This is a genomic window from Rhodococcoides sp. S146-33, from assembly GCF_059489205.1.
Genome location: NZ_JCAJWY010000008.1, coordinates 113,343 through 159,918, shown reverse-complemented (window position 1 = coordinate 159,918; position 46,576 = coordinate 113,343). Strand labels below are relative to the sequence as shown.

Genomic DNA, 46,576 nt, shown 5'->3' with positions numbered 1-46,576 from the left:
CGTTCCGCGGGCTCCACTCCTGCATCACCGGTCGTTCCGCGGGCTCCACTCCTGCCGCGCGGCTTCTCTCGCCGTTCGACACCAGTCTTCCCACGAACCCGCAGAGCGTGCCGGACTGCAGTAGCCGCTGCTGGTACGCACGATACGAACCCCATCGGTGCGGAGCCAGGACGCGATGAGACCGACCTCTTCCGGCGGCGCACCTCGGAGCGGCGTCGGATCGGGAATCACCGTTTCGGCGGACGCGGTGATGGCATCTACGACGGGCATCGGGTGCACTCCGCGGGGAGCGACCGCAGCACCGGCCAGCCGGCCGAATCGCACGACGATCAACTCCCATCCTCCGTCGGTGGTTCGCCGTGCGGCCACGAGTTCGGCGATGGCGGCCACAGCCGCCGACCGATGCATTCTGCGTATCGCGTCCACGGTGATCGCGATCCGGTCTCGCAAGCGTGCGGCCGTCTCGTATAGCTCCCTGTCCGCGAGTTCGGCGACGCGTCGGCGCATCGAATAGAGGATAGCGTCGTCCTGGCCGCACACGAGCGCCAGAAACTGCGCTGGTGCTCCGGAGTACTCCTCGGCTGTCAACGGCCCGGACAGTGCCGCTGGGCAGCCGCCGACGTCCGTTGCCGGGCAGTCGTCACCGTGCCGAACCGAACGGGCCAGTCGGCGAGTGCACGTGCGGAGACGACAGAACTCCGCCACGAGCGCCGAAGCCTCTGCGGCGTCGCCGCGAACCGAGAACGGACCGAGACTGTTGGGGGCCGGCGTCCGGACTATCGACAGACGTGGGAACGCCTCGTCGGTGAGAGTGATCCACCAGCCCTTCTTCGGAAACTTCGAGCGTCGGTTGTACGGCGGGATGTGCGCGGAGAGCAGGCGCAGTTCTCGGACACCGGCTTCGAGTGCATGCGCGCACTCGACGTGATCGACACGCGTGGCGAGGGAGACCATCTCCTTCATCCGACCCCTGGTCTCCGACCCGGTGAAGTAGTTGCGTACACGGCGCTTGAGGTTGTTGGAGGTGCCGACGTACAAGACCTCGTCGGACGGGCCGCGAAAAAGATAAACGCCGGGCGTGCCCGGCAGGTGAGCAGCAAGTCCGCGTTTGGCGCGCTGGCCGGCCGACACCGCCGGAAGGTAGTCGACCAACTCGGCGTAACTGTGGACGCCCTGATTGCCCACTCGCTCGATGAGGCCGTGCAACACGTCGACCGTTGCCCGGGCGTCGTCCAGGGCACGGTGCGTAGGCCGGGTGCCGGACCTGAACAGCGTGGACAGTGCGGAGAGCTTGACCGAGGGTGCTTCGTCCCGTGTGAGAACCCGTCGCGCCAGCTTGACGGTGCACAACACCTGAAACCGGGGCCACGCTATGTCGAGACGGCTGGCGGCGGCCTTGAGGAACCCGGTGTCGAAGCCCGCGTTGTGGGCCACCAACACAGAGCCGCGAGCAAACTCGAGGAAGCCGGGTAGCACTCGTTCTATCCGTGGCGCGCCGATCAGCATCGCAGACGTGATTCCGGTGAGTTCCACGATGTACGGCGGAATGGACCTGCCCGGATCGACGAGGGTGGCGAACTCGCCGAGAATCTCGCCTCCTCGAACCTTGACCGCTCCGATTTCGGTGATGGCCTCGGTGTCCGAGCTGCCGCCCGTGGTTTCCAGGTCGACGACGACGAACGTCGTGTCGTGCAGTGGGGTGTCCAGTTCGTCGAACGACAGCTGGATGGGCAGGCTCACTCGGAAGACGGTAGGTCCGACCTCCGACACAAACACTCACCGCGGTGATGAGTTCGGGCCGTGTCGTCGCCCCGCACCGTGATGTGTCACGAAACCTGTCGGTGGTGCGCGCTACCTTTCGCTCGATCGGCCGATTCGGCCGCCGGAAACAACAAAGAGACGAGGATCACAATGATCATCGACTGCAGTGACTGCCTGGTCCGTGACATCGCCTGCGCGGACTGCGTCGTGACCGTCCTTCTGGGGCCGCCGGGAATGCCGACGAGATCGGACGGTCGATGGGTCGGTCCACCCTCGCCGATCACGCTCGAGCAGGAAGAACTCGGTGCAATGGGGGTGCTTGCGGAGGTAGGTCTGGTGCCTACTCTCAAGCTCGTGACCGACGTCGACGAGACGGCCGAAGTGTCGTCGTTACCGACTCGTGACACTCCGGAGGATCAGCGGGCCGTCTAGCGAATTTCGGGCCTGATCCGGTCGTGTCGGCGCGTTGGGGTCGACACGGGGGTATGCCATTTCGTAACCTTCCTGAGACCTTGCGGAGTCTCGCCAATCCAAACCGGAGTGGCGTCGCAAGTCACCGCCTAATCGTTCACTCGCGAGAGTGTTCGTACCGGGAACCCGATATCTACTGGGGTGAATCCCGCTGAGCCACCTCGAGTGGCCGGTGGGTAGGGCTGCTCTTCCCAGCCCGAACCCGTCAGCTAACTCGGTCGGCGGACGATAGGAAGAAACGGAGCACCATCTTTCGTGGCGTCACAACTTTCCAACCGATCATTGCGTCGAGTTCTCGTAGCCGGAGCGCTCACGGCAGGCGTGGTCATTCTTCCCGCTGCACCCGCGATGGCGGCCCCCCTCACCATTCCCGGCGTCGGAACCTTCGAGATTCCCGACATCCCGGGCCTCCCTCCACTCAACCTTCCGGGTATGCCTGCACCGGGTGCGCCGCTGGTGCCCCAGGTCACCCCCGCAGCGAAGGCCGTTCAGGCCGCTGAGTCCAAGATCGGCGCTCCGTACGTGTACGGCGCTTCGGGTCCGGATTCTTTCGACTGCTCGGGACTGATCCAGTGGGCGTACAAGCAGGCCGGCGTCAGCCTGCCGCGCACGAGCTACGACCAGGCAGCCGCAGGCACCCCGGTGTCGCGTAACAGCCTGATGCCCGGCGACGTCGTCTCGTTCTACGGTGGCTCGCATTCGGGCATGTACATCGGCGACGGCAACGTCGTGCACGCATCCACGTCCGGCGTGCCGGTCAAGGTCGCTCCGGTCGACTCGATGCCGTTCGATGGTGCTCGCCGTTACTGATATCGACAGTCGACGTTCAGCGTGACAGACCGACAGGGTCGAGCCGTATTCCGGCTCGACCCTGTCGTCGTCTCCGGGCACGGTGACACGCCGCCCCGGTGGACAGCAGAGCGTCGAGTTCGTAATCTGATCGAGACCTGGTCGACGTTTATTTTGTGATCGGTCACCTGGAAACCCCGTCGATTTCGGACTGTGTTCACGTCCATCCCCGTAATCGCGTGGGTAGGGTTTGTTTCGGTTTACTTTTCCAACCGTTGCCTCGTTCGAGGTGGCATGTGCGAGGACGGAGAGTCGCTTTCCGTGGCGATATCGAGATCTACCCGAGTGTGGCGTCTGACCGGTAACTCGGTGGTGGCTGCCACGTTGGCGGCATGCATCGCCTTTGCGCCGACCACGCCCGCGGTTGCGCAACCGGGCTTCGATTCCGCGTCCGACGCTCAGGCCGAGCTCGCCGAGCTCTCGCGCCAGTCCGAGCAGACCAACGAATCTCTGAACAACGCTCAGATCGATCTGGACGCCAAGATGCAGCAGCAGCTCGACGCGCAGGCCGTTGTCGACCAGAGCCGGGCCGCGCTGGACGCAGCACAGACGCAGCTGGCGGCGCTGAAGCCGGCCATGGACAAGGTTGCCAACGTCAACTACCAGGGCGCTCGGACCAATCGGTTGTTTGCCGTGATGGTGAGTGATTCACCGCAGCAGTTGCTCGACCAGATGTCGGCACTCGACGTGATTTCGGCCGATACGGCCGACCAGGTCGCCCGGTTCAAGCAGGCGAGCGCGGACGCCGTCAGTGCCGAGCAGGCCGCAGCGACGGCCGCCGACCAAGCCCGAATGGCAGCAGAGCAAGCCAAGGCAGTCAGCGACGATCTACAGGCCAAGCAGAGTGAACTTCAGGGTCAGATCGCCGAGGTGATGGCCGCCTACAGTGCGCTGTCGTCCTCGGAGCAGCTCGCTCTCGCCGGATCGTCCATGCCCGAGGGTTTCGATCCGACTGTTCTCCTGCAGAATCTGACGCCCGGATCGGGAGCCAGCGCGTTGCAGGCCGGTCTGACACAGATCGGTAAGCCGTACGTTTGGGGCGCGACCGGACCGGATGGCTTCGACTGCTCGGGGTTGGTCATGTGGGCGTACAAGCAGGTGGGCAAGACCGTGCCGCGGACGAGTCAGGCCCAGGCCGAGGGCGGAACTCCGGTGGACCAGAAGGACCTACAGCCCGGTGATGTGGTGTTGTTCTATCCGGACGCGTCGCACGTCGGCATCTACGCCGGCGGCGGCAACGTCCTTCATGCCTCCACCTACGGAGTGCCCGTCAAGGTGCAGTCGATGGCATCGTTCCCGTACTACGGGGCGCGTCGATACTGAGGTGTGTCGCGACGATCCACGTATGCGCGTATGAGCGAGCCTGATCGGCCCGCAGGGATCCGCCTCCTGGTCCGATCGGCGCGGTTGCGGTGGCTTGCACTTGCTCTCGTCGCCGCGGTGACCCTCTCGGTGGTCGTCGTGCACAACGTTCACCGCACCGACACCGAATCCCGAGCACCGTCGACCGACGCCACCGTCGGTCAGGCCCCGCAGACGTACGACCAGCAGCGTCGAGCCGACGTGACAGTCCTTCTCGACCAGTGGGCCGACGCTGTTCGCGCCGGAGATGTCGACAGTCTGCGGGCACTGATGGATCCGCGGGCAGATCCGAATTTCGTCGAGGCGCAAGTGCGGCGGGCGGCGTCCGTTCCGGGCGTACCGTTCTCCGAATTCGGCTACGTCCTGGGCGACGAGCCGGAAACGCCGGTTCCGCCTTCGATCGCAGAGCCGTTGGACGCTACCGACATCTGGGCACCTTCGGTGTATCTGCGGTACGCCGTGGCGGGGCCGGACGCGTCGCCGACTAGTCGACCGGTCTCGCTCGTCGTTGCCGAGCGGGACGGTCGATGGCGGCTCGTCGACGATGCGGATCTGCCCGAGTATCGACGCCACACCTGGCGTGGGCCGTGGGACTTCGGATCGTTGACGATTCGTTCGGTTCCGACGTCATCGGGGACATCGGTGGTGATGGGGCATCCGGATCGAGAGCAGTTCGTCGGGGCCCTGGCTGCCGAGCTCCCGTCGGCAATCGATGCGGTCACCGACTTCTGGGGAGACGACTGGGCTCGAGACGGTCTGGTGTTCGTTGCTTCGTCCGCGGAGGAGTTCGGCGAGCTGACCGAATCGGATCCGTCGACCGACGTCGCTGCGGTGACGGTGTCCGACGCGGTGGCTGCGGACGGCTCGCGTCCGACCGGCCAGCGGGTGGTGTTCGGTCCCGAAGCCGCGGCGCGATTGACGCCGTTCACCGTTCGATCGGTTCTGCGGCACGAGTTGACCCATGTGGCAGCCAGGGCGCGGACGGCGGACGGTACGGCGTTGTGGGTGGCGGAGGGGTTCGCCGACTACTCCGGGTATCGCCATTCCGGTGCCGATTTCGTGCAGCTCGCTCCCACTCTTGCCTCGATCGTGGCGTCCGGTGGGCCGCCGACGGTGCTGCCGAAGGACGAGGATTTCGGTGCCGGAGGGGCACGTTCGAGTGTTGCCTACGAGTCGGCGTGGTCGGTGTTCGCCTTCGTGGCCGATCGGTTCGGAGAGTCGACCCTGCGCAGGCTGTACGAGGCATTGGCGTCTGAACCGGACTCGGACGGCTCCATCGATGCCGCCTTCGGGTCGGTACTGAGATCGGACCGCGCCCAGTTCGTCGCCTCGTGGGGCAACTGGGTGGCTGATCGGGCCCGCTGACGTCGAGCGCTACGGTTGTCGCCATGCGTCGTACTCTTCTCGTGACGAACGACTTTCCGCCTCGCCCGGGTGGAATCCAGTCCTACCTGCACAGCTTCGCCTCGCAACTACCCGCTGACGAACTCGTGGTCTACGCTCCGCGGTGGCGCGGTGACTCGCACGAGAAATTCGATGCCGAGCAGCCGTTCGAGGTGATCCGGCATCCGACGACACTGATGCTGCCGACCCCGCTCGTGGCGCGTCGGGCAGCCCGAATCCTGAAGTCGCGTCGGTGCGATTCGGTGTGGTTCGGCGCATCGGCACCGCTGGCCGTGATGTCGTCGCACCTGCGTAAAGCTGGAGCCGAGCGCATCGTGGCCAGTACCCACGGTCACGAGGTCGGCTGGTCGATGGTGCCGGGCGGGCGGGCGACCCTCCGCACGATCGGCGAGAACACCGACGTGGTCACCTACGTCAGCAAATACACCCGGGGTCGATTCAGCTCGGCGTTCGGTCGCACCGCAGCCCTCGAGCACCTGCCGCCCGGAGTCGATACGGATCGCTTCGTACCCGACGACGCCGCACGAGCGGAACTGCGCGCGCGCTACGGACTCGGTGATCGACCCACCGTTTTGTGTCTCTCGCGGCTCGTACCCCGTAAGGGACAGGACTTCCTGATCCGAGCGCTGCCGGGAATCAAGCGTGCCGTCGATGGTGCCGTTCTGGTGATCGTCGGAGGAGGACCATACGAGAAGACTCTGCGCGAGCTCGTCCGATCCACCGGCATGGAGCAGCACGTCGTGTTCACCGGCACGGTGCCGTCGGTGGAACTTGCCGCCCACCACACCATCGCCGACGTGTTCGCGATGCCGAGCCGCACTCGTGGCGCGGGTCTCGACGTGGAGGGCCTCGGAATCGTCTACCTCGAAGCGTCTTCCTGCGGTGTGCCCGTCGTAGCCGGAACATCCGGGGGTGCGCCGGAAGCTGTGCAGCACAACAAGACCGGGCTCGTTGTCGACGGAACTTCGGTCTCGGAGATAACCGATGCGATCGTGCGCATCCTGTCCGATCGCACGCTCGCCGCCCAAATGGGTAACGCCGGCCGCGCGTGGGTCGACGCCGAGTGGCGCTGGGACGTACTGACGGAAAAGCTGCGGTCGTTGATCTAGCGCCCGACCTTTCGGAGACCGGACGCCTCAGCGGGCGTAGATGGATTCGATGTCGTCGGCGTACGCCTTGGTGATGACGTTGCGCTTGAGCTTCATCGTCGGGGTCAGCTCGCCGCTCTCCTCCGAGAAGTCATGGGGGAGCAGTCGATATTTCTTGATGGACTCCGCATGCGAGACGGACTTGTTCGCATCGGCGACGGCTGCATCGATCTCGGAGACGAGATCGGGGTCCTTCTGCAGATCCGCCGCGGTGGCGTCGGAGGCCTTGCCGTGCGCGGACTTCCACCGATCGAACGCCTCCGGGTCGAGAGTGATGAGCGCTCCGATGAAGGGCTTCTGATCGCCCACGACAACAGCCTGGCTTATCAGAGCGCCCGCACGAAGTCGGTCCTCCAAACCGGCCGGCGAGACGTTCTTGCCGCCCGCCGTGACGATCAATTCCTTCTTCCGACCGGAAATCGTGATGTAACCGTCGTCGTCGACGCTGCCCAGATCTCCGGTGCGGAACCAACCGTCGTCCAGTGACTCTGCCGTGGCTTCCTCGTTGCGCCAGTAGCCGTCGAACACCACCGGCCCGCGCAGCTGAATTTCCCCGTCCTCGGCGATGCGAACGGTGTTGCCGGGCAACGGCCGTCCGACGCTACCCACGCGCTGGAATCCGATGGTGTTGACGGCGAAGGCGGCGGTGGTTTCGGTCAGGCCGTAACCCTCGTAGATCGTCACGCCGATGCCCCGGTAGAAGTGGCCGAGCCGACTACCGAGGGGAGCGCCACCGGAGATGGCCAGTTCGCATTTGCCTCCGAGGGCGGCCCGCAGCTTGCCGTACACCAGTTTGTCGAACACGGTGTGCTTGGCGCGCAACACGATTCCTGGGCCGCCCGTGTCCTGCGCCTCGCTCCACGCCACCGCGCATTCGGTGGCAAGGTCGAAAATCTTGCCCTTGCCGTCGGAGTGCGCCTTCTGCTTCGCGGTGTTGAAAACCTTCTCGAACACTCGTGGAACCGAGAGGATGAAGTCCGGTTGGAACGTTCCGAACGTCGCGACGAGGTTGGGAATGTCGTTGGTGTGACCGAGCGTGACCCCGGCGTCGAACGACGCGATACTCACTGCCCGTGCGAGGACATGGGCCAGGGGTAGGAACATCAGGGTGCTTCGGCCCTGCGTCATCAGTGTCTTCAGGGACGTCTCGCGAATACCGAGGGACTCCGCCAGCAGATTGGCGTGGGTCAGCTGGACGCCCTTGGGGCGCCCGGTGGTGCCCGAGGTGTAGATCAATGTTGCGGGGTCGGACGCGCTCAGTGCCGCCACTCGTCGGTGCACGGAATCCTCGGTGACATCTGCGCCCCCGTCGATCAGTGCCTGCACGGCGTCGGTGTCGGTGTCGGCCGACTCGATCACGAACGTTCGACGCACTGACTGTGCAGCCGCCACAACATCTTTCGTCTCCTGCACGTGTGCATCGTTCTCGAGAACGAGCAGGACCGGCTCGGCGTCTTCGAGAATCCACTCGACCTGCCCGGCGGACGACGTCTCGTAGATCGGCACGGTCACGCCGCCCGCGGCCCAGATCGCATAGTCGACGACAGACCACTCGAACCGCGTCGACGACATCAGCGCAACTCGATCACCCTGTTCTATGCCTGCTGCGATCAGACCTCGCGCCACGCCCACGACCGATCTCTCGAACTCGGCCGCGGTGACGTCGGTCCAGGTGCCGTCCACGAGCCGGCGGAACACGACGGCATCGGGCGTGTTGCGAGCACGGAGGAAGACGGTGTCGACAGCCGAGTCGCTGTCTTCGATGGTGTACTTTGCGGCGGCGGTGAACTCGCGCACGGATTACCTCCGGATAGAACTGGGAGAACGAAAGTCGATAGCTCGGCTTCCCGGATACTGTAGACCCGGCAACAGGGCGCCCGAATGTGCCTCTCGTGCGCAGCCAGCGACCCCATGTGTGAAGCTCTGACGATGAGCGGTATTCAAGTTGCGGACCAGACATTCGTGGCCGCCCCCGGTGAACGGGTGGCGCAGGCTTTCGCCTCACCCGAGCGGTGGCGTCGCTGGTGGCCGGATCTGAACCTGACCATCACGGAGGACCGCGGGGAGAAGGGGATCCGCTGGGCCGTGCGCGGCGGTGTGGTCGGAACCATGGAGCTGTGGCTCGAACCCGCGCTCGACGGAGTAGTCGTGCACTACTTCCTGCATGCGGAGCCTTCGGGTTCCGGCGAGATCACCTCGCAACAACACTCTCGTCGGGTGGCGGGCCGCGCCATGACCTTCGAGCTCAAACGCGAGCTGGAGGCCGGTCGGTCTGCGGGTGAGGCACCGAGCCACGTAGCGTCGAGTTCAGCTCGCGATTGAACCGCGCGGTACGGTCGGCCGGTTCGCGATTGTGCGTCCGCGGATCGATCGTGTGAGATAGATCCGCCGCCTGTTCCACGGCACAACACCGAACGAATCGATCGAAGTACTCGAGAGGAAGCGGACGAGAAGTCATGGCGGAGAAAACCCAGAGATCGATCGTCGTCGAAGCCCCGCCCAGCCAGGTCATGGACGTCATCGCCGATTTCGACTCGTACCCCTCGTGGGTGTCGGCCGCGAAGTCCGTCGAGGTCCTCGACGTCGGTCCGGACGGACGCGGTAAGCGAGTGAAGTTCGTGTTGGACGCCGGGATGGTGAAGGACACCTACGAACTCGAGTACGACTGGGCCGCCGACGGCAGCTCCGTGTCGTGGAACCTCGTGTCGGGTGAGATGCAGAAATCCCAGAAGGGCTCGTACACGCTTCGCGAAACCGGGAGCGGCACCGACGTGACGTACGAGCTCACCGTGGACCTGAACATTCCGATGATCGGCCTGTTCAAGCGCAAGGCAGAGAAGGTCATCACCGACACTGCACTCAAGGAATTGAAGAAGCGGGTCGAAGGCTGAGCGAAGCTCGCACCGAACCCCGCACCACGGTGATGCTGTTCCTCGGCAAAGGTGGTGCGGGGAAAACCACGCTGGCGGCGGCGTCGGGCCTGCGGCTTGCCGAAGCCGGCGAGCGGGTCTTGATTGCCTCCGTGGATCAGGCTTCGTCGCTCGTCGACGCATTTTCGGGCACGCTCGACGGCGCTGTCGATGACGAATCCTCGGAGCCGTCCCGAGTCGTGCCCGTCACAGCGGGCCTGGACATCGTCGAGATCGACACGCTGAGTCTCCTCGAGGCACGGTATCGAGGACTCGGTTCCGTGGTGGCCATGGCGTCGGCGGGCCACGAGCACGGGGTGAGCTTCGGGGCTGTAGAGCCGGAGGAGCTGGTCGGCTTCCCTGGAATCGAAGAATTGTTGGGCATGCACGAGATCTGTCGTCTTGTCGACGAAGGTCGCTGGGACACAGTGATAGTGGATATGCCTGCATCGGCCGATGCGTTGAGAACGCTGCAGTTGCCAGACACCGTGGCCGCGTACGTGGAACGGATCTGGCCGCACCACGATCGGATGGTGGCAGGCACCGGATCCGACGTGCGTCTCACGCTCGTAGTGGCGATGATCGAGCGAGTGCTCGCCCAGGTCGACTCGGTTCGATCGCTGATCACCGACTCTGCGCGCACCGGCGCGACCGTGGTCGTCACTGCCGAACAGCTCTCGGTAGTCGATGCCGAACGAACTCTGTCGGCCGCGGCACTGCTCGGAATCAGAATCGATCGGGTTCTCGTCAACAAGATTCTGCCGCGGCTCAACTCGTCGTCGATCCGTATGGTCGGTGCCCATCCGGCTGTGTTCTGGTTCGAGAGCTGGCGGTCCGCGCAGCTCGACGCGGTCGCCGAGCTGCGTCGACGGATCGGCACCGTCCCCGTGGTCGAGGTGGAGCGAGCCCCTGGTGAACCGGTAGGGTTGGGGCCCTTGCAGGACGTGGCAGATCGCCTGGAACCGAGCTTGCTCGAACGGCGCGCGCCGGAGCGGAGTGAGCAGCCCTCCGTGGTACTCGAGTCCGGGCGCGGACTCGAATCCGTATATGCGATGAGAATGCTGCTGCCGGTAGTGGATTCGACGACCTTGGGTGTGGGGCGAGTGGAGGACGACTTGATAGTCAGTGCCGACGGAAGGCGACGGCGCATCAGGTTGGCGTCGGTGCTTCGTCGGTGCATCGCAGACTCCGCCGAGCTCGACGGGCCCTGCCTGGTGGTGCGTTTCCGCCCGAATCCCGACGTGTGGCCACTGTGACGAGAAGTGTGGCCAAGGTGACGAGTCCGCGCAGCATGTTCGGGGGGCAGCGATGACCTCCGGGCATTCCGAATTGGGGGCCGATCTACTGGCCTTGGCCGACACCGTGCTGACTCGACTCGACCCCATCCTGCGCCGAGTTGCGGAGACGCAGCAGGAACGTGATCAGCAGGGCTGCAGTTGGTGTCCGGTGTGTGCACTTGCTGCATTGGTGCGCGGCGAGCGGCACGATCTGGTCGAACTCGTGGCTTCGGAAGGGACGGTGATCATCGCGCTGCTGCGCCAGCTGCTTGCCGACCACACGAACGCCGACCGCACGAAGCCAGACCACACGAACCCCGCAACCGGTCACACCGCCGCGGCTCCGGCGGAACCCCCGCCATCAGGTCCCGAGCCGGACCCGACGGTGCCCGAGCCGGTAGACCTCTCGAACGTGTCGGTCGACACGAATATGCCGGGCGAACGTCGCCCGGCGTTCGTTCCGATTACCGTTCGAGTGAAGAATTCACGATCGGATACGCAGGATCGTCCGTGACGGATGAGCGTGAGGATCGATCGGTGACAGCCGTGTGGGGGACGGCGGAGAAAGGCAACAAGCAATGAAGCGACACCAGCAGCGACTGACGGTCGGCATCGACGTGGGCGGGACAAGCCTGCGGGCCTCGGTCGTCGACGCCGACGGGCAAGTGCTGGATTCGACGGCTGCTCCCACTCCGCACACCGCACGAGCACTCGAGCGAGGGCTGGACCGCGCAGTGCAGGAGTTGGCCGGGCGACACGACATCGCCGCCGTCGGGCTCGCGGTTGCAGGATTCATCGATTCCGAGCGCACGACAGTTCGGTTCGCTCCGCATCTGCCGTGGGTGGACACCCCCGTCGCGACCGAGATGAGCAAGCGCATCGGACTGCCGGTATTGCTCGAACACGACGCCAACTCGGCAGCGTGGGCCGAATATCGATTCGGGGCCGCGTCCGGTGGCCGCAACGTGGTGATGGTGGCCATAGGTACCGGAATCGGCGCGGCGCTGCTGATCGACGGCAGGATCTATCGCGGCAGCCACGGCGTGGCACCGGAGCTCGGCCACATTCAGGTAGTACCCGACGGCCGGGCCTGCCCCTGCGGCAAGCGTGGCTGCTGGGAGAGGTATTGCAGCGGCACTGCGCTGGTGGACACCGCGGTCGAGTTCCTCGCTGCGGACCCGTCGTCGTCGACGACCCTGGCCCGGGAGGTGTTCCTCGATCCCGGCTCGTTGACCGGTCGTCGGATTGCCACCGCCGCGCAGGACGGTGATTCGATCGCGCGACGGACGATGGAGGATTTCGCGCAGTGGCTCGGGGTGGGATTGTCGATGGTCAGTGACGTGTACGACCCCGATCTGATCGTGTTGGCCGGGGGCGTGGCCACGTCGTCGAGTCAGTTTCTCGCGCGCGCAACCGACAAGTACGCGGAGCTGGTGACCGGCGCGGGCCACCGCCCGTTGGCTCGTATCCGCAGTACGCAACTGGGCGAGGCGGCGGGCATGATCGGGGCTGCGGAGCTGGCCCGGGCCCAGTTCCTCACCGGCGTGCGCTGACCGCGTCCGCCCGGATCGTGTGAGCTCGGTCCCGGAGTCGAGGATGATGTGGCTGGTGTCATAAACCGTGGGTACAGTTCACTACGCGGCACGGTTCGAGGATGCACGGCCGCAGTCGATTCTCGTTTTCGGGAGCCGGCATCGAATGATTTCCGGACCATCATCAGGGAGCAAGTCAATGTGGTACTGGCTGGTCAAGTACGTTTTCATCGGGCCCCTGCTCATCGCCCTCGGGCGACCGACGATCGAGGGTGCCGAGAACATTCCGGCGCATGGTCCGGTCATCCTGGCGAGTAACCACAAAGCTGTTCTCGACTCCTTCTACCTCCCGCTCAAGACGCCTCGCCGCATCACCTTCCTTGCCAAGAGCGAATACTTCACCGGTCCCGGACTCAAGGGTGCGTTCCAGAAGTGGTTTTTCACTGCAGTGGGGCAGGTCCCGATCGATCGCACCGGAGCCGACGCGGCGCAGGACGCCCTCGACGCGGGCGTGCGGGTGATCGAAGCGGGGAAGGTTCTCGGCATCTATCCCGAGGGCACCCGGTCGCCCGACGCTCGGCTGTACAAGGGCAAGACCGGTATGGCACGGCTGGCGCTGCAAACCGGAGTTCAGGTGATTCCCGTCGCGATGATCGGCACCGAGAAGATGAACCCGATCGGTTCGCGTGTCTGGCGTCCGGCGAAGGTCACCATCCGCATCGGCAAGCCCATCGATTTTTCGCGTTTCGAGGGCATGGCAGGCAATCGGTTCGTCGAGCGCGCCGTCACCGACGAAGTGATGTACGACTTGATGCTGCTGTCCGGTCAGGAATACGTGGACGTGTACGCCGCTTCGATGAAAAAGGCTGCACCGGTAGAAGATTCGGCTCCCGCGGCTCGGCGTATCCCCGACTCCAAGGCCAGCTGAACCTGCACGGAAACACGCGCGATCACCTAGATCGCGGCGGCCTCGTCAGCTGTCTTCGAGTGGTTGGAGAGGCCGATCGCCGCGAGGGCGACGATCGAGGCCAGAGCCCACCACACGTAGGCGGATGCCGCGAACTGATCGAGCAACGGCCAGCCGAGTCCGCTCCATCGTCCTTCGCCGAGTTTCCAATGCGGTGGGTACACCATCACAGCGAGTCCGACGGCCACCAGAGTCAGCAGCAGCGCACTGCGGCGGCGATAGCCCAGAACGGCGAGCACGATGGTGAACGGAACCGCCCACACCCAGTGATGTGACCAGGACACCGGTGAGACCAGCAGGCCGAACATGGCGTTGATCGTCAGAGCCAAGGCAATCCGGCCGGCCGCGAACGCTTTTCGCATCGCCACAGCCGCTATGCCGAGTACCACCACCGACAACGCGATCCACAGGATCGACCGGGGCAACTCGTCCAATCCGAGGCGTGCAAGCACACCGGTGATCGACTGGTTGGGCGGGTAGGCCGGGCCACCGATCCGATCGGAATCGACGATGGTCTCGGTCCAGTACTTCACCGAGTCCGACCACGTCAGCGCGAAGCCGATTCCGGTGAACAGCGCGAAACTCAGAACCGAGACCACCGCAGCGCGAAAGTCCTTGCGCAACAGAAAGAACAACACGAACACCGCAGGCGTGAGCTTGACGGCAGCCACGAGGCCGATCAGGACCCCTCGCGGCCAGGGAGTCTTCTTCGGGAGGCAGTCGAGAGCCACGAACGCCATCAGCACGATGTTGATCTGTCCATAGTTCAACGTCGAGGTGACCGGCTCCAGTACGAGCACCGACAACGCGAACACTGCTCCGGCAGACCACCACAAGAGTGTGCGGGGACGCAATCCGAGCGAGGTGAGTGTCGCCACGACCGTCACCAGCAACAGGATCATCGACAGAGCCGTCACGGTGATCGATGCGGCGTACAGCGATACCGACGACAGCGGGCTGAAGATCGCCGCGGCGATCGGGGGATAGGTGAACGGCAGCGTTGTGCCGGTGGCGATCGGCGGCAGCTGCCCGTAGAGGTCCCCGCCTTCCGCGAACACCTGACCGCCGAGTCGATAGACGTCCAGATCCAGTCGGTAGTGCTCGCCGAGAGCCCGCAGACCCGGAAAGCCGTTGAGGTGGAACAAGACGCCGACTGCGGCGGCGACCAGGACGACGATCCTGCTCGACACGACGGCCCATCGAGGCCACCGAGGTGGCGTCGTCCCGGCCGGCTCCGATGCCTCGGCTATCGGACGGTTGGTGTCGGGCGATGTCACAACGTGGGCCTTTCGGGGCTGTTCGGATTCGGACTACCGGTAGGCCGGGACGTGTCGGGGCACGCGCTAAGGTGAGCCGCGTGCGCTACTTCTACGACACAGAGTTCATCGAGGATGGTCGCACAATCGAGTTGGTCTCGATCGGTGTGGTTTCGGAGGACGGTCGCGAATTCTATGCGGTGTCCTCCGAGTTCGATCCCGAGCGCGCAGGCCGCTGGGTTCGGCGCAACGTGCTGCCCAAGTTGCCACCGTACTCGTCGCCGCTGTGGATGAGTCGGTCTCGGATCCGGGAGGAACTACTCGAGTTCCTGGTCCCGCACTACGGTGCCGAGGTCGAATTGTGGGCGTGGGTGGCTGCGTACGACCACGTGGCGCTGTGTCAGCTGTGGGGTTCGATGACCGAGTTGCCCCGTTCTCTGCCGCGGTTCACCCGGGAATTACGCCAGCACTGGGAGGATCGCGGCAGCCCCGAGCTGCCGTCGGTTCCCGACGATGCGCATGATGCACTGGCCGATGCGCGGCACAATCTGGCCAAGTTCCAGGCGATCGAGGAGTACTCGCACCGCGGGTGAACACCCGTTGTCCTGCGATGACAGTGGTGCGAATATCCTGTACTCGTGAACTGGACTGTCGACGTACCCATCGATCGCTTGCCCGACCTGCCGCCGTTGTCGCCGACGATGCGTACTCGATTGGACGATGCGTTGGCCAAGCCGGCCGCGCAGCAGCCGCAGTGGGACCCCGAGCACGCTGCGGACATGCGCAAGGTGCTCGAGAGCGTTCCGCCCATCACCGTCGCCGGTGAAGTGGAGGCGTTGTCGGACAAGCTGGCCGCCGTTGCGCGCGGTGAGGCCTTCCTGCTGCAGGGCGGCGACTGCGCCGAGACGTTCGTGGACAACACCGAACCGCACATCAAGGGCAACATCCGCACGCTGCTGCAGATGGCAGTGGTGCTCACGTACGGCGCGAGCATGCCGGTGGTCAAGGTCGCTCGCATCGCCGGCCAGTACGCCAAGCCACGGTCCTCGAACATCGACGCGCTCGGTCTTCAGTCCTACCGCGGCGACATGATCAACTCGCTCGTGGCCGACGAGAGCGTTCGCGGCCACGATCCGTCGCGACTGGTGCGCGCATACGCCAATGCCAGCGCAGCGATGAACCTGGTCCGCGCGCTCACCGGCGCGGGCATGGCGGATCTGCACAAGGTTCACGACTGGAATCGTGAGTTCGTGGCCAATTCACCCGCAGGTGCACGATACGAAGCACTCGCGGGAGAGATCGATCGCGGCCTGCGCTTCATGGATGCCTGCGGCGTGAACGACCCCAATCTGCATACCGCACAGATCTACGCGAGCCACGAAGCCCTTGTCCTGGACTACGAGCGTGCGATGCTGCGCCTGGACAACACCGACGATCACCCCAAGCTGTACGACCTGTCGGCGCACTTCCTGTGGATCGGCGACCGTACCCGTCAGCTCGACGGGGCACACATTGCGTTGGCCGAGTTGATCTCCAACCCGATCGGTCTCAAGATCGGACCCACGACCACACCCGAGATGGCCGTCGAGTACGTCGAGCGCCTCGACCCGACCAACAAGCCGGGCCGTCTGACGCTGATCTCACGCATGGGCAACGGAAAGGTGCGCGACATCCTGCCGGCCATCATCGAAAAGGTGCAGGCCACCGGACACCAGGTCATCTGGCAGTGCGATCCCATGCACGGCAATACCCACGAGGCGTCGACCGGCTACAAGACGCGTCACTTCGACCGCATCGTCGACGAGGTGCAGGGATTCTTCGAGGTGCACAACGGCCTCGGAACGCACCCGGGCGGAATCCATGTCGAGCTGACCGGCGACGACGTCACCGAGTGCCTCGGCGGTGCCCAGGACATCTCCGATCTGGACCTCGCCGGACGCTACGAAACGGCCTGTGATCCGCGGCTCAACACCCAGCAAAGCATCGAGCTGGCCTTCCTCGTCGCCGAGATGCTCCGCGACTGACTCGGTCGCTACATCCGGCTCAGGGCAGTGAGACGACCCTCACCTCGGAGCCCGGTTCCACGCGGGAGCCGGCTCCGGGGCTCTGGGTGATCACCAATGAGCCGTCCGTGTCGACCACCTGACGCACGTCGATGGTCAGTCCCAGGGCTGTGAGCGTCGTGCGCGCCGAACCGACCGAACGCCCGAGCAGCGACGGCACGGTGACGGCGTTGGACACGTCGAGCACGGCGGTGGTCCCCGATCTGACCGTCTGCCCGGCTTCGGGCGTCGTTCCGATTGCTTTGCCGCCGTCGGTCTCGTCGTCGAACGTCTCCCGAACCTCGCCGACGGTGATTCCCACCGATTCGAGCGTCGTGCGGGCCTGGTCGACGCTCTGACCGCGCACGTCGGGCACCTCGACCGGCGGTGCGCCTTTGCTGCGCAGCACCGTCACCGAGCTTCCGGTGGTCAACACGGTGCCAGGCGGTGGGTCCAGGGCTGCGACTCCGCCGACGGGAGCGGTGGTGCTGAAGGCCTCGCCGCCGTCGACGGGAGTGAACGTACGGTCTCGCAGTTGCTGTTCCACATCGGCGACGGATGCGGTCGCGTCGATCGAGGGGACGCTGGGGCTACCCAGTGACACCAGCAGGAACACCGTGTCGCCCTTGGCGATTCGTGATCCGCCAGTGGGGTCGGTGCCGATGAGAAGGTCGGTGTCCACCGAGTCCGAGTACGTTCCACGCACCGAGGCCTCGAGACCGGCCGCCTCCACGGCGCTGGTGGCACCGGTGGTGTCGAGGCCGTCGACCATCGGGACGGCGGTGTAACGGCCCGACCCCATCCACCAACCGCCGAAGCCGACGAGCACCGCGAGCAGGGCAACGACGAGCAGCCAAATCACGATAGCTCGACGCGAGCGCTGTCGGTCCGCCTCGAAGTCCGGGAAACGATACTGCCCTCGGCCCGTCGCAGGGGGCTCGGCGGGCGGCGCATCGTCGTGTTCCGGGCCGTACTCGACGCCTCTGGAAGTCGGTGACGTCACCACTCGCGTGTGCTGTACCCCGTGTTGCGGCGGCGGGGGCGGCGAATCCTGGACCACTTGGGTGCGAGCGGACGGCGCACGATCGCCGGCCACCGTCGTCGGTGCACCTGCGGCCGCGGAGCTCAGGTGCTCGGCCGACCGTTGGGGCGCGGGCACACGGTAGTCGGGCAACGCGAGCGCGGTTGCGGCCCCGCGCAGCGCGCGCGCCATGTCGTCGGCGTTGCGGTACCGGTGCTCCGGGGCGCGGACGGTCGCGTGCTGCACCACGTCGTCGAATTGGGGCGGAACGCCGGCAATGAAGGTGGAGGGAAGCGGCACGTCGTTGTCGATGCGCTGGTAGGCGATGGACAGCGAGGTGTCGCCGGTGAACGGGGTGCGTCCGGTCAACAGCTCGAAGAGTACGATTCCGACGCCGTAGACGTCGCTGCTCGCGGACGCCGAGCCGGTGGTGACCTGCTCGGGAGATAGGTACGCGGCCGTGCCCAGAATCACACTGCTGGACGTGACGGTGGAGGCTGCGACCGCGCGCACGAGTCCGAAATCGGCGATCTTCACGTCGCCGTCGTCGCTGATCAGAATGTTCTCGGGTTTGATGTCGCGGTGCACCAACCCTGCTCGATGGGCGACCGCGAGCGCCTCGAGAACGGGCCGCACGACGGCGACCGCAGCGTGCGGTGGCATCGGGCCACGCTCACGCAGGAGCTCACGCAGAGTTCCACCCTCGACGAGTTCCATGACCAGGAAGGCATGCTCGCCGTCCCGTCCGTGGTCGTAGACGGCGACGAGACCCGGATGGCTGAGCCTGGCCACGGCCCGTGCCTCGAACTCGAATCGCTGGACGAACTGCGGATCCTCGGCGAACTTCGGATCCATGATCTTCACCGCGACCGGGCGATCGAGCCTGGTATCGAGGCCGCGATAGACCGTCGACATACCGCCCCGTGCGATCGGTCCGTCGATACGGTATCGACGATCGAGCATCGAACCCGGTATCACCGAACCTCCTCTCGTCGTCCACTGTCTGACTGCTGTGTTGTCCGCTTCGGTCCCGGACCGCTTCTGTGCGGAACCACGACGCCGATCGTATCGGGGCGTCGACCGGCCATCGGCGAACGTGTTGCTCTCCCGCCGCGTCTGCCGTTTTTGAAGTCTGGACGCCGGACCCGTTAACGTTACCTGCGTGAGTGCCATTCCCTATGCCGACGACGTGCTCGATCCGTCGGTGTCTCTGCTGCAGTTCGCCGACGTCGCGAAGATCCTCGACGTTCCCAAGACCCGCGTCGAACAGCTCGTTCGAGATCGTCAACTGTTGGCTCTGAAGCGTTCTCGCGTGCCCGGTGTTCCCGAGCAGTTCCTCGACGCGAGCAAGGGCACCATCGTCAAGGGTCTGCCCGGCTTGTTGGCCGTGCTGCACGACGGTGGCTACGAGGACGAAGAAATCCTGCGGTGGCTGTTCACCGAGGACGAGAGCTTGCCCGGCGCGCCTGTGGCCGCACTGCACGGCGATCTGATGCGCGAAGTGATCAGACGCGCACAGGCCATGGCCTTCTAGCGAACGGTCGCACGCTTGAAGCCGGTGACGGCGAACTGCGGAAGCGCGATGCGGGCGCGTGTCCACTGCGGCACCGTCGCCCGCTGGGAGAGTACGCGGTAGCCCTGCGACTCGACCTCGTCCAGAATGCGGCCGTAGAGGACGGACGCCGTACGCATCGACGGACGCACGCGCGGATCGAGCATGTCGATACCGGCATCGGACGTGCGATAGATCGAGCGGGTGACGGCGATCAGGTGGGCGAGAGCGCGAGTGACCCGGACATCGACTCTGCCGGTCGTCCGACACCACCGGAGCAACTCTTCGTCTACTCCGAAGGCAGCCAGCTCGTCGGTGGGGAGATAGATTCGGTCGCGATCGAGGTCCTCGCCCATGTCTCGGATGAAGTTCGTCAGCTGGAACGCCTCGCCCAGTGCCGCGGCCGGAGGCTCGGCCTCGGATCGTTCGACCACGGTTCCCAGGATGGGCAGCATCTGCAGTCCGATGACGGCAGCGGAGCCGTACATGTACTCGCGCAGTTGCTCCATCGTTCGGTAGCGCGAGACGAACACGTCGCTGCCCGGAATGTCCATGCGCATCGAGTGCATGAACGCGAAGAAGTAGTCGTGCGGAATGTCGTACCGCAGCACGGTGTCGCACAGTGCGCTCAATACCTGGTCGGTCACGCTGTGCGGCAACGGCTTTCCGGCCAGGGCGTCGCGCACTCGGGATTCGATCACATCGAGTTCGACGATGCGGCGAGCGTTGAGCTCGTCCGATCCGACGGCGATGTCGGTGCCCTCGAGGTCCACGATGTCGTCGACCATGCGGGCGAATCCGTACAGCGCGTGCACGCCTGCGCGCTTGTCGGTCGGCAGCAGGCGGGTGGCGAGGAAGTACGTCTTACCGTGCTCGGCGTTGAGCTCACGGCAGATTCGGTATGCCTCGTGCAGTGACGGGTCGATACCGTCCAACTCTTTCATCGCGGGAACCTCATGACGTGGACTCGTCTCCGGACGGTTCGGATGCAGCGTTCTTGGGAGCATTCGGCACGGCACGGTGTTCCCTGGATCGGTCCGACCGTAAACGCAGTGGGTCGACGCGTGTCAACGCGAGGGCGGCCACCACGGCCGCGACGACAGCCAGTGCCACATGCACGACGTTGTACAGGCCGATGGCACCGTCGGGTTGGAAGACGAGCATGAGCCACGTCGACAGACCGGTCAGGACCATCAGAGTCGTTCGAGACAGTGCGAATCCGGCAGCGATCGCCAGCGGCCACGAGTAGTACCAGGGCAGAGCAGCGGGGGAGAGAACGACCGTGGCGACGAGGGCGATCAGGATGCCCTTGACAGCGTTTCGCTCGGACTTGCGGCCCCACCACCAGGCTGCAGCGAGGATGACCACCAGGACGACCGAGCACAGCAGCCGCGTGACGTAGAGAACCGGGTCCAGTCGAAGATCGAGGAACCAGGAGGTGCTGACAGTCACCAGGTGCGCGAGAATCGTGGGCAGGGAGAGCCAATTGATGATCTTTGCCGACCCCGACAGCGCGGTCAGCCACCCGATTCCCACTCCGGCGACCAGCGACGAGACCGCGAACACCGCAACGAAGACCGAGGCTCCGATCCCGGCGGTCTTCGTGAACACCAGCACCGGCGAGGGTGGCGTTCGGTCTTCGGCGCGGGCCTTGTCCCGTACGTGCAACATCCAGATCCAGACCAGGAAGGGCAGCGCCAGACCTGCGGTTGCCTTGATCGCCACCGCGATCGCCACCAGCGCGATGCCGGCCACGTGGCGATGTTCGAGAGCCAACACGATGCCGGCCGTCATCAGGCCCACCATGAGCAACTCGTTGTGTACCCCGCCGATCAGATGGATCAGGACCAAGGGGTTGAGCACCGCGAGCCACACAGCAGTGGTCGCTCGGCCGCCGAGGTGCTTGGCCAGCCGCGGAACCGCCCACATCATCAGCGCCAGACCGGGCAGCATGGTCAGGCGCAGGAGCATGGTCCCCGCGATGACGTTGTCGCCCGTCAACGTGGTGATACCGCGACCGAGAAGGAGGAACAGTGGGCCGTAGGGGGCCGTCGTGGTGGTCCAGACGTTGCTGACGTTGTCGAGCAGCACACCTGGATTGGCAACGGGACCAACGCCGTACGGATCGAAACCGTCACGGAGCAGGGCCCCCTGAGCCAGGTAGGAGTATGCGTCTCGGCTGAACATGGGGACCGACAGCAAGAGCGGCGCCGTCCATGCAGGAACGATCCATCTCAGTTCGCCGACCGTGGTGCGTCCGTGCAGGGTTGCGCGCCCGAGCCGGACCCAGGCGGTGATCATCAGCAGTACGCCGACCCAGACGATGATGGTCGACAGGACGAATCCGTGGCCGAATCGGAGCCACGACAGGTGCATCTCCTCGAGCAGCGGATCGCGCCGCCGCACGCTGCCTGCGCCGAACCCGCCGAACGTGATGCAGACGGCCCCGACGACACCGAGGATTGCCGCTTTGCCCTCCGGGCTGCGGAGAAAGTTTCCCGTTGCAGTCGTTCTCGACGGTCGTGGTGTGGTCGCCGACGCGGGGACGTCGTCCGACGATCGATCCTCGGAGGTGGAGTGCGACGAAATCGAAGACATTGCCGCCTACTCCTCCTCTGCAACGAAAGTATTGTTCGCGAACTTCATCCGAAGTCGATGCATTGTGCAGTTCGTCGAACGATCATGGTCGCAGCAATGCGCGCGACCGGCAAACGATCGCGTTCAGCTTAGTTGGTCGTTGCAGTGAACCGAACGAAGCTACCGCCCCGAGCGTCCTGTCACCCGCTCGGCGGCGAGCTTTCCCGACACCAGAACCGTCGGAACGCCCACGCCCGGCGTCGTGCCGGAGCCGGCGAGAACCACGTTGTCGAGCCCGGCGACCATGTTCTTTCGCCGGAACGGCCCGGTCTGCCGGAACACGTGAGCGGACGAGAACGGCGATCCTTCGATCATGCCCTTCTGCGCCCAGGTCTCGGGTGTGTCGATGTGGTCGAGAACGAATGCGTCCAGGAGTCCCGTGTATCCGCGACTCTCCATCGTCGTCAGTATCTCGCGGAGGTAGGGGTGCGCCAGTTCTGCCCACGCCAGCGGAGCGCTGTCCAGATTGGGACACGGTGCCAATATCGACACCGGCTCACTGCGTACGCCGCCGCGCACCACTTCGAGGTTCGGATCGCTCACCGAAGGTCTGGTGATGAGCAACGAGGGATCGGCCATCAACGATCCCTTGCCCGCCTTGGCGGTGATCCTTCGGAACGTCTCGGCCCATTCGTCGCCGAAATCGATGGTGTGATGGGCACGAGCGGGCCACTTCGCGGTCTGCTCGACGGGAACTGTTCCGTGCGCGACGACCGCCGACGGTGAGACGACGCCGTAGCCGTTGCGTCTGCCCTTCTTCGACACCGACGCCCGGTCGAGGAGTCGATCGACCACGGGTAGGTCGGCGGTGAGAACGAGTGCGTCGCACGCGATTCGACGGCCGGTCGCGGTCAGCACGGAGTCGGCACGGCCGCGGTCGACGGTGACATCGACGATGTCGGTGCCGAGGTCCAGTGTTCCGCCCGCTGTGACGAACGCGTCGGCCATGGCCCGAGCGATGGCCGCCATGCCGCCCTCGGGGAAGAAGACGCCGAGGGACGTGTCCATGTGCGCGATTGCCCCGTACACCGCAAGCGCTTTCTGCGGTGCCATCCCTGCGTAGAGCGCTTGAAACGTGAAGACACGCCGCAGTCGGGTGTCTTTCAGAAAGCGGTCGACACGCGGTCCGAGTTTGCCGAAGCCGCCCAGTTTGATCAGCGTGGCGGTGTCGCGAACGGCGGCCTTCGAGCCCACGAGATCGAGCGGGGAATCGAAGTTCGAATCGATGTACCGGTCGAATTCGGCATCGAAGATGTCGGCCAGCCACCGACGCAGGTCGCGATATCCCTGCGCCTCGGCGGGCCCACAGGTGCGTTCCACCTCGGCCGCCATCGCCTCCGGGTCAGAGTAGACATCGATCGACGTACCGTCGGCGTACCGCGTGTGATACGACGGCGACAGGGCCGTGAGACGGATCTGGGGTGTCGTCGACTCGAAATCGGCACCCACCGCGGCCAAGGCCTCGAGCACCAGGTTCGGCATGGTCAACACGCTTGCGCCGTTGTCGATGTCGTACAGGTGCGAGCCGTCGGAGTCGGACACCGGGTACACCCCGACACGGCCGCCCACGGTCTCGTCTCGTTCGACGATGGTGACCTTCTTGCCTGCCCCCAGCAGGTGCAGACCGGCAGCCAATCCAGCCAATCCGGCTCCCACCACCACGACCCGGTCGGTGGGTCCGGTGACCGTACGAATCGAAGACATGTCGCTCACTTTCAGTACTGCCGCTTGATTGCGGCGGTTGCCATGGCGCGCAGATGCGCGGCCGCGACCGGCTCGATCGAACTGTTGTCCAGGGCCGAGACTGCCCGCGCGCCGAGCTCGTCGATCTGCCGTTCGACCGCGTCGACCGCGCCCAGTTCGACCAGAATCGAACGGATATCGGCCACTGCGACGGCGTCGAGTTCGGTTCCCAGGCTGGCCCGGATCGTGGCTGCAAGATCCGGGCGGCTCTCGTCGGCCTGCTTCAGCGCCGACGCGATCAGCACGGTGCGCTTGCCCTCGGTGATGTCGTCGCCCGACGGTTTGCCGGTCACCTCGGGATCGCCGAACACTCCGAGCAGGTCGTCGCGCAATTGGAACGCGATCCCGATGTCGGCCCCGAAGCTGCGATACGCGGCGATCAGATCCTCGTCTGCATCGGCCAGAACTGCGCCGAGGTGCAGCGGTCGTTCCACCGTGTAGGCGGCGGTCTTGTAGCGATTGACCCGCATTGCAGCCGCCACCCCTTCGTCGGTGCCTGCTTCGGCCTCGATGTCGAGCAGTTGACCACCCAGGACCTCTGTGCGCATGGCCGACCACACCGGCTGGACCCGGCGTGCTGCGTCGTCGTCGATGCCCGACTCGCGGAGTAGGTCGTCGGCCCAGCACAGGGCGAGATCTCCGACGAGAATGGCGGCCGATTCGCCGAAGTGCTCCGACGATCCGGACCAGCCCGCGTCCCGGTGCCGTCGCGCGAAGTCGACGTGCACGGTCGGAAAGCCGCGCCGTGTGCTGGACGAATCGATGATGTCGTCGTGAATCAACGCGCAGGCCTGAATCAGCTCGAGCGCCGAACAGGCGCGCAGCACTGCATCGGAGCGCGTACCGGTGGATTCGCCACCCGCACCGAGCCATGCCGTCCAGGCGAACGCGGGACGCATGCGCTTGCCGCCGCGCAGCACGAACGCTTCGAGATCTGCCACGGCTGCGGGATAGCCGCCGCCGACGGTGTCGACGACCTCGCGGCGCGTCGCGAAGAACTCGGCGAGCTTCGCGTCCACGGCAGCGCGGAGCGCCTCCGGTCCGAGTGCGGCAGTGGGGGTGTCGACGACGGGCGAGGACAAGTCTCCGGACAGGACGATCCTCCAAGGTGTGTGGTGGGTGCGTCGGAATGTGGTTCCCAGACTAGTAGCCGTCCACACCCACGTGCCGACGTGCAGCGAACACCGACCCCGGGAGGCCCGACGGCCTGTTCCGACGCGCAACCTATGATCTTCGGGTGAGCGAAGAATCCGTCCGGGGGCGGACGAGCCGAGGGAACGCGTCGACGACGCCGTCCATCGTCGACCGACTACGCAGTGAACCGGACGCCAGAATCCCGTTCTCTGTCGAGTTCTCGCCTCCACGTGATGCTGCGGCGGAGGCCCGGTTGTGGCGTGCAGTTCGTGAGTTCGAGCAGCTTGCGCCTGCCTTCGTGTCGATGACATACGGTGCAGGAGGCTCGACCCGAGATCGAACGGTGCGCGTCACCGGGCAGATAGCAGAAGAGACCACGCTGCTTCCTGTGGCGCATCTCACTGCCGTTTCGCACAGTGTCGACGAGTTGCGGTCGATGGTCGGGTCCTACGCCGACCGCGGCATCACGAACATCTTGGTGCTACGCGGAGATCCGCCGGGAGATCCGCTCGGTGACTGGGAGAAGCATCCGGACGGGGTCGAGTACGCGGAGGAACTGGTTCGGTTGGTGCGCGATCTCGGCGACTTCCACGTCGGAGTGGCGTCGTTCCCCGAAGGACACCACCGCGCCGACGACCTCGAGCAGGACACCAGGTGCCTGGTGGGCAAGCTTCGTGCTGGGGCCGAGTACTCGATCACCCAAATGTTCTTCGAGGTGGACGACTATCTGCGTCTGCGCGATCGTGTGTCCGCGTACGACGCCGAGCAGGGTGCCAAGCCGATCATCCCCGAGATCATGCCCATCACCTCGCTCCGGTCGGTTCGCCGGATGCTCGAGCTGTCGGGTACCACACTGCCGTCTTCCCTGGACGAGAAGTTCACCCGCGCAGCGGGATCCGGTCCCGAAGAGGACCGCGCGGCCGTCCGAGAGGTGGGTATCGAACTCGCCACGAACATCGGCGAGCGGCTGATTTCCGAGGGTGCACCCGGATTGCACTTCATCACGTTGAACTTTGCCCGGGCCACCCGTGAGGTGTTGTGCAACCTGGGACTCGCGCCCGCGCGGGTCTAGCGGCGTCAGCGGCGCGGAGAGGGACGCGACTTCCACGTCAGTGATCCGCGTCGCCTGCGAACGTGGGATTCCGCGACGAGTCCGGTGAAAGCGAGGATCGACACCGGATGCAGCGCGGCGTCGACCGCATCGTCGACGCCGAATCGCGGTCCCGATTCGCGTCGACGCGCGGCCAATCGGGACACCGTGCCCGCGAGGTATCCGGCCAAGCCGAGGCGTCGCACAGATCCCGAGGCCGTGAGCGCCGCTATCGGCGGCACCAGGTAGATCATTGCCGACGCCAGTGTTGCGGTGATCGAACCGACCGGGCCGCCGAACTCGTTCCACAGCCACCGGCTGTACCCGGATCGTAGGTCGGCAGCCGACCGATACATCCGGCAACTGACGAAACCCGCTCCCGACACCACCGCCGTCGACATGCCTCGTCGGCGCAGCGTGCGTGCCAGATCCAGATCCTCGGTTGCGCTGGCTGCGACACAGCCGTGGCCCCCGATGGCGCGATACGCGGCGGCGTCGAACGCCATGAACTGCCCACAGGCGACCGCCATCGAGGGCAGCAGCGTCGAGTTGGCCACCGGCACGGGAAGAGTGGACATCCAGGACCATGCGAGCAGAGGTTGAACGAGTCGCTCGGCGATGCTGCCGACCAGCTGCTCGGGCCAGGGGCACAGCAGCGCCACATCGTACTGCCGCAGCGTCCTTGCAGCGGCTGCCACTGCATCGGGCGCGAGTCGCACGTCGGCGTCGACGAACATGATCAGCGACGTCTGTGCGTCGCCTTCGTCGGCCAGTCTCGCCAGCTCGGCGCACGCGGCGGCCTTGCCGGTCCATCCGGCCGGGGGAGTGGCACGAGAGGTCACGATGCGAATCCTCGGATCACCGGCGGCGGCGGCTCGGGCAGCCGAAGCCGTTCCGTCGCTGGAGTCGTCGTCGAGGACGATGACCTGCATGTCGGGGCACGATCGTTGACGCAGGAGATCGCCGATCAACCACGGAAGTGTCGTCAGCTCGTCGCGGGCGGGAATGCAGACGACGATGCGTTCGAGGACGTCATGATCCGGAGCACTCAAGCCGGGCGTGAATCGCAGATTGAGCAGCGATACTGCAGCCGACGCCGTTGCCAGGACAGCAGTGGTCGCCGTTGTTCGTACCGAGAGTCGTTCGGTCACACCGACGTTCTGTCGGTCGGACTGTTCGCCTCGGGTCCGCGCGGCTGCCGAGTGCGCAGTGGTGGGTTGCGCGAGACCCAGGCCATGGCTCCGATGATGGCTGCGACGCCGACGGTCACACCACCGACGATGCCCGCCCAGCCGGCGAAGCTCCTGGTATTCGGATCGGGGTAGTTGACCTCGGCGCGCAACGACGTCACCTCTCCTGCGGGCAACTTCCAGGAGATCGAGTTGTCGCTTTCGCGGGTGCCGTTCGTCGTTCCGATGCGGGAAGGGAACGCAATGGTGAACTGCACGTCCGAACCCTGAGCCGGAACCGAGGACAGGTCGGCGTTACCCGCCAGCGTGACGGTGTCACCCGATCGCTGAAGCTCCAGCTGGAACGATCCGGCGGCGTTCTGGAAGATCGATCCGAGGGTCTGCACATCGCCGAACGACAGATCGTCGAAAATGGCCTGTGATCCGACGTACCCATCCTGGTTGTACGGCTCGACGCGCACCTTGTTCTCGATCGAGGACGGAACCACGAGCTCCGGTCCGGTATCGGAGTCCGAGGTCGGCACACTGGCCGCCACGATCTGGCCCGCCACCCGGTCGTTCGCCGACACCCCCATCGTGACCTGTACCCGTAGGCACCCGGCCAGCATCGGCGCGACCAGCAACGCCAGTGCGACCACCGAGAGAATTCTGCGGCGGTGGGTTCGGTGAGATGTTCGCGATGTCGACTGCACAGCGACATCGTGCCAGGCCATGGAGCCGATGTCTGTCGGCAGGGGTTCTCAGCGAGGCGTGTCGGTACCGAGACCGGAGACTGCCGCGCGAGATCGTGGTGGACGCACGCGGCCGCGGCCACCGATCCACACCAGCGGTATGCCGACCACACCCATCACGAGGAACCCGTACACCGCAGAGAAGCGAAGTTCCGGACCGTCGAGGAAAACGGCATGCGCCAGTGCCGACCCGAGCCACGTCCACAGGAACAACCCGATGGGTACCGCATCGTCGAACGGTTGCAGCCGAATATCGGACGGGCGAGGGCCTCCGATGGCACGGTCGAGCGTCTCCACGACCGCCGCCATCAGCGTGGCCACCACGAGCCAGCCGAGGTAGTTGGTCAGCGGTATGGACGGCACCCCCGGCAGGCCGACGGCACCGGCCGTCCACGTCCATTGGCCGTCGGTGACCATCTGTGGATCGAGATAGAGGTCCCAGCCGACCATGCCCACCGCCACTGCGGCGATCCGGAGGCCGGCGGCCCGGACCTGCGTCGTGCCGAGACGGCGAACGACGTAGGTCACGGCGCACCAGATCGGGTAGAAACCGGCCGTCCAGGCCAGCGGGACCACCACGGGCACCTCGAACAGGCTGGGACCCAAGCGATTCTGCGCGTAGAAGTATTCGCCGAACGGGATGCCGGTGGCGGTGCCCACCAGCTCCGACGCGAACCCGGTGCCTGCTGTCACGACGACAAGAACGGTGGCCCACACTGCTCCTCGGTGCAGCACGGCATGCAGGATCGACGCGAGTGCGAGCAACGCGACCACGGCGACCGTCACCGCGTCTCGGGTCGACCCCGACACCAGCGGGTAGACGATCTGGCAGCCGACGGCGGCGACCGCGACGACGATCGGTGCAATCCTCATATCCGCCTCCTCCGGAAGAACTCGCGTCGGCGTCCGGCGCGTGCGTCGTCGATCGCGATCCGTGCGGCCGACCGACCGCTGGCTGCAGTGACGCCGCCACCGGGGTGGGTGGATGCGCCGGTGAGATACAGCCCGTCCGCCCCCGGAACTCGATGACCCGCCAGTTGTGGGTGCGGCCGCCACATCATCATCTGATCGAGTGACATGTCCAGGTGCATGATGTTGCCCCCGATCAACCCGAGCTCACGCTCGATGTCGGGCGGTGACTGGACGTGTCGATCCAGCACCGCGCCGGCGAATCCGGGCGCGTACCGATCCATTTCGGCCACGATCCGGTCCGCCTCGAACTCGGCCAACGAGCGTTCGCCCGGAACGTCCGAACGCCATCGTCGGCCGTCGGCGAGAGTGTGTGGATGCCACTGCGACCACAGCGAGATCTGATGTTGTCCCGGCGGCGCGATGGTGGGGTCGATGGCACTGAACGACATTCCGAGCACGGCCGGAGTCGGCGGCAGATCACCGGCGAGTGCGTGGCCGTGTGCCAGGCGCAGCTGGCTGCGGTCACGTACCAGCAGCGCGAGGCCGTGGGTGCCGTCCTCGATTCGGTCGGCACTGGGATATACCGGAAGTGCGTCGGTGGCCAACCGGACCGCAGTGCCGAGTCCAGGACCCACCCGAATCGTGCTGCGCCACCGCGCGATCTGCGTCGCGTCGTGCCCGCCGTCGGCGAGTAGGTCGAGAGTGGTCAAGATATGGCAACCGGCAACGACGACTCGACTGTCGATCTCCCGACCCGATGCCGTCCTGGTGGTCCAGCCGTGCGGGCGGCGTACGAGCGAGGTCACGGCGTCGCCGAGGGTGAGTTCGGCCCCGTCCCGCTGCAACCGGGCGATCATCGCCTCGGTCAGCGCGCCGCTGCCACCAACGGCGCGGCCGGGCGGAAGAGTGTGCATGAGAGCGGCGAAACCGACCATCGGCGCGGTACCCGGCTCGGACATCGGCGGCCCCGACTGTGCGCCGAACCACGCCAGTGCGGCCTTGAGACGTTCGCTCGAGAACATCTCGTCCAGCAACGAATCACCGGTGGCGAGAAATTCGCGCGAGAGCATGCTGCCCCCGTCCGGGGCCCCGAGACCCCAGAAGGAGCGGAGCAGTTTCGCTCCGGTCGGCGGTCCGCCGAACGCGCGCATGGTTCGTTCGCTCCGAGGGCCCCACACCGAGACGAACGTGCGGTAGGCGCTGGCGTCCGCGGCCCCGCACGCAGCGGCGATGGAGTCGCAGGTGCGATCGAGATCGCGATGGAAGACGAGGGCGCGCTCGTCGGTGCCGACGGCTCCCGGTGCGAACGCCCAGGGATCGCAGTCGATGTAGCGGAGGCCGAACTGTGCGAGGTCGAGCTCCTCGACTATCCCCGTGTGGCGGATCATGATGTGCGCCGACGAACCGCGGTCCACCCGATGACCGGGAAAGCGGTCCACGGTCGATACTGCGCCACCGGCAACCGTGTCGCGTTCGAGAACCTCGACGGACCAACCGGCATCGGTCAAGTAGCAGGCGGAGGTCAGGGCGTTATGGCCGGAGCCCACCACCACAGCATCGATCACACCCCTCAGGCTACTGGCCCGTCCAGTGGCAATAGGCGACCGAGCACGGCGAAGGGCCGACGATCGCCTGCGAATCTGAAGTCACGAAGCACGTCCACAAAGCCCAGCCGCCGATAGAGTCGCCAGGCTCGATTGTCCTCTCGCGCCACCTCGGGTGTGGACAACATCACGTTGTCGGCATCCACACCCTCGAGCAACCGATTACACAACTGCCAACCGAGGCCGTACCCCTGGGCGCTCGGGAGAACGTGGAGCTCGGTGAGCTCGAAGTAGTTCCCCAATGCCTTCTCGATACTCTGCGGAGGGTGTCCCGAGCGGCGCAATCCGTCTCGAACCTGTTGATGCCACCACTGATGTGGTGCGCCGTGGTAGCCGTAGGCGACTGCGACCAGTGAATCGGCCTGCCCCGGGTCGGAATTCGGGAGCAGCGCTCCGACCGCACGCCAGCCGGGACGATGCAGATGTTCGCTCCACATCGGTGCCCGGCTCTGCTCGGTGCCGCGTGGGTAACCCATGGCTTCGACGTAGATCGACAGTGCTTCGAGCAGCCGCAGGCGAAATTCCGGGGGCGTCAGATCGACCAGGTACGGCGTTGTCCGCGCATCGGTGACGACTGTCCTCAACCTTTCTTCGGAAACTTGTCGGTGGGCACAGCTATATTGAAAAGCGTCGAACGGGTGTTCGATGATCGGGGCCGAGTGCGCCGGTGGCTTCGACTCCGATCAGGGGTCGAATACTCCGGAGTTCGACTGTAAGGCTTCGTCACGGTTCCGGGCGCGTCAGGTACGCACCGGAGATTCGAACTGGAGGTGTTCGAGTATGACGATCACGAAGGCATTCGATGCCGGCGTGCGGTCGCCGGTGCCGCGTCAGGCCCGGGTTCTGCTCGGTCGAGCCGACGCTCTGTTGTCCGAGTCCATCGGCGAGAGCGACGCGGGTGACCGGTTTCTCGGGAGCTATGCCGCGGCGCTCAAGGGAGCGGCGGCGGTACTGGCGTCGTTGCCGAACTCGATCGGTGCTCGCCCGCGCTCGCGCAACGCGTGGGTGTTGATGGCGAAGGCGGCACCCGAACTCGCTGTGTGGTCGGACTACTTCGCATCGTTCTCGGCCACCCGCGCCGCAGTGGAAGCGGGCGCGTCGAGCACGGTCACCGATCTCGATGCCGACGATTTCTATCGACACGTGAGTAGCTTTTTGAACTCGGTCGACGATCGACTCGGCGGTCAGTCGCGGTTCGCCTCCGTCGACCCGATGACCACACCGTTGTCGGCATAGCTGATCGAAAGGGTCGACGGGCGTGAACTGCCACGTCACACGGTGTTCGGCCGGAGTTTCCGGGACGGCCGTCTCGAAAACTTCGGGGTTTCTCAGGAACACATCGTGCGAGTAGGTGGTAAGCAGCGGATTCAGCTCGTATCATCGTGTCTAGGTAGCCGCCAAGGTCAGCTTCCCGTCGTTTCGCAACAGAAACGACCTTCAATATCAGTGCAGGGGGAGGTACCGTGCCACTCTCCGAGCACGAGCAGCGCATGCTCGATCAGATCGAGAGCGCTCTCTACGCCGAGGATCCCAAGTTCGCGTCTCATGTGAGAGGCGGCCGTGTTCGCGCGGCGTCGAGCAGGAGGCGCTTTCAGGCCGCCGCGCTGTTCGTCGTGGGACTCGTGTTGCTCGTCGCCGGTGTTGCTTTGTCGACGAACAGCTTGGCTTTTCTCGTCGTCAGTCTCATCGGCTTTTTGTTCATGTTCGGTGCCGGGGCACTGTTCCTGTTCGGCGGCTCCAAGAAGGGAGCCGCACCGACGTCCGAGGAAGGTGGCACCACCAACAGTGCCGCCGACGCCTCCGGCCGAGGTACCGGACAGAAATCGAAGGGTGGCCGCAAAGGTGGCAGCTTCACCTCTCGCATGGAGGACCGGTTCCGTAAGAGGTTCGAGCAGGACTGAGTAAGACCGGGTCTTTCACGGCCCGCCCGATTCAGGTTCGTTCCCACAACTTCACGCGTCACTCACAGCAGCACCTCACCTTCGGGTGAGGTGCTGCTGTGTTTGTGCGGTGATCGGATCGCCTGCTGCGGCCGCTGCCGAGCGGACGTCGGCTGCCCGGTGCCGACGGGTCGTAGCCGGCGCATTTCGGGCCGCCTCCCCACTTCGCCCCACGATCAGCAAAAGTCCCCACTTCGCCCCACCTCAGCTCCACTGAGCCTCTCAGGACGGCTCTGTTTCGTCTCATATGTCGCAAAAGGCCTGCTCATGCCGTTGATGGGACGCGTGTGGGCGCTTTTCGTCGGACCTGAACCGGCCTTCCAGGGCTGGATGCTGACCGTCAATTCGAGCAGTCTTTGCTGCCTTTGAACTGGGGAAATGTGAAACTGCCCAAATTATTCGCGCTCTGAATGGTTCGAAGTGGGGGAGAGTGGGGTAAAGTGGTCCGCAGCGGAGAGTCGAGGCTGGAGGTGGCGAGTGTTTCTCGGTACCTACACGCCAAAGCTCGACGACAAGGGTCGACTGACGTTGCCGGCCAAGTTTCGGGACGCGCTTGCAGGAGGTGTCATGGTGAGCAAGGGGCAAGATTTCAGCCTCGCGGTCTACACCGCGGCAGACTTCGCTGAGCGGTCACGGAAGCTGACGGCAGCGTCTCGTGCCAACCCGAAAGCCCGCGCCTACGTTCGTCAGTTCTTTTCGGGAACCGATGAGCAGAGGCCGGACGGACAGGGTCGAATCACCATCAGTCCGGAGCATCGTCGATACGCCGGGCTCGAACGGAACTGTGTGGTGATCGGTTCGATGGATTTCATCGAAATCTGGAACGACGAAGCATGGGCCCGTTACTCCGCTGAAAACGAGCAGGACTTCTCCGACGCATTCGACGAATCCCTCGGGGGAATCTTGTAGACCGCCCAGGTCGCCTGCGAGTGCAGCGAGGCCTCTGCCCGATCAGAACCCTGACGTTCTTCCCCAACGCCAGGTTTCGCAGATCAGGACCCTGACGTTCTTCCCCAACGCCAGGTTCCCTATCGGACAGGGACCTCGAAGCATTCGCTCCGGCGTCCGTGGGCAACCCGCACGGCCCGGACCCGGGCGAGACGTACGTACGCACGACCGGGAGGAACCATGACGGAGGGCGACGGGCGGGACGAGAGCGCATCGTCCACCGACCGACCCGATCGTCGATCCGCAGGTCCGCTGCACGTACCGGTTCGACTCGATCGGGCCGACGAATTACTGGGCCCCGCAATCGATTCTGCTGACGGCACCCGCGTCATGATCGACGCGACTCTGGGACTCGGTGGTCACGCCGAACACTTCCTCCGAACTTATCCGCACCTGCACCTCATCGGACTCGATCGCGATCCCGACGCACTCCGACTCGCCGGATCCCGGCTGGCCCCATTCTCCGATCGAATCACGTTGGTACACACGACGTACGACGGTATTGCCGAGGCGCTCGACGAAGCCGGCCTGCCTGCGCTCGAATCCGTGCACGCCATTCTGTTCGATCTGGGAGTGTCGTCGATGCAGCTGGACGAGTCCGATCGAGGGTTCGCCTACTCCGTCGATGCGCCGCTGGACATGCGGATGAATCCGACCGTGGGTATCACCGCCGCCGACGTGCTCAACACCTACTCGCACGGCGATATCGCGCGAGTACTCAGCACCTACGGCGAGGAGCGGTTCGCCGGGAAGATTGCCTCCGCCGTTCTGCGCCGACGTGAGCACACGCCGTTCACCACCAGTGGTCCGTTGGTCGAATTGCTCTACGCCGCAATCCCGGCCGCGACGCGGCGCACCGGTGGGCACCCGGCAAAGCGCACCTTTCAGGCCCTGCGGATCGAGGTCAACGGTGAGCTGGACTCGCTGAAGTCCGCGGTGCCGGCCGGGCTCGACGCCTTGGCCGTGGGTGGCCGGGTGGTCTTCATGTCGTATCAGTCGCTCGAAGACCGAGTCGTCAAGCAAGAGTTGGCCCCGCGGATCAAATCCCGTAGCCCCGAGGGGCTGCCGGTAGAGCTTCCCGGAATGGGTCCGGACTTTCGACTCCTGACCAGAGGTGCCGAGCGCGCCTCGGATGAAGAAATCGACGTCAACCCACGTTCGGCTCCGGTGAGATTGCGCGCCGCCGAACGGATTGCAAGGAGAGCGGAATGACGGTTCCAGGCACAACCGTTGGAACACAACGCAATCGGGTTCCCCTGCAGGGGCATAGGGTCGTTCCGCAGGCTCCACTCTCGCGCCCTGAACGTACGGGTAAGAGCGGTGGTCGATCCGGTGCCGCTCTTCGTGCGTACGAGCGCAGGCACCAGCGCGCGTCGATTCACACGTCGGACTCTCATCGTGGTTCCGGCACTCGTCGGTCGATCGACGGAGGTGCTATCGCTGCGCGAATTCCGTTCGTCGCGTTGATCATCGGCTTGCTGGCCCTCGGTCTCGGCCTGACGTTGTTGCTCACCACGCGGTCTGCCGGCGATTCGTACGACCTCAGCGCCGCAAAGGCCGTCAACACCGAGCTTGCTCAGCAGCGAGCAGCATTACAGCGCGATGTCGAGTTGGCAGAATCGGCTCCCGAGCTGGCTCGCAAGGCGGCCGGGCTCGGAATGGTTCCGGCCAAGAATCCTGCCCGGCTGATCGTCGCGCCCGACGGCGGTGTGCAGGTCGTGGGTACACCGGCTCCGGCCGACGGTGCGCCGGTTGCTCCGCTCGATCCGGTGGCTCCCGCCGCTGCAGGCGAGGGCACCGCCCCCTCTGCATCCGCGCAGTCGCAGCAGCAGACGCCGCGTAGCGCATCGCAGCCCAGCCGGACCTCCGGCTCCATCGATACTCGTGCCGCCACGCCGAGTGCAAGCAATGGCGCTGGAAACACTGCGCTTGCTGAACAATTCATTCCCATGAGCATCCCCTCGCTCGAGACACCGTCGGCCGAAACTCCGTCGTCCGCTGCCCCTGCGGCTCCGGCCACCGAAGAAGCCGCGGGTGACGGGCAGTGACCAGGCCTACGCCTGCTCCGACTCGACGGCCACCGAGCCGAAAGCGTCTCGACTCGTCCACCTTTCGGTTCCGTCACGGAACCGGCAGAGTTCTCATGTACGTGGCGCTGGCTGTCGCAGCAGCGCAATTGTTGTGGATTCAGGGGTTCGACGGCCCAAGACTGTCGGCCGAGTCGGCGTCGCAGCGCACCACCACCCTTGTCGATCCCGCGATGCGTGGGTCGATTCTCGATCGGAACGGAAATCCGATCGCCTTCACGATGGAGGCGAAAGCGCTGACCTTCCAGCCGGTTCGGGTTCGTAAGGAACTCGACGAGGCTCGCGCGAAAGATCCCACCGAGCCCGAGACCGAGCAGTACCTCGAGGACATCGCCGAGCGCATCCACAACGATCTCGGTGACGTGATCAGCGAGAAGGATCTGCTCGCCAAACTGAAGAGCAACGACGAATTCACCTATCTGGCACGGGGTGTGGACGCGACCGTGGCGTCGAAGATCAGTGCCGATTTCAAGCAGGTCGGGCTCGAGCGCCAGGACATCCGGGAGTATCCCGGCGGATCTCTGGCCGCCAACATCGTCGGTGCCACCGGTTGGGACGGACACGGTCTGCTCGGTCTGGAGGATTCACTCGACGCGACCCTCGCCGGAACTGACGGTTCGCAGACCTACGATCGCGGTTCCGATGGTGCCGTCATTCCCGGAAGCTGGCGCGACAAGCAGCCGGCGGTCAACGGTTCCAGCGTGGAACTGACGATCGATGCAGACCTCCAGTACTACGTGCAGCAGCAGGTGCAGTTGGCAAAGGACCTGTCCGGGGCAAAGAACGCGTCGGCCTACGTGCAGGATTCGCGGACCGGTGAAGTGCTGGCGATGTCGAACGACAACACCTTCAATGCCGGGATCGGCGTCGGTAACAACGAGCGCACCAAGGAGATGGGCAATCTGCCCGTCACCACTCCGTTCGAGCCGGGTTCGGTGAACAAGATCATCACGGCGGCTGCGGCCATCGAGTACGGACTCACCACGCCGGACGAGGTGTTGCAGGTTCCGGGCAGCATCTTCATGTCCGGTGTGTCGGTCAGGGATGCGTGGGAACACGGTGTCGCCCCGTACACCACGACCGGCGTGTTCGGTAAGTCCTCCAACGTCGGCACGCTGATGCTGGCGCAACGCGTCGGCGAGGACCGGTACGCCGACATGCTCAGCAGGTTCGGTCTCGGCCAGCGCAGTGATGTCGGTTTGCCGAACGAGAGCGCGGGCAGTGTGCCCAGTAGGGATCAATGGTCGGGCGGCACGTTCGCCAACCTTCCCATCGGTCAGGGCCTGTCGATGACGTTGCTGCAGATGACCGGTATGTACCAGGCAATCGCCAACAACGGCGTGCGCATCCCTCCGCGCATCGTCGAGGCGACGGTGGACGCGAACGGTCAGCGGACCGAGACCGAGCAGCCGGACGGGGTGTACGTGGTCAGCCCCGATACCGCGAAAACGGTTCGCAACATGTTCCGTTCCGTCACTCAGGACGACACGGGTAACCAGCGCGGCACGGGAGTGGCCGCCGGCGTCGAGGGCTACCAGATCAGTGGCAAGACCGGTACGGCTCAGCAGGTCGATCCGGAATGCAAGTGCTACTCCAACTCGAACTACTGGATCACGTTCGCGGGTATCGCGCCCGCCGACGATCCTCGCTACGTGATCGGCATCATGCTCGACGCCCCGACACGCAGTGCCGATGGCTCGGGCGGTCAGTCGGCGGCTCCGCTGTTCCACAACATCGCCAGCTGGATGCTGCAGCGGGACAGCGTGCCCATGTCGGCAGACCCCGGACCCAAGCTGGTTCTGCAGGCGGACTGAGTTCCGGACCCGCCGGTTCTCGAGTCGGGGCGGCAACATCGCGATCCCGGTCGCCGGTAATCTGACACATCGGTTCGGGCGCGTTCGTTCGGCCGCCGCCGCGGCGTGATCGAGCCGGGGCAGGCGCGCGCCCTGCAGTAGAGAGGAAGGGAGCAGGAGTGACTGTCTCAGCGGATTCACAACCGGCTCCGGGTACACGTCCGGCGAATCCACCGCACACCGAGGTGTCCGAGGTGGCGTCCGCGGCCGGAGCCTCGATCGGTGCCGGAGACCCCGAAGGGGTGCGGGTGACCGGTATCGATCTCAGAGCGCAGTCCGTCCTGTCCGGCGATCTCTTCGCGGCGTTGCCCGGCTCGAGTCGTCACGGAGCCGAATTCGCGGCGGACGCGGTCGGTCGCGGTGCGGTGGCAGTTCTCACCGACCCCGCCGGACTCGACATCGTGGTGCGCGTCCTCGCCGGCATGGAACAGCAGGTTCCGGTACTCGTGCACGATCGTCCTCGGCAGGTGTTGGGCGCGGTATCAGCGCTGATCTACGGCGATCCCTCCTCGAAGATGACCGTCGTCGGAATCACCGGTACCTCGGGAAAGACGACGACGTCGTACCTGGTCGAGGCAGGCCTGACGGCTGCCGGACGTCGGTGCGGTTTGATCGGCACCATCGAGACACGCGTCGCAGGTCGGTACGTACCGAGCGCACTCACCACGCCCGAGGCACCGCAGTTGCACGCGCTCTTCGCGGTGATGGTGGAGGAGGGCGTCGACACGGTGGTGATGGAAGTGTCCTCGCACGCGTTGTCTCTGGGCCGAGTAGATGGAACCTGCTTCGCGGTCGGGGCGTTCACCAATCTTTCGCAGGACCACCTCGATTTCCACGACTCGCTCGAGGATTACTTTCTGGCCAAGAGTCGATTGTTCGCGGCCGACTCTGCTGTCCGCGCCGACACCGCGGTCGTCTGTGTCGACGATGCGTGGGGTGTGCGGATGGCAGACATCGCTCGCGCTGCCGGGTCGACGGTGGTGACCGCATCGACCGGTGACGACTCGCAATGGACGGTGTCGGACTGGGCCAAGCACGACAACGGCACGCAGTCGTTCGTCGTCGCCGATCCGAACGGGCTGTCGCTGCCGGTCTCGGTCCGCTTACCGGGGCGCTACAACGTGGCGAATGCCGTGCTGGCACTGGCGACATGCGCGGCGGCCGGGGTGGACGTGTCCACGGCGGCGGCCGGACTCGCGACGGTCGACGTCCCGGGTCGTGTGCAGCGTATCGATCGAGGTCAGAGCTTCCTGGCCGTGGTGGACTACGCGCACAAGCCCGCGGCCGTCGAGGCCGTGCTGGCGACGTTGCGTGAATCTTCCCGTGGACGGATTGCGGTGGTGCTCGGAGCAGGCGGGGACCGCGACACTGCCAAACGCCCGCTGATGGGTGCAGCCGGGGCGCGGGGCGCGGATCTCCTGCTGGTGACCGACGACAACCCGCGCAGCGAGGATCCGGCCGCCATTCGGCGGGCCGTGGAAGACGGAGCGCTGTCCGTGCCGGACGATGTTCGTGGTGAAGTGAGAAATGTGGCAGGCCGCGCGGCGGCGATCGAACAGGCCGTGGTGTGGGCGCGCGAAGGGGATGTTGTGTTGATCGCAGGAAAAGGGCACGAAACAGGCCAGGAGATCGCAGGGGTGAAGCACCCGTTCGACGACAGAGTGGTACTCGCCTCGGCTATCGACGCGCGGTTGGTCGGCACGAGCGCGGGCGTACGGTGATTCCGCTGACGATGGGCCGCATCGCCGAGATCGTCGGAGGCACATTGCACGACGTGTCGGACCCGATGGTTGTAGTGCCCGGGCCGGTGGAGTTCGATTCCCGCAAGGTGACCCCCGGCAGTATTTTCCTCGCCCTTCCCGGAGCCAAGGTGGACGGTCACGACCACGCCGCCGACGCGGTTGCCGCAGGTGCGGCGCTGGTGCTGGCCGCGCGCCCGGTCGGTGTACCGGCCGTGGTCGTCCGTCCGGTCCCGCACGACAGTCGCGCGATGGCGCTCGAGAACGACCCGGACGGTTCCGGTTCGGCAGTGTTGACCGCACTCGGAGCTCTGGCGCGGGCCTCGGTGCTCGAGCTGACCGCTGAGCACGGGCTGACCGTCGTCGGGGTGACGGGGTCCTCGGGAAAAACCTCCACCAAGGATCTGATCTCGGCGGTACTCGAACCGCTCGGCTCGGTGGTGGCCCCGCCCGGATCGTTCAACAACGAACTCGGCCACCCCTGGACGGCTCTACGGGCAGACGTCGATACCGACTTCCTGTGTCTCGAGCTGTCGGCCAGGGGAATCGGCCATATCGCCGAACTCGCCGAGCTCGCGCCGCCGAGGATCGGGGTGGTGCTCAACGTGGGCACGGCGCACCTGGGCGAGTTCGGGTCGCGTGCGGCCATCGCTCTGGCGAAGGGTGAACTCGTCGAAGCGCTGCCCGGTGCCGCCGACGGGGGAGTGGCGATTCTCAACATCGACGATCGTTTGGTCGCCGAGATGTCAACGCGCACAACGGCATCCGTTGTCACCGTGGGCCGAAGTGCCGATGCGGACGTCAGGGCAGTCGACGTGCAGGTCGATACCGACGCCCGCGCGTCGTTCACACTCGAATGCGCGGCGGGCACGGTACCGATCACCCTGGCGGTGCACGGTGAGCATCAGGTCGGCAATGCGCTCGCGGCAGCTGCCGTCGCACTCGAATGCGGAGCAACGTTGGCGCAGGTGGCCGACGCGCTGTCGACCGCTGCGCCGACGTCGATCAGGCGGATGGACGTGCGTACCCGTACGGACGGCGTCACCGTCGTCAACGATTCCTACAACGCCAATCCAGATTCGATGCGCGCCGCCCTGAAGGCCCTGGTCTCGATGTCTCGCCGTGACGACGGGCCCAAGCGTCGCAGCTGGGCGGTCCTCGGGGAGATGGGCGAACTCGGTGCCGACTCCGTGGTCGAGCACGACGCGATCGGCCGGCTGGCCGTACGACTGGACGTCGATCGGTTGATCATCGTCGACTCGGGACGACCCACTCGGGCACTGCATCAAGGTGCCGTCATGGAAGGTTCGTGGGGCGAGGAGTCGATGCTCGTACCCGACCGCGAGTCGGCGATCGCTGTGCTCCTCGACGAGGTGCGTCCCGGTGACATCGTTTTGGTGAAGGCGTCGCAGTCCGGGGCCATGTGGACAGTTGCCGACGCCGTCCTGGCAGATACGAGCGCATCCGCGGAGGGCGATCAGTGAGGCAGATCCTGTTCGCCGGCGGCATCGCGCTCGCCGTCGCAATTCTGCTGACTCCGATACTGATCAAGACCTTCTCGAAGCAGGGGTTCGGTCAAGAGATTCGAGTGGAAGGCCCGGCGAGTCACCAATCGAAGCGTGGTACGCCCACGATGGGCGGCGTGGCCATTCTGGTCGGAATCTGGGCCGGTTACTGGGGCTCGCACCTGATCGGAATCGGGTACGACGCCGACGGCCCGTCGGCATCTGCTCTGCTCGTGCTCGGACTGACGACGGTGCTCGGGCTCGTCGGGTTCCTGGACGACTTCATCAAGATCCGCAAGCAACGCAACCTCGGTCTGAACGCGACCGGCAAGTACGTCGGGCAGATAACGGCGGCCGTGCTGTTCGCGATTCTGGTGCTGCAGTTCCGCAGCGACAGCGGTCTCACTCCCGGAAGTACTCAGCTTTCCTACGTTCGAGATATCGCAACCTGGTCGATGTCTGCCGTCGTGTTCGTGTTGTTCGTCTGTCTACTGGTGATCGCGTGGTCGAATTCGGTCAACCTCACCGACGGTCTCGACGGCCTCGCCGCCGGATCGATGACGTTGGTTCTCGGGGCCTACACCGTCATCACGTTCTGGCAGTACCGGCAAGCCTGCGCCGGCCCCGCCGGTCCTGCCCCCGGCTGCTACGACGTCCGAGACCCCCTCGACCTGGCTCTGGTGTGCGCCTCCGCTGCGGGCGCATGCATCGGTTTCCTGTGGTGGAACGCCGCGCCGGCCAAGATCTTCATGGGTGACACCGGATCTCTCGCCCTCGGTGGTCTGATCGCCGGTCTGTCGGTGGTCACCAAGACCGAACTGATCATGGTCGTGATCGGTGCACTGTTCGTCGCCGAGGCCGCATCGGTCGTCATTCAGGTGGCGGTGTTCCGCTCGAGTCGCCGACGCGTGTTCCGGATGGCCCCGTTCCATCATCACTTCGAGTTGGCGGGATGGGCCGAGACGACGGTGATCATCCGGTTCTGGTTGCTGGCCGCCATCGCGTCGGCTGTCGGACTCGCCCTGTTCTACAGCGAGTATCTCGCTGCCGTCGGCGGATAGGGCATGAACGAAACTTCGATCGACCTGTCGTGGCTGCGCGGTAGTTCGGTACTGGTGACCGGTGCCCGCGTGTCCGGTCTCGCCGTGGTGCGCCCATTGCTGGACCTCGGGGCCGTCGTCACCGTCACCGACTCCGATCGTGGTGCGCTCGACAGGGCGTCGAGCATCGGTGCCGCGGTGGTGCTGCAGGACGACCTGCTCGGCGATCCCGCCGCGCTGGCAGCGTTCTCGCTTGTCGTCACCAGTCCCGGCTTCCGTCCCGATTCTCCGGTGTTGGCTGCAGCCGCCGATCAGGGGATTCCGGTGTGGGGCGATGTCGAGTTGTCCTGGCACGTGGACCGGGCCGAGCTGTACGGCCCGAGAACTCGCTGGCTGGTGGTCACCGGAACCAACGGAAAGACGACCACCACCTCGATGCTGGCGTCGATTCTCGAGGCTGCCGCTATCGAGTCGGTAGCCTGCGGAAACATCGGACTTCCCATCGCCGACGCGCTGCGTCGCACGCCGCATCCAAGTGTTCTCGCGGTAGAACTGTCCTCGTTCCAATTGTTCTGGGCTCCGTCGGTGCATCCGGCGGCCGGGGTGGTACTCAACATCGCCGAGGATCACCTCGATTGGCACGGCGGCATGGACGGATATGTCCAGGCCAAGGCTCGAGCGTTGTCCGGTGAGATTGCTGTCGTCGGCCTCGACGACACGCGAGCAGCACGCCTGGCCGCGGGCTCGCCGTCCGGCAACGTCGTCGGTTTCCGGCTGGGCGAACCCGCCTCGGGCGAGCTGGGAGTGCGGTCGGGTGTACTGGTCGACAACGCGTTCGGTGAGAACGTCGAACTTCTCGCAGCCGCGGACGTCGAGCCGAGCGGACCCTCCGGGATTCTCGATGCGCTGGCGGCCGCCGCGCTGGCTCGCTCGATCGGGGTGCAGCCAGGCGCGGTTCGAGCCGGTCTTCAGAGCTACCGGGTGGGACCGCATCGCGCGGCGGTGGTGCGCGAGCTCGGCGGAGTGACGTTCATCGACGATTCGAAGGCGACGAACCCGCATGCGGCTCGTTCGTCGATCCTGGCGCACGAGCGCGTCGTGTGGATCGCGGGAGGGTTGCTCAAGGGTGCGGTGATCGACGATCTGGTCGTGGAGATCGCGGATCGACTCGTTGCTGCGGTGCTGCTGGGCCGCGATGGGATGCAGATCGCAGAGGCTTTGGCGCGACACGCGCCCGATGTTCCGGTCGTGAGGCTCCCTTCGGGAGACGATGCTGGTGTGACTCATGGTGCTGAAGATGCTGATGCGGTGATGCGGGCCGCTGTCGCCCATGCGGCCGGACGCGCTGCGCCGGGGGATACCGTCCTGCTGGCTCCCGCGGCTGCGTCGCTGGACATGTTCTCCGACTACGGGCACCGCGGTCGAAGCTTCGCCGAGTCCGTGCAGCTGCTGGATATCGTCGACATCGGATCGCCGCGCTCGTGACCACCGCTGCTCAGCCGCCGCGCCCACCTCGCCGCACGTCCCCGCCCCGCACTCGAATCGGCCTGTGGTTCGGCCGTCCGCTGGCGTCGTTCCATCTCATTGTCACGATCGCCGTACTGCTGACGGTGCTGGGCCTGGTGATGGTGCTGTCGGCGTCGTCCGCAGAATCCTTTGCGGCCGACGAGTCCGGATACGCGCTGTTCACTCAGCAGTTGATCGGCGTGGCGTTGGGAGCGGTCGCGTTCTACGTGGCTCTCCGACTCCCGGTTCGGTACCTCAGGAAGCTGTCTTTTCCACTGTTCCTGGTCTCGATCACGATGTTGATGCTCGTGCTGATCCCTGGGATCGGTGCCGAGCGTCAAGGCGCACGGCGTTGGTTCGACTTCGGCGTCGTCTCGTTCCAGCCGTCCGAACTGGCGAAGGTCGCGCTGGTGCTGTGGGGTGCGCATCTGCTGGCCTCGCGTCGCAGCGAACACGGCAACATCAAGTCGTTGCTGGTGCCACTGCTGCCTGCCGGTCTGCTGATGTGTCTGCTGGTGGTGCTGCAGCCCAACCTGAGTACAGCGATCGCCCTCGGCATCATCCTGGTGGCGCTGCTGTGGTTCGCCGGTCTCAACGCCCGGTTGTTCGGTGCAGTGCTGATGACGGGTATGGCGCTGGCGACGGTGCTCGCGTTCACTGCCGGCTACCGCTCCAACCGCGTGAAGGCCTGGCTCAACCCGGGAGAAGACACTTCGGGACTGTCCTACCAGTCGACCCAGGCGAAATACTCGCTGGCCGACGGTGGTCTGTTCGGCCGCGGGTTGGGGCAGAGCCGCGCGAAGTGGAGCTATCTTCCCAACGCGCACAACGACTTCATCTTCGCCATCATCGGTGAGGAACTCGGCACGATCGGCTGCCTTGCCGTCATCGGATTGTTCGGACTGTTCGTCTACACGGGTCTGCGCATCGCCATGCGCTCGGTCGATCCCTTTCTGCGCCTGTTGACCGCCGGTGCCACCTGCTGGGTGTTCGGTCAGGCCATGATCAACATCAGCTATGTCGTGGGTCTGCTGCCGGTGACCGGCCTGCAGTTGCCGCTGGTGTCCTACGGCGGCACGTCGACGGCGATCACGCTGCTGATGTTCGGCATCATCGCGAGTGCGGCCCGCCACGAGCCCGAAGCGATCGCAGCCCTGCACGCCGGCCAGGAGGGGCGAATCGCTCGTGCTCTCAAGCTTCCGTTGCCCGCGGTGTTCTCGCCCCAGCGCGCCGCGATGGCTCGCTCGAAGTCCACCCGACCAACCCTGGCCGCTCAGGACCGCAAGCGTCTCGAGGCCCGCAGGGGTAAGGACGGGCGAGGAGCGCGCGCACCCGAGCCGGGACGTACCCGAGTCTCGAGTTCCCGGGCCGACACGATGTCGCCCTCCTCGACCGATCGACGGGGCGATTCGCTCCGCGGCCGGGCCCGCCGCCCCGAGCCGCAGCGTCGTGAGCCGTCGGCCGGGTACGCAGCCGGGTCTCGGACGTCTCCCCGGCCCCGTCCGGAACCTCAGGGTTCGTACCGTCCGCGTCCGGAACCACAACCCGGTCGCCCACCCGTTCGCTCGGGTGAGCGAGGATATCGACGGTGAAGCAGACATCCAGGCCGATTTCCGTAGTGGTTGCCGGGGGCGGGACGGCCGGGCACATCGAGCCTGCGCTCGCAGTGGCCGACGCCCTCCGCGTCCTAGACCCCACCGTCACCGTCACCGCTCTCGGCAGCAGTCGTGGCCTGGAGACGACACTGGTTCCGGCCCGTGGATATGCCCTCGAACTCATCCCACCCGTGCCGCTGCCGCGTAAGCCCACCGTCGACCTGTTGAAGCTGCCGGTCCGCGTTGTGCGATCGGTACGTCGAACGAGGGAGATATTCGCGGCCGTCGAGGCCGACGTGCTCGTCGGATTCGGTGGTTACGTCGCGTTGCCCGCCTATCTCGCCGCGCGGGGACGGCTGCTCGGTCGTGGTGGGCGACTTCCCGTGGTCATCCACGAGGCCAATGCCAGGGCAGGCATCGCCAACAAGGTCGGGGCCAGGTCCGCTCGACGCGTGCTTGCGGCCGTTGCCGGATCGGGCATCGCGGCGCGCGGTGCAGCCGACGCGGAAGTCATCGGAATCCCTGTCCGTCCCACCATCACCGGACTCGACCGCGCGGCGGTGCGCGCACAGGCCCGGGAACACTTCGGTCTGCCCGAGCAGGGCCCGGTACTGCTGGTGTTCGGCGGTTCGCAGGGAGCCCGATCCCTCAACGACGCCGTCTCCGGTGCCTCGTCTGCGCTCGCCGCGGCCGGCATTTCGGTGCTGCACGCGCACGGACCGAAGAACACGCTCGACGTAGAACAGCGCAACCCGAATGCGCCGTACGTCGCGCTGCCGTACATCGACCGGATGGATCTGGCGTACGCGGCCGCGGACCTGGCCATCTGTCGGTCCGGTGCCATGACGGTCGCCGAGGTGTCGGCGACCGGTCTGCCCGCGGTGTACGTACCCCTGCCACACGGCAACGGCGAGCAGGAGCTCAACGCCCGTCCGGTCGTCGACGCCGGAGGTGGCATCCTGGTGTCCGATGCGACACTGACCGAGCAGTACGTGACCGACACGGTGGTGGCGCTGCTGAACGACACGGAGAAGATTGCTGCCATGTCTCGGGCCGCGGCCGGTGCCGGGCACAAAGGAGCAGCAGCGGCCGTGGCGCAGATCGTGCTCGATACTGCGCACGCGGCGAGACGCTGATCCGGGCGGTGTCGCGCATGCGAAGAGAACGAGGGAGACGTCCGCGTGACAATTGACGGTGCGGCAATGTCGGAATTGCCGGCAGAGCTACAACGAGTACACATGGTGGGTATCGGCGGTGCCGGAATGTCCGGTATCGCGCGCATCCTGCTGGCTCGCGGCGGGCAGGTATCGGGATCGGACGCCAAGGAATCCCGTGGTGTGCTCGCGCTCCGAGCACGTGGTGCGCAGGTTCGCATCGGTCACGACGCCAGTGCGCTCGACATGATCGAGGGCGGCCCCTCGGTCGTGGTGACGACCCATGCCGCAATTCCCAAGACCAATCCAGAGCTGGTCGCGGCCCGCGAGCGCGGAATTCCGGTGGTTCTGCGGCCGGCCGTGCTGTCCTCCCTCATGCAGGGCTACCGCACTGTGCTGGTCTCGGGTACCCATGGCAAGACGTCGACCACCTCGATGCTGGTGGTCGCGCTGCAGCATTGCGGCTTCGATCCGTCGTTCGCCGTCGGAGGAGAGCTCAACGAGGCCGGGACCAATGCACACCACGGAAGCGGCGACGTGTTCGTGGCAGAAGCGGACGAGAGCGACGGTTCGCTGCTGCAGTACACGGCAGACGTGATCATCGTGACCAATATCGA

41 protein-coding genes and 1 riboswitch (1 of these 42 running past the window's edge) are annotated in these 46,576 nt (G+C 65.5%); of the genes, 28 read left to right on the top strand and 13 right to left on the bottom strand.

The genetic code is table 11. The features are described from left to right. Positions 1–24: 24 nt before the first annotated feature. Positions 25–1,740 (bottom strand): DEDD exonuclease domain-containing protein, encoded by a 1,716-nt coding sequence (locus AC5WEY_RS23935; protein ID WP_495647804.1) that lies wholly within the window; start codon positions 1,738–1,740, stop codon positions 25–27. A 228-nt stretch (positions 1,741–1,968) separates the two neighbouring features. Between AC5WEY_RS23935 and AC5WEY_RS23930 the strand changes: the two genes are divergently transcribed. From AC5WEY_RS23930 to AC5WEY_RS23910, 5 genes are all read left to right on the top strand, one after another. After that, positions 1,969–2,193 (top strand): hypothetical protein, encoded by a 225-nt coding sequence (locus AC5WEY_RS23930; RefSeq protein ID WP_495647803.1) that lies wholly within the window; start codon positions 1,969–1,971, stop codon positions 2,191–2,193. A 115-nt stretch (positions 2,194–2,308) separates the two neighbouring features. Continuing rightward, positions 2,309–2,471: riboswitch (cyclic di-AMP (ydaO/yuaA leader) on the top strand. 16 nt (positions 2,472–2,487) lie between these two features. Further along, positions 2,488–3,042, top strand: a complete 555-nt coding sequence (locus AC5WEY_RS23925; protein WP_057476094.1) for a C40 family peptidase — start codon at positions 2,488–2,490, stop codon at positions 3,040–3,042. 300 nt (positions 3,043–3,342) lie between these two features. After that, on the top strand, positions 3,343–4,404 hold the full coding sequence (locus AC5WEY_RS23920) for an NlpC/P60 family protein (RefSeq protein ID WP_495647802.1): 1,062 nt from the start codon (positions 3,343–3,345) through the stop codon (positions 4,402–4,404). 30 nt (positions 4,405–4,434) lie between these two features. Then, positions 4,435–5,808 (top strand): hypothetical protein, encoded by a 1,374-nt coding sequence (locus tag AC5WEY_RS23915; RefSeq protein ID WP_495647801.1) that lies wholly within the window; start codon positions 4,435–4,437, stop codon positions 5,806–5,808. 23 nt (positions 5,809–5,831) lie between these two features. Further along, on the top strand, positions 5,832–6,956 hold the full coding sequence (locus tag AC5WEY_RS23910; protein WP_495647800.1) for a glycosyltransferase family 4 protein: 1,125 nt from the start codon (positions 5,832–5,834) through the stop codon (positions 6,954–6,956). A 27-nt stretch (positions 6,957–6,983) separates the two neighbouring features. Here AC5WEY_RS23910 and AC5WEY_RS23905 read toward each other — a convergent pair whose 3' ends face one another. Next, complete coding sequence (locus AC5WEY_RS23905) at positions 6,984–8,792, bottom strand: AMP-dependent synthetase/ligase (RefSeq protein WP_495647799.1); 1,809 nt, start codon at positions 8,790–8,792, stop codon at positions 6,984–6,986. Positions 8,793–8,924: 132 nt separating this feature from the next. On the opposite strand from AC5WEY_RS23905, the gene AC5WEY_RS23900 reads away from it, so the two are divergent. From AC5WEY_RS23900 to AC5WEY_RS23875, 6 genes are all read left to right on the top strand, one after another. Continuing rightward, entirely contained in the window at positions 8,925–9,317 is a 393-nt protein-coding gene (locus tag AC5WEY_RS23900) for a polyketide cyclase / dehydrase and lipid transport (RefSeq protein ID WP_495647798.1), read from the top strand. Positions 9,318–9,451: 134 nt separating this feature from the next. After that, positions 9,452–9,886 (top strand): SRPBCC family protein, encoded by a 435-nt coding sequence (locus AC5WEY_RS23895; RefSeq protein ID WP_057476099.1) that lies wholly within the window; start codon positions 9,452–9,454, stop codon positions 9,884–9,886. A gap of 32 nt (positions 9,887–9,918) precedes the next feature. Further along, complete coding sequence (locus AC5WEY_RS23890; RefSeq protein ID WP_495647812.1) at positions 9,919–11,160, top strand: ArsA family ATPase; 1,242 nt, start codon at positions 9,919–9,921, stop codon at positions 11,158–11,160. Positions 11,161–11,212: 52 nt separating this feature from the next. Further along, positions 11,213–11,695, top strand: coding sequence for a hypothetical protein (locus AC5WEY_RS23885; protein ID WP_495647797.1), 483 nt, complete (start codon positions 11,213–11,215; stop codon positions 11,693–11,695). Positions 11,696–11,759: 64 nt separating this feature from the next. Next, the gene (locus AC5WEY_RS23880; protein ID WP_057476101.1) at positions 11,760–12,734 is read left to right on the top strand and encodes an ROK family protein; all 975 of its coding nucleotides are present in this window, start codon (positions 11,760–11,762) and stop codon (positions 12,732–12,734) included. Positions 12,735–12,912: 178 nt separating this feature from the next. Next, positions 12,913–13,641 carry a lysophospholipid acyltransferase family protein gene (locus AC5WEY_RS23875; RefSeq protein WP_495647796.1) on the top strand — a complete coding sequence of 243 codons (729 nt, stop codon included), beginning with the start codon at positions 12,913–12,915 and terminating at the stop codon, positions 13,639–13,641. A 26-nt stretch (positions 13,642–13,667) separates the two neighbouring features. Here AC5WEY_RS23875 and AC5WEY_RS23870 read toward each other — a convergent pair whose 3' ends face one another. After that, a complete protein-coding gene (locus AC5WEY_RS23870) occupies positions 13,668–14,957 on the bottom strand; it encodes a glycosyltransferase 87 family protein (RefSeq protein WP_495647795.1) in 1,290 nt (429 codons plus the stop codon). An 80-nt stretch (positions 14,958–15,037) separates the two neighbouring features. Between AC5WEY_RS23870 and AC5WEY_RS23865 the strand changes: the two genes are divergently transcribed. Continuing rightward, positions 15,038–15,529, top strand: coding sequence for a polyadenylate-specific 3'-exoribonuclease AS (locus AC5WEY_RS23865; protein ID WP_057476103.1), 492 nt, complete (start codon positions 15,038–15,040; stop codon positions 15,527–15,529). A 45-nt stretch (positions 15,530–15,574) separates the two neighbouring features. Next, positions 15,575–16,960: a class II 3-deoxy-7-phosphoheptulonate synthase gene (locus tag AC5WEY_RS23860; RefSeq protein WP_057476104.1), complete on the top strand. Its 1,386-nt coding sequence runs from the start codon at positions 15,575–15,577 to the stop codon at positions 16,958–16,960. A 19-nt stretch (positions 16,961–16,979) separates the two neighbouring features. Here the strand turns inward: AC5WEY_RS23860 and pknB are convergent, their stop codons facing one another. Continuing rightward, positions 16,980–18,962, bottom strand: a complete 1,983-nt coding sequence (pknB, locus tag AC5WEY_RS23855) for a Stk1 family PASTA domain-containing Ser/Thr kinase (protein ID WP_495647811.1) — start codon at positions 18,960–18,962, stop codon at positions 16,980–16,982. Between the two features lie 199 nt (positions 18,963–19,161). On the opposite strand from pknB, the gene AC5WEY_RS23850 reads away from it, so the two are divergent. Beyond that, positions 19,162–19,533: an Rv2175c family DNA-binding protein gene (locus tag AC5WEY_RS23850; RefSeq protein WP_057476106.1), complete on the top strand. Its 372-nt coding sequence runs from the start codon at positions 19,162–19,164 to the stop codon at positions 19,531–19,533. On the opposite strand, the gene AC5WEY_RS23845 is transcribed toward AC5WEY_RS23850, so the two are convergent. From AC5WEY_RS23845 to AC5WEY_RS23830, 4 genes are all read right to left on the bottom strand, one after another. Beyond that, on the bottom strand, positions 19,530–20,495 hold the full coding sequence (locus AC5WEY_RS23845) for a phytoene/squalene synthase family protein (protein ID WP_057476107.1): 966 nt from the start codon (positions 20,493–20,495) through the stop codon (positions 19,530–19,532). The two genes, AC5WEY_RS23850 and AC5WEY_RS23845, sit on opposite strands and share 4 nt — an antisense overlap. A 10-nt stretch (positions 20,496–20,505) precedes the next feature. Next, positions 20,506–22,149, bottom strand: coding sequence for an alpha-(1->6)-mannopyranosyltransferase A (locus tag AC5WEY_RS23840; protein WP_495647794.1), 1,644 nt, complete (start codon positions 22,147–22,149; stop codon positions 20,506–20,508). 159 nt (positions 22,150–22,308) lie between these two features. Continuing rightward, on the bottom strand, positions 22,309–23,892 hold the full coding sequence (gene crtI, locus AC5WEY_RS23835) for a phytoene desaturase family protein (RefSeq protein ID WP_495647793.1): 1,584 nt from the start codon (positions 23,890–23,892) through the stop codon (positions 22,309–22,311). Positions 23,893–23,903: 11 nt separating this feature from the next. Beyond that, the gene (locus AC5WEY_RS23830; RefSeq protein WP_495647792.1) at positions 23,904–25,013 is read right to left on the bottom strand and encodes a polyprenyl synthetase family protein; all 1,110 of its coding nucleotides are present in this window, start codon (positions 25,011–25,013) and stop codon (positions 23,904–23,906) included. Between the two features lie 155 nt (positions 25,014–25,168). Here AC5WEY_RS23830 and metF point away from each other — a divergent pair, with 155 nt between their 5' ends. Continuing rightward, positions 25,169–26,137, top strand: a complete 969-nt coding sequence (gene metF, locus AC5WEY_RS23825) for a methylenetetrahydrofolate reductase [NAD(P)H] (RefSeq protein ID WP_082520821.1) — start codon at positions 25,169–25,171, stop codon at positions 26,135–26,137. A 5-nt stretch (positions 26,138–26,142) separates the two neighbouring features. Here the strand turns inward: metF and AC5WEY_RS23820 are convergent, their stop codons facing one another. From AC5WEY_RS23820 to AC5WEY_RS23800, 5 genes are read right to left on the bottom strand one after another with little or no spacing between them, the layout of a single operon-like run. Continuing rightward, positions 26,143–27,306, bottom strand: coding sequence for a glycosyltransferase family 2 protein (locus AC5WEY_RS23820; protein ID WP_495647791.1), 1,164 nt, complete (start codon positions 27,304–27,306; stop codon positions 26,143–26,145). Continuing rightward, a complete protein-coding gene (locus AC5WEY_RS23815) occupies positions 27,303–28,058 on the bottom strand; it encodes an LppM family (lipo)protein (RefSeq protein ID WP_495647790.1) in 756 nt (251 codons plus the stop codon). The genes AC5WEY_RS23820 and AC5WEY_RS23815 overlap by 4 nt, the downstream gene beginning before the upstream one ends. Before the next feature lie 27 nt (positions 28,059–28,085). Further along, the gene (locus tag AC5WEY_RS23810; RefSeq protein ID WP_495647789.1) at positions 28,086–28,949 is read right to left on the bottom strand and encodes a carotenoid biosynthesis protein; all 864 of its coding nucleotides are present in this window, start codon (positions 28,947–28,949) and stop codon (positions 28,086–28,088) included. Continuing rightward, the gene (locus AC5WEY_RS23805; RefSeq protein WP_495647788.1) at positions 28,946–30,553 is read right to left on the bottom strand and encodes a phytoene desaturase family protein; all 1,608 of its coding nucleotides are present in this window, start codon (positions 30,551–30,553) and stop codon (positions 28,946–28,948) included. Before AC5WEY_RS23805 ends, AC5WEY_RS23810 begins: the two co-directional genes overlap by 4 nt. A 5-nt stretch (positions 30,554–30,558) precedes the next feature. After that, positions 30,559–31,176: a GNAT family N-acetyltransferase gene (locus tag AC5WEY_RS23800; RefSeq protein WP_495647787.1), complete on the bottom strand. Its 618-nt coding sequence runs from the start codon at positions 31,174–31,176 to the stop codon at positions 30,559–30,561. A 196-nt stretch (positions 31,177–31,372) separates the two neighbouring features. Here AC5WEY_RS23800 and AC5WEY_RS23795 point away from each other — a divergent pair, with 196 nt between their 5' ends. The 13 genes from AC5WEY_RS23795 to murC all read left to right on the top strand — a co-directional run. Continuing rightward, positions 31,373–31,828, top strand: a complete 456-nt coding sequence (locus tag AC5WEY_RS23795) for an SAV_6107 family HEPN domain-containing protein (RefSeq protein ID WP_495647786.1) — start codon at positions 31,373–31,375, stop codon at positions 31,826–31,828. A gap of 227 nt (positions 31,829–32,055) precedes the next feature. Then, positions 32,056–32,493 (top strand): SCO2097 family morphological protein, encoded by a 438-nt coding sequence (locus tag AC5WEY_RS23790; protein WP_057476114.1) that lies wholly within the window; start codon positions 32,056–32,058, stop codon positions 32,491–32,493. A gap of 516 nt (positions 32,494–33,009) precedes the next feature. Then, positions 33,010–33,441: a division/cell wall cluster transcriptional repressor MraZ gene (mraZ, locus tag AC5WEY_RS23785; RefSeq protein WP_027497352.1), complete on the top strand. Its 432-nt coding sequence runs from the start codon at positions 33,010–33,012 to the stop codon at positions 33,439–33,441. 219 nt (positions 33,442–33,660) lie between these two features. Then, positions 33,661–34,692 carry a 16S rRNA (cytosine(1402)-N(4))-methyltransferase RsmH gene (gene rsmH / locus AC5WEY_RS23780; RefSeq protein ID WP_495647785.1) on the top strand — a complete coding sequence of 344 codons (1,032 nt, stop codon included), beginning with the start codon at positions 33,661–33,663 and terminating at the stop codon, positions 34,690–34,692. Beyond that, complete coding sequence (gene ftsL / locus AC5WEY_RS23775) at positions 34,689–35,528, top strand: cell division protein FtsL (RefSeq protein ID WP_495647784.1); 840 nt, start codon at positions 34,689–34,691, stop codon at positions 35,526–35,528. The genes rsmH and ftsL overlap by 4 nt, the downstream gene beginning before the upstream one ends. Next, positions 35,525–37,381 carry a peptidoglycan D,D-transpeptidase FtsI family protein gene (locus AC5WEY_RS23770; protein WP_057476115.1) on the top strand — a complete coding sequence of 619 codons (1,857 nt, stop codon included), beginning with the start codon at positions 35,525–35,527 and terminating at the stop codon, positions 37,379–37,381. Before ftsL ends, AC5WEY_RS23770 begins: the two co-directional genes overlap by 4 nt. A gap of 158 nt (positions 37,382–37,539) precedes the next feature. Continuing rightward, positions 37,540–39,141, top strand: a complete 1,602-nt coding sequence (locus AC5WEY_RS23765; RefSeq protein ID WP_495647783.1) for a UDP-N-acetylmuramoyl-L-alanyl-D-glutamate--2,6-diaminopimelate ligase — start codon at positions 37,540–37,542, stop codon at positions 39,139–39,141. Continuing rightward, positions 39,138–40,643: a UDP-N-acetylmuramoyl-tripeptide--D-alanyl-D-alanine ligase gene (locus AC5WEY_RS23760; protein ID WP_495647782.1), complete on the top strand. Its 1,506-nt coding sequence runs from the start codon at positions 39,138–39,140 to the stop codon at positions 40,641–40,643. The genes AC5WEY_RS23765 and AC5WEY_RS23760 overlap by 4 nt, the downstream gene beginning before the upstream one ends. Continuing rightward, complete coding sequence (gene mraY, locus AC5WEY_RS23755) at positions 40,640–41,725, top strand: phospho-N-acetylmuramoyl-pentapeptide-transferase (protein WP_057476118.1); 1,086 nt, start codon at positions 40,640–40,642, stop codon at positions 41,723–41,725. Before AC5WEY_RS23760 ends, mraY begins: the two co-directional genes overlap by 4 nt. 3 nt (positions 41,726–41,728) lie before the next feature. Beyond that, positions 41,729–43,189: a UDP-N-acetylmuramoyl-L-alanine--D-glutamate ligase gene (gene murD / locus AC5WEY_RS23750; RefSeq protein ID WP_495647781.1), complete on the top strand. Its 1,461-nt coding sequence runs from the start codon at positions 41,729–41,731 to the stop codon at positions 43,187–43,189. Continuing rightward, positions 43,186–44,802 carry a putative lipid II flippase FtsW gene (gene ftsW / locus AC5WEY_RS23745; RefSeq protein WP_495647780.1) on the top strand — a complete coding sequence of 539 codons (1,617 nt, stop codon included), beginning with the start codon at positions 43,186–43,188 and terminating at the stop codon, positions 44,800–44,802. Before murD ends, ftsW begins: the two co-directional genes overlap by 4 nt. Beyond that, positions 44,799–45,941, top strand: a complete 1,143-nt coding sequence (gene murG / locus AC5WEY_RS23740) for an undecaprenyldiphospho-muramoylpentapeptide beta-N-acetylglucosaminyltransferase (RefSeq protein ID WP_495647779.1) — start codon at positions 44,799–44,801, stop codon at positions 45,939–45,941. Before ftsW ends, murG begins: the two co-directional genes overlap by 4 nt. A gap of 66 nt (positions 45,942–46,007) precedes the next feature. Continuing rightward, a protein-coding gene (gene murC, locus AC5WEY_RS23735; protein WP_057476121.1) for a UDP-N-acetylmuramate--L-alanine ligase crosses the window boundary here: on the top strand, positions 46,008–46,576 show its start. It continues 937 nt past the right edge of the window; the window shows 569 of its 1,506 coding nt (coding positions 1–569); its start codon is at positions 46,008–46,010; the stop codon falls past the right edge of the window.

Bases quoted from the DNA above. Each gene is read 5' to 3' on its own strand.
- AC5WEY_RS23915 (WP_495647801.1), top strand. From the start codon at position 4,435: ATGAGCGAGCCTGATCGGCCCGCAGGGATCCGCCTCCTGGTCCGATCG.
- AC5WEY_RS23910 (WP_495647800.1), top strand. From the start codon at position 5,832: ATGCGTCGTACTCTTCTCGTGACGAACGACTTTCCGCCTCGCCCGGGT.
- AC5WEY_RS23900 (WP_495647798.1), top strand. From the start codon at position 8,925: ATGAGCGGTATTCAAGTTGCGGACCAGACATTCGTGGCCGCCCCCGGT.
- AC5WEY_RS23895 (WP_057476099.1), top strand. From the start codon at position 9,452: ATGGCGGAGAAAACCCAGAGATCGATCGTCGTCGAAGCCCCGCCCAGC.
- AC5WEY_RS23890 (WP_495647812.1), top strand. From the start codon at position 9,919: ATGCTGTTCCTCGGCAAAGGTGGTGCGGGGAAAACCACGCTGGCGGCG.
- AC5WEY_RS23885 (WP_495647797.1), top strand. From the start codon at position 11,213: ATGACCTCCGGGCATTCCGAATTGGGGGCCGATCTACTGGCCTTGGCC.
- AC5WEY_RS23880 (WP_057476101.1), top strand. From the start codon at position 11,760: ATGAAGCGACACCAGCAGCGACTGACGGTCGGCATCGACGTGGGCGGG.
- AC5WEY_RS23875 (WP_495647796.1), top strand. From the start codon at position 12,913: ATGTGGTACTGGCTGGTCAAGTACGTTTTCATCGGGCCCCTGCTCATC.
- pknB (WP_495647811.1), bottom strand. From the start codon at position 18,962: ATGCTCGATCGTCGATACCGTATCGACGGACCGATCGCACGGGGCGGT.
- AC5WEY_RS23845 (WP_057476107.1), bottom strand. From the start codon at position 20,495: ATGAAAGAGTTGGACGGTATCGACCCGTCACTGCACGAGGCATACCGA.
- AC5WEY_RS23840 (WP_495647794.1), bottom strand. From the start codon at position 22,149: ATGTCTTCGATTTCGTCGCACTCCACCTCCGAGGATCGATCGTCGGAC.
- crtI (WP_495647793.1), bottom strand. From the start codon at position 23,892: ATGTCTTCGATTCGTACGGTCACCGGACCCACCGACCGGGTCGTGGTG.
- AC5WEY_RS23815 (WP_495647790.1), bottom strand. From the start codon at position 28,058: ATGGCCTGGCACGATGTCGCTGTGCAGTCGACATCGCGAACATCTCAC.
- AC5WEY_RS23810 (WP_495647789.1), bottom strand. From the start codon at position 28,949: ATGAGGATTGCACCGATCGTCGTCGCGGTCGCCGCCGTCGGCTGCCAG.
- AC5WEY_RS23795 (WP_495647786.1), top strand. From the start codon at position 31,373: ATGACGATCACGAAGGCATTCGATGCCGGCGTGCGGTCGCCGGTGCCG.
- rsmH (WP_495647785.1), top strand. From the start codon at position 33,661: ATGACGGAGGGCGACGGGCGGGACGAGAGCGCATCGTCCACCGACCGA.
- ftsL (WP_495647784.1), top strand. From the start codon at position 34,689: ATGACGGTTCCAGGCACAACCGTTGGAACACAACGCAATCGGGTTCCC.
- murD (WP_495647781.1), top strand. From the start codon at position 41,729: ATGAACGAAACTTCGATCGACCTGTCGTGGCTGCGCGGTAGTTCGGTA.